Origin of the sequence: Trinickia diaoshuihuensis (genome assembly GCF_003390925.1) — a bacterium.
Classification (GTDB): Bacteria; Pseudomonadota; Gammaproteobacteria; order Burkholderiales; family Burkholderiaceae; genus Trinickia; species Trinickia diaoshuihuensis.
In genome coordinates this window covers 224,598-282,268 of record NZ_QUBS01000087.1, presented here as the reverse complement: position 1 = coordinate 282,268, position 57,671 = coordinate 224,598, and the positions used below count along the sequence as shown (strand labels likewise).

Sequence of the window (57,671 nt, the reverse complement as noted above, 5' to 3'; positions counted from 1 at the left end):
GGATGTCGATTTAGTCCAAGATATAGGTTGGTTGACCATATTGTGCAATCGTGTGGTATTTCATCTAGCGATGTGGCCATGGGAGCGTGAGCGTCGCTCCCATGGCACGAAAACGAATCGAAACCGTAGATGCCTTCGCGAAGTTGCATTTGACGCAACGAATCCATCTTCTCGGCGATGAGGTTGACATTTCGGATGCCTGCCAACTTCATCTCCATCATGAGTGTACCAGTCGTATGCTGGTACGGATCATTTGCGGTCGAAGGTATCGAAGTTATTTTTTCGATTAACGACATGGTGGCTCCTTCATTGCAGGCTCGATGCGAGCAAGTTCTACGGCGAGCGGCGCTGGGTTACTTTTGAAAAAATCGATATTCATCTAATCTTTGAGTGGTATCGATTGTATTATTTTGCTATTCCCTCGATGACAATTGCATGGGGGTGATCGCTGTATGCGATAAGAGCTTCGGGCATCGGGGTCGAGGCGTTGAATGCCGTGGCCCGCAGATGATGCCAGTTGATCGAGTGGATGCCGGCGCGTTTCAGAGACTGCTCGATCGACGATCGTTTCCAATACCAGGCATGTACTGATCCTGTGTATCCTCGATGGTTCAAATCGAGCCTCAATCGACTGCAATCTTCATAGTCCGACTTGCTTGCATCATCTGGGGTAAATTTTAATCCATACGGCACGTAGTATTCTGGATTCCTGTTGATATCAGGATTGATTGTAACGGCAACAATGCGTCCGCCTGGGCGAATAAGAGACGCCATTTCTCCGCACATCGCATCTAATAGAGCGACCGTACTTGCATATGGTAAGACATAAATGCTTAGCAACGTATCGTATTTTATTTTTGTGTGCTCTCGGATGCTTGATATGTAATTTATGTCTAGATTCTCTTGACTGGCTTGCGTGCGCGCGTAATCTCGCATTCCAGCGGTGGGTTCGTAACCGGTGATGTAGGCGGCACCATGTTTTTTTAATAGGCGCGTGTATCCGCCTCCGCCACAACCGAAGTCAATGAAGGACTTTTCGGTCGGCTTTCCGATGACATTGAATACCGTTGGAACTTCGAAAAATTTTCTGAATTCCCATTCAAACATGTCTTCATAAAGATCTGCCAATTGAGAGAACTGTTCCGCGGGTGTTGACTCATCTGATGTTGCTGCGCACATTGGAATTCCTTTAAGTGAAATTTTCGCCAATTTGGATAGCGCCTGATGCTGCATATTTGAGGGGGCGGATTCGGCTTCATGTGCCTGATTGGGGTGATTTAATTGTAGGGCAATGCCGCTCGACGTCATTGTGCCTTTTCATTATCTTGCGTCGTGAGACTCGTATTGTGGGATTCGATATTTTTCCAATTAAATTTTGTCCTTTGGGTATGGTGCGGAGGGCAAATGTCGAGCTTCGTTGCGAAGGCGACCGGCGCGAACGATTCGCCGACGAAGGACAGGCGGCAAATGATCACGCCCGTCAGCATGAAGACGGTGAGGTTATGGTGATCGATGGGCTGGTGAAGGACACCAATTCAGCGACGACCAATAGCCTTGGTTGGTAGCCTCGCTTCCGTGCGGATCTCGACTCGCCCCGTCAGGGTGATTCCCACACCTCGATGTAGCGGTGGATCAGCTTCCGGTTCGCCGGCGTGTCGTTCAGCAAATTTCTCGTCGTCGCGCAGCGGCCTGTGCGCGTCGAACTCGCTCTTGGGCGGCTTGGCAAAGCGCGCGTTGTAGGCCGCGATAAAGGAGGGCGCATAGGCATTGGCCGCCTCGAGCGTGTTGATCCCGCGCAGGCGCAGCTCTTTGACCAGCCGGTCCTGCAAGGTCAGATGCGCTCGCTCCACGCGCCCCTTGGCCGGGCTGCTGTTGGCGCAAAACGTGTCGATATTGAGCTCGTACATCGCGCGCCCAGAGTGGGTCACACTGTCGCCAGTCCCGCTCGCTGCCGTTTTGCGAAACACGCTGGCCTTGTCGCTGTAAAAGGCCACCGGCTTGCCGTGGCGCTCAATGTACGCACGCGTGGCCTCGAAATAGCTGAAGGTCGATTCGCTCGCCGTAAAGTGCAGCATCATCAACCGGCTCGTCGCGTCGTCGACGTACACCAGCAGCGTACAGGCTGGCGCCCGATCCTCGAACCAGCGATGGTCGCTGCCATCGATCTGGATCAGCTCGCCCAAACATGCACGCCGTGCCCGCGGTTGATAAACCTTCGGTGGTCGCTGCCGGCGCGGTACCCAGAAGCCGGCCTCCGTCATGAGCCGTCTGACCGTTTCCTTGGCCAGCCGGATACCGTGGCACTCCCACAGCTTCTCGCAGGCCAGCGTCGGCCCGAAATCGGCGTAGCGATCCCGAATGATCGCCAGCGCCCGCGCTGCGAGATCGCCGTCGAGTCGACGATTGCCGGGCTTGGTTCGATGACCAGAAACCAGCCCGGCCGGCCCGTGTTCCCGAAACCGGGCAGCGAGCCGCCGAATCTGTCGCGTCGTCAGCTCCAGCCGGTCGGCTGCACGCCATGGCTGGAGCTTGCCGTCCACCACATCCTGAATGACCTTGAATCTGTCCAGCTCGCGCATCGTCATGGTTATCCGTTCTGTCGCAGCCATCAGGGCCTCCAGCACCGGGAACTCGGCGGCCGGATAGCTTACGCTGCTCGGAAGCGGACATTTCTAAGTAGCCAGAAGCGGACATTACTAAAAAGCCCTAACAAAAGGAGGTTGGATGTGTCGCGTTATGTAAAGGAACTTGCTGTCGGTAGCGTTCTGATGTTGGCCAATGCCATCGCGCCGGCGAGCCCAGTGTTCTCGGATACGGGATACGCCGCCGATGCATACGGTGCTACGGAAAACTATCCGCTGCCGATATCAGGTCGCGCAAGAACGCAAAAGCAGTTCGTCGGCTATTACAGCCATTACGACACGGTCCGGCCTGCCGATCCGATCGAGAAGGCAGGCCGCCCGTCGCTGCTCAAGACGTCCGAGCGCGAACTGACGCTGACGTACCCATACGGTGGCCAATACCGCAACCTCAACAACTATCTCGATCGGAATCCGGTCACCGGTCTGCTCATCGCGCGCGGCGATACGATTCTGTACGAACACTATCGCTACGATCGAAAGGATTCAGACAGGTTTCTATCCCAATCGATGGCGAAGACGGTGATCGGCATGCTGATCGGAATCGCGGTATCCGAAGGCTCGATACGCTCGATAGACGATCTCGCGGATCTCTATGTGCCGGAATTGGCGGACAACCCGTACGGACAAACTTCGATCCGAGATCTACTGCATATGTCTTCCGGAGTGCATTTCTTCGAGGACTCCAATGCCGGCGACGACAGGGATAAGTTGGGACTCGATCTATTCGACCCCCATGGGAAGGGCGCAATAGAAGCCGTTAGGCGCTTGGGAACTCGGCGGCCGGATAGCTTACGCTGCTCGGAAGCGGACATTTCTAAGTAGCCAGAAGCGGACATTACTAAAAAGCCCTAACACAAAAAAGTTCGATAATTCATGTTATGTCAAATTACGTTCACACCGAACATGACCTGATCGATGGCGGTCGCGCAGCCCTTATCCTCGAGTCTGTCGCGACCGGCTCCGTCTCCATCTCAGACCACGACCGCAACAGCGCACGCCAATCCTCGCGCTCCTGCGCGACTCATGGCGTGCATGATCTACGGTTCTAACGGGTCGAGAACTGTGTGATTACGCCGGAACCGTGATGTACGGATCCCACCAGTAGTAGCCGAACAGATCTTGCTTCTGCCCGCCGGTGAGCGTGTAGAGGCCAAAGCTGACTCCAAATCCTTCGCGCCCGCTCTGACGAACCGTCGACCCGAACGTCGCGAAAGTCAGCGGCTTTTGCAGCGGCGGCAAACCGTTCCGACTCGGCGAATCGGGATTCGGCTGGACCGCGCCATTACGGACGACGGTGTCCGTGCTGAATTGATTGAATACCTGGTCTCCTTGAAAATGCCTGATGTTGTAGACGATAACGGCATCGTCTGAGTTGTCGTAAATCGATACACCGGTGAATAAGACGCGATCGCCGGGATAAGCGGAAAATTCCAAGTCCCCCGTGCCTTGGCCCCGAATGATGCTGCGCGCTCCCGTGCAAAGCATGAACTGATGATCATGCGAAATACCGGTCGGATTGTTCTGATCCTTGCTCCCGTTCGGATATGCGGCCTTGATGTACTCAGTGTCGATAACTACAAGGATGTTGATATCCTGTGAGCTTGCGGACAACGTGATTTCGGCCATTTGCATCCCCTATTTCGCGACGGATTTAATTAAAAGCGAGACGGTGCGTCGCAAACCCCGTCGCAATCAATTTCCTCCTATTTTATGATTAATACACCTGTCGAAGTATACAGGGTCGAAATTGCGCCATTAAATAGCTGCTTCGATATAAATTGCCGTCTATATGTTGCAACTACCTAATTATCGAAGCGAAACGATTGGTTCCACGCGTAATAACCAAATAAATTCTGACTTTGTCCATTGACGGAAATTACGTAAAGTCCGAAGGCAAGTTGAAGCTCGGCCGCGCCTTGTGCAATGACGGTCGATTCGAAGCTCGAACAATCAACTCGGCTTTCGATGGGCGGGAGGCCGTTGCGATACGGGGAGTCGGGGTCCGGCCGGACGGCTGCCGCTCTCGTGACCACCGCTTGCTTGAACCGGCCGAAAACTTTTGCGCCGGAGCGCTGGCTGATGCTATAGGCAATCACCGCGTCGTCCGCATTGCCGCAGATCGAAGTCACGCGCACCGCTATTCGATCCCCAACGTTGGCTGACAATCGGAGTTCACTTGACCCTTGCGCCCGTATCGCACCCGCTCCCGTACAGACCATGAATTGCCTTTGGCTCGAAATGTGCCGGGGCTCAGCCGCATTCTCGTTCGGTCCGTAGGTCGACTTGACGTACGCGGTATCGACAACCACCAGCACGTTCACGTGACCCGCTTTCATTGGCTTCCCGGTATCGGCCGACATGACGGCACCTCCCGCTCGGATTACGCCAATTTGCGCCTCATTGGACACTGATGCACCTGTCAATGTCGGCAGGCATTGATAAACGATTCGTAACCCGTCACGGCGCTCGAATAAAAGCGCAAAGTTCGGTGGGTCAACGGCCGCGTCTTGCCGCAGAATATCTCCGACTCCGTACCTTTCAATGAACCATTCGCAAGCATGCCCCTCGCCAAACGAGTTCCGTCTCCCGCCGTCGACACCGGCGGTAGCCTGTCCTTCCCTTCTGTCGATGCGACGATTCAAAGACTAACGAGCGGCGACTGGGCCGACATCGAGGCGGGGCTCGACGCGCAAGGATGCGCCGTCGTCCCCGCCCTGTTGACACCGGCCCAATGCGAGGCGCTAAGCGGGATCTACGATAGGGATTCGCTCTATCGAAGCCGCGTCGTCATGAGTCGCCACGGTTTCGGACGAGGCGAGTACAAGTATTTCACTTACCCCCTTCCCCAGCCCATCGCCTCCCTTCGCTCGGCGCTCTATCCTCATTTAGCATCGATCGCAAACCGTTGGAACGCGGCCATGGGCATCGAGGCTCGCTATCCGAAAACCCATGCGGCGTTCGTCGATCGCTGCCATCGAGCCGGTCAAACGCGTCCGACGCCGCTCATACTGCGATATGGGCCCGGGGACTACAACTGCTTGCACCAGGACCTGTATGGCGAGCATGTGTTTCCGCTCCAAGTTGCGATTTTGCTATCGCAACCCGGCAGGGACTTCACGGGTGGCGAATTCGTGCTCACCGAACAGCGGCCGCGGATGCAGTCGCGGCCGGAAGTCGTTGCTCTCGAGCAGGGCGATGCGGTGATCTTTGCGGTTAGCCAGCGCCCCGTGCAAGGTACGCGCGGCCCTTACCGCGTCAATATGCGCCACGGCGTAAGCCGCATCCGCTCAGGGCAGCGCCACACTGTCGGCATCATTTTTCATGATGCGCTGTAGCGCCGGCAGTGCAATCGATGCAGGCGAGGCGCGCGGCCTCGCCTACGGCCGCACGGTGTACCGCTCCAACACAGCGGCCGCAGGCTGCAATGCGTTCAACGTCAAGGGCCAACCCGCGTAGACAGTCGTATGCATCAGCAACTCGACGAGTTGCTCTCGTGTCCATCCGGCGTGCAGGCAGCGCTCGATATGCGCAGCGATCTGGCTCCGCTCGTTGCCGCGCGCAAGCGTTCTCGCCAACTCCACGAGCCGCCGATCGCTCAAGGCGAGCGGCGGCCCGTCGCAAGCCCGAATGCGCGCGAGCGCCGATAAAACGTCCGCGTGCCGCGAGGCGTCAAACAGCACGACCACGTATCGTCGAACGTCCTCGGGAACCCGTCCCGGCTCGCTCGAAAGCGCGTCCCCGATAGTGCTGTCCTTCGCAAGGACGCGTTCTGCGACGGCTGTCGCGGCTTCGAACGACCGAGTCCCGGCGCCAGCCGCCGCGAATAAGATGACCTCCGCCATTTCTCGCGGCGACCAACCGGTGCGCAACATGCCGACACAGTGCAACTCGAGCGCCGACGGCACGTCACCCAGTGCGACCAGCATCGCGACGGTCGCCAATTCCCTATCCTTCAGCGACAACGCGGGGCGACTGATCACTTCGCCATAGGTCTGCTCGATCAAAAGACGAGCAAACGCCGGCGAAAGGCGCTGCAGCGTTTTCACAAGCTCGGCGCCCTTCTCTCCGCCGATGGCCTCCAGCGCGGCCCAGCCGTTTGCTCGAACACCGGAACGCCTATCTCGCTGGTTAGGCGAACGGCGTCCGCCGGCACCCAGGCTCCATGACCGGCGCCAGGCCCGAACTGCAGACACAAGCTTGTTCGGCGCTCGGCCGGATCGGTTCGATGGCGCTCCCCCACCCTGTTGCTGCCCGTCTTGCACGGCGACTCCTTGGCGACGTCGATACGTCTTCGTTGCATCTGGCACGCATGCGCAAAAGCGCCCATGCGTTTGTCAATTTGACGGTAGGCGGCCGATACCCGAGAAACCTGAACAAATGTGACACGCGGCGGCCGCCCTTGCGGTATGCCCAACTACTGACGAATCGATGCAGGCAAGCGCCCACCGTAGCGCTCGAATTCCCGCCTAGAATGAAACGTGGCGGCATTGTTCGCGCTCATTGGCGCGGGGTGACCTATGTTCGCGCTGTTCAAAGATCGCAACGAGGCCGGGCGCTTGCTCGCCGCTCGTTTGCGCAACGAAGGCTGTGGTAAGCAAACGGTCGTCCTGGGTCTACCGCGCGGCGGCGTTCCCGTCGCATCGGAAGTCGCGTCGGCGCTCGGCGCGGAGCTCGATGTATTGCCGGTCCGAAAAATCGGCGTACCGGGTCATGGGGAATTGGCGATGGGCGCCATTGCCTCCGGCGGCGCGTTGCATGTGGAGCACGATACGATGGAAGCGGCTCTCGTCACACAAGCGCAGTTCGACGCGGTCCTGGCCCGGGAGCGCGCCGAGCTGACGCGAAGAGAGGCGGCTTACCGAGGGGATCGTCCGCCAGCCTCCGTCGAGGGACGCACGGTATTGCTCGTCGACGATGGCCTCGCCACGGGTTCGACGATGAAGGCCGCCATTCTCGCGCTGCGCGCGCGTCATCCGGCACGCATCATCGCGGCGCTGCCTGTCGCCCCGGCCGGGATCGAAGCGCAGTTCGAGGATCTAGCGGACGACTTCGTATGCGTCGCGCAGCCGGCGCTGTTTTTCAGCGTCGGCCAGCACTATGAGGATTTCGGGGAAACGACAGACGACGATGTGCGCGCCCTACTCAAGCGCGCATGGAATGACAACGCGGGGCAAGCGCGGTGATGTGCCGCGCTTGCCCTCGCTAGAGTCTGATGGCCGGCGGTGTGTAACGGCAGTCGTACCGCTTCCTTACCGTGCCGTTCTCGTCGACGCTCTCCAGATAGACATCGAACTGCCACAGCCGCGCCATGTGCTTGAGTACTTCGTCGCTGTCGCCGGCCAGGTGCCGGTTATCGCTCATGAAGTGCCGTAGCGTGAGGCTGCGATCTCCTCGCGTATTGACCGACCAGACTTGAATGTTCGGCTCGCGATGGTGCATGTCGTATTGGCGCGACAGCGATTGCCGCACGTGCTGATACCCGCTGTCGTCATGTATGGCGGACACTTCGAGCGCATCGCGCGTATCGTCGTCGAGCACGGAAAACAGGCGCATGTCGCGAATGAGGTGCGGCGACAAGTATTGAGCGATAAAACTCTCGTCCTTGAAGTTGCGCATGGCGTAGTGCAGCGTTTGCAGCCAGGGCGTGCCCGCGATGTCCGGGAACCAGCGGCGGTCCTCCTCGGTGGGCGCCTCGCAAATCCGGCGGATGTCGCTCATCATCGAAAAACCGAGCGCATACGGATTCATGCCGCTGTAGTAAGGCTTGGTGACGGGGGGCTGATAGATGACGTTGCTGTGGGAATGCAAGAACTCCATCATGAAGCCGTCTTCGAGCACGCCTTGGTTGTACAGCGTATTGAGCAGCGTGTAATGCCAGAAAGTGGCCCAGCCCTCGTTCATCACTTGAGTTTGCCGTTGCGGATAAAAGTACTGGCCGATCTTGCGCACGATGCGAATGACCTCGCGCTCCCAAGGTTCGAGCAGCGGGGCGTTCTTTTCCGCGAAATAGAGCAAGTTTTCTTGCGGTTCCGGCGGAAAGCGTTCTTCCTCTTCTTCCGCGAGCGGCGTGTGGTGAGACGGTAGCGTGCGCCAAAGCTCGTTGACCTGCGATTGCAGATAGGCCTCGCGCTCCCGGCGCAGCGCGGCCTCTTTGGCGAGCGAGAGTTTTTGCGGCCGCTTGTAGCGGTCCACGCCGTAATTCATCAACGCATGGCACGAGTCGAGCAGCTCCTCGACGCGGTCCATGCCGTACCGTTCCTCGCATTCGGCGATGTAATTCTTGCCGTAGACGAGGTAATCGATGATGGCATGCGCGTCGGTCCAAAGACGGAACAGATAGTTGCCCTTGAAAAACGAATTGTGCCCATACGCGGCATGCGCGATCACGAGCGCCTGCATCGTCATCGTGTTCTCTTCCATCAGATACGCGATGCAAGGGTTCGAATTGATGACGATCTCGTAGGCGAGGCCCATTTGGCCGCGCCGGTAGCTCTTTTCCGTCGATAGGAAGTGTTTGCCGAAGGACCAGTGCCGATAGTTGACGGGCATGCCGACGGACGCATACGCATCCATCATCTGCTCGGCGCTGATGAGTTCGAGTTGGATCGGATAGACGTCGAGCTCGTATTGCTCGGCGACGCGCGCGATATGCGTGTCGTACTCTTCGATCAGTTCGAAGGTCCAATCGGACGGCCACGGTAACGGTCTGCGGTCGGCGACGTTCATACGGGGTTCCCTTTGCGCCACAACGGGGGAAGTTGCTTCGGCCTGGCCCGGAGCGTCGGTGCCGGCTGGCTGCTCGGATTTCGTCTGTTCCCGGCCATGCGCCTGCGGTTCGTGCGCGCCCCGACGGCGCCGCTCCGGTTGATAGCCGCGCGACTCGTTATGCAAATGCTTAGTACTCATGAGGCCGCCACCTGCTTTTCGAACAGCTCCCTGAACACGGGATAGATATCGGCCGCGGCATCGACTTTCTTCATCGCCAGATGAGGTTCCGTCATGGCGAGCTGCGCATACTCCAGCCACAAATTTTGCTCTTCGGGCGCGACTTGAATATAGGCGAAGTAGCGCACCTTTGTCAGGATGTCCTCCTGCAGGATACGGCGGCACTTCGGCGAGTCGTCGGTCCAGTTGTCGCCGTCGGAGGCTTGAGCTCCGTAAATATTCCATTCACTCGGCGAATACCGCTCGTTTTGTATCTTGCGCATGAGTTCGAGCGCGCTCGACACCACGGTGCCTCCGCTTTCCGTCGAATGAAAGAACGTATCCTCGTCCACCTCTTCCGCGCGGGTATGGTGTCGGATGAAGACGACGTCGATCTTTTCGTAGTTACGCTTAAGGAACAAATAGAGCAAGATGAAAAACCGCTTCGCGAGATCCTTGCGCTGTTCGTCCATCGACCCGGAGACGTCCATCAAGCAAAACATCACCGCCTGGCTCGACGGCTGAGGCTGCTTGACGCGATTGACGTAGCGCAGGTCGAACGGATCGATGAAGGGGATGCGCCAGATCCGCCCGCGCAGGTGGTGCAATTCTTCCTCGAGCCGCTTCAGTTCCTCGGCGTGGTCGCCGGGCTCGCTCGAGAGCGCCTCGTACTGGCGTTCGAGTTCATGCAACTGATTGACGAGGGGGGCACCGAGCGCGATGCGCCGGCCCAACGCGCTGCGCAGCGACCGTACGACATCGATATTGTTCGGCGTGCCTTCCGCGGCCCACCCCGCCCGGATGTTCTTCCAAGTGGGAACCGCCAGCAAGTGCGTCTTGACGAGCCGAGGCAGTTCCAGGTCGTCGAAGAAGTACTGCATGAATTCGTCGCGGCTCAACTCGAAGACGAAATCGTCCTGCCCCTCGCCTTCGTTGCTCGCTTGACTGCCTCCACCGCCGCTGCCGCCGTTCGGCCGCGGGATCTTGTCGCCGCGCACGTATTCCTCGTTGCCGGGGTGGACGAGTTCGCGGCGGCCGCCCTGGCCGTGGCGAAATTGCGGCTCGGCGATATCCTTGCGCGGAATCGTGATGCTCTGCGTGTTCTGAATATCCTTGATGCTGCGATCGCGCACCGCTTCCGATACGGCGCGCCGAATGTAGTTCTTCACGCGGCGCAAAAAGCGCTCGCGGTTCGCAATGCTCTTGTTCTTACCTGCCAGCCTGCGGTCGATGATTTGATGAAGCACATCCAGTCTCCCGCTTTAATTTCCGAAAGCGACACGACGCTGGTCCGGTGCAGGCCTCATGCCCGCGCGGCACACGTCGCGTGGCGCTTGCCGCGCTTGAGTTCAAGCGTTCGCGGGCAGCAAACCCGCGAACGCCTGAGCGAGCGCGACGACTCGTCCCACTGCTGCCGTTTATGACGACTTGCGCACTCGCAGATACCAGTCGCAAAGCAAGCGCACCTGCTTCGGCGTATAACCCTTCGCGACCATGCGATTGACGAAGTCTTCGTGCTTGCGCTGCTCCTCAGCCGACCCTTTAGCGTTGAACGAGATGACGGGCAGCAATTCCTCCGTGTTCGAGAACATCTTCTTTTCGATGACGACACGCAACTTCTCGTAGCTGATCCAGGCCGGATTCTTTCCGCCGTTAGCGGCCCGAGCGCGCAATACGAAGTTCACGATCTCGTTGCGGAAATCTTTCGGATTGCTGATGCCCGCCGGCTTCTCGATCTTCTCCAGCTCGGCGTTCAGCGCCGCGCGGTCGAAGCTCTCGCCCGTATCGTGATCGCGGAACTCCTGGTCCTGGATCCAGAAATCGGCATAAGTGACGTAGCGATCGAAAATGTTCTGGCCATACTCCGAATACGATTCCAGATACGCGGTTTGAATCTCCTTGCCGATGAACTCGGCGTAGCGCGAAGCGAGCAGGTCCTTCACGAAGGACAGATACTTTTGCTCCGTTTCGGGCGGAAATTGTTCGCGCTCGATTTGCTGTTCGAGTACGTACATGAGGTGCACGGGGTTGGCCGCCACCTCGCTCGTATCAAAATTGAAGACCCGCGAGAGAATCTTGAAAGCGAACCGTGTCGAAACCCCGGTCATCCCCTCGTCGACGCCCGCGTAGTCGCGATACTCCTGATAGGACTTCGCTTTCGGATCGGTGTCTTTCAGGTTCTCGCCGTCGTACACCTGCATCTTCGAAAAGAGATTCGAATTCTCGGGCTCCTGCAGACGCGTGAGCACGGAGAATTGCGCCATCATCTTGAGCGTCCCCGGCGCGCAAACAGCTTGTCCGAGCGACGAATTGCGGATGAGCTTGTCGTAGATCTTGATTTCCTCCGACACCCGGAGGCAATACGGCACCTTGACCACGAAAATCCGGTCGAGCAGTGCTTCGTTGTTGCGGTTGTTGCGGAATGCCTTCCACTCCGATTCGTTCGAGTGCGCGAGGATGATGCCGTCGAACGGAATCGCGCCGAAACCCTCCGTGCCTTTGAAGTTGCCTTCTTGCGTCGCCGTCAGCAGCGGGTGCAGCACTTTGATCGGCGCCTTGAACATTTCGACGAACTCGAGCAGGCCCTGGTTGGCGAGACACAGACCGCCCGAGTAGCTGTAGGCGTCCGCGTCGTCCTGGGCGTATTGCTCTAGCTTGCGGATGTCCACCTTGCCGACGAGCGAGGAGATGTCCTGGTTGTTCTCGTCGCCCGGTTCCGTCTTCGCGATACCGATTTGACGCAGTATCGACGGATAGCGGCGCACCACGCGGAACTTGCGGATGTCGCCGTTGTACTCATGCAGACGTTTGACGGCCCACGGGCTCAGGATGCTCTTCAGGTAGCGCCGGGGGATGCCGTATTGCTCTTCGAGGATCGGTCCGTCTTCCTCGTAATCGAAGAGCCCTAGCGGCGATTCGTTCACCGGCGAGCCTTTGATCGAATAGAACGGCACGCGTTCCATCAATTGCTTGAGCCGTTCGGCGATCGAGGACTTGCCGCCGCCTACCGGACCGAGCAGATAAAGAATTTGCTTTTTCTCCTCGAGCCCCTGCGCGGCATGGCGGAAGTATGCGACCACCTGCTCGATCACATCCTCCATCCCGTAGAACTCGCGGAATGCTGGGTAAACCTTGATAACCTTATTCGCGAATATTCGCGACAAGCGGGGGTCGTGGCGCGTGTCGATCTGTTCCGGCTCCCCGATGGCCGTCAACATGCGTTCGCTCGCCGACGCGTACGCGGCGGGATCGTTCTTGCAGAGCGCGAGATACTCTTCGAGCGAGAACTCCTCCTCTCGGGTTTTCTCGAAGCGGTTCGCGAAGCTGCTGTAAATATCCATGCTACCTCCTCGCCGAAGTCTGCGGACGATGTCGTCTACTTGGTGGCTATACCGAAACGACCTCGCTCGAATTCATCCTAAACCCTTTTAAATTTTTTTTCACGACCTACGTGGTTCTACACACTACACGTGTGCCCTAACTTGGAGATGCGAGCACACTCGCCTACAATCTTGGTCCTGCTTCTCGCTCGCGCTGGTCGTTCACGCTTGCCGGCGCGACCTCGCGAGCACTCACCGCGTCGACTATTCGATCCATCATTCAACCAACCGTAGACCACGCGAACGCAAGCTGCGCGCATCGTCGGTTTTGCCATGTGCGCGAACGCTTCCAAGCGCGCACATTTCTCATATACCGGCATCCCTTCTCATGGTTGGCCCCGCCTTGTCGACGTCTTCACGCACGTCGAGCGATACACGGTAACGGCCCTTTGCACGTACGGTGCCTGCTCGCCGCGAAACATGAGAAACCGCCCCGCTCTTCGGCTATGCGCCTTTTCCGTGCGCCGTCTCCGCACTCTTTCTCCGTATACGCGCGGCCTGACGTTTCCGATGACGCAGGTACGCATCGGTTACAAGTATTTTTTGAAAGCGCGGTGCCGGTCGATGATTGCGCGCGCAGCGATCACGGAGGATCGACACCGCGCAAAGTGTGGCGCCATTGCAGCGTTTTTTTGGGGGCGGAAGAAAAGCGAAGCCCGATCGATCCGGATGGGACCGATCGGGCCTTGATGCGTCTGCGAACGGACGCGCGCCGCAGTCGCGAGCGACGCCCTTTAGCAGCGTGGGGTTAGAACGTTTCCCAGTCGTCGTCGGATGCGGCCTTCGATTGAATCGTCACAGGGGCTTTACGAACCGGAGCGGGAGCCGGAGCACCCCCCGCCGAGGGCATCGCAGCTTGCGCCATGGTGGCGGGTTTCACGTCCGCGCGCAGGGAAGTCTCGGCAGGTTGCGCCGATGCCGGCGTTGGTTTGGCCGTGGGCGCCGTTGCGGATGAGATGGCGCTCGCGCCGCCGGACTTGGCGGTGGCAAAGTGACGCTTAGCCGCGGATGCCGCCGGCGCCGGGCGCCGTGCTATCGGTTTGGCCGCCGCTTTCGACACGGCCGCCCTGCTCGGTGCGGCGGCCGACGGGGGCGCGGAGCGCCACGACGCGCCGTCATCGGCGACTTGGAAGACGCTTACGGCCGTCCGCAAGCGGTCGGCTTGCTCCTGCAGCGAGTGCGCGGCAGCCGAAGCCTGTTCGACGAGCGCGGCGTTTTGCTGCGTCACTTCGTCCATTTGCGACACCGCGCGCGCCACTTCGCCGATACCGCCGCTTTGCTCTTCCGAGGCTGCGGCGATTTCGCCCATGATGTCCGTCACGCGCTGCACGGCCGCGATGATCTCCTCCATGGTGCGCCCCGCCTCGCCCACGAGCGCCGATCCCGAGCGCACGCGATCGACCGAGGTGTCGATCAAGGTCTTGATTTCCTTGGCCGCGCCCGAGGAGCGCTGCGCCAACGCGCGAACCTCGCCCGCCACGACGGCGAACCCGCGCCCCTGCTCCCCGGCGCGTGCCGCTTCCACGGCCGCGTTCAGGGCGAGAATGTTGGTCTGAAACGCGATGCCTTCGATGATCGTGATGATGTCGGCGATCTTGGCCGAACTGTCGTTGATCTCGCCCATCGTGCCGACGACTTGGCCAACGACCTCGTTGCCCTTGTTGGCTATTTCCGACGCATTGGCCGCCAGAGCGCTCGCCTGACGCGCGTTATCGGCGTTTTGCCGGACCGTGCCGGTCAGTTGATCCATGCTGGACGTCGTTTCTTGGAGCGATGCCGCTTGTTCCTCCGTGCGAGCCGACAAATCGAGATTGCCCGCGGCGATCTGCTTGGTGGCCGAGGCGATCGATTCGCTGCCGCTGCGTACGGTTCGGACGGTGTCGGTCAGGCTGCGCTGCATCTTCGCCAGCCCTTCGAGCATGAGACCCATTTCGTCGCGCGTACGCACGACGATCGTGTGGCGCAGGTCGCCCGACGCAATCGCGTCGAACGCGGCCAGCGCGTCGGCAAGCGGCTTCGCGATCGCCGCGCGCAAGGTCAGGTACGACGCGAGCGCCGCCGCGAGCGCGATCGCCAGCAAACCGAGCGTGACCGCGCGGAACGTCTCGTAAGTCGAACGGGATGCCTCGAATCCGGCCTTCGATTGCGCAAACTGCATTTGGCTCAACGCGTCGTCGCTTTTCGACAAAGCGACGAAAGCCGATTGCAGCCCGTCGGCACTGCTTAGGATCTTATCGTGGTCGTTCGCGTTGATCGCGTCGACGTAGGCCGATATCGCCGATCGCAACGCTTCGCGCTTGCCGGAGGCGTCTTGCGCGAGCTTGTCTTCCTCTGCGTCGCGCGGCAGATCGAGGTACTTTTTCCACCAATCATCGGATCGCGCGCGAAGCTCGGCAGCGCGATCGAGGTTCTTCTTCGTTTGATCGGTCTCGCCTGCGTGCAACGCCGCCCGGTCCAATGCCAGGCGCTCGCGCGCCGCATAACTTTCCGCCATTCCGATTGCGACCGCGCTCGGCATCTGGTTCTGATAGATGTCGCTGGTCGCCTTGCTCGCTTTGTCCATCCCGGACAAGCCGAGCGCGCCAAGTGCCAGTAATAGCGCGGACAAAAACGCCATCGCCAAGCCAATGCGCGTCTTAATCGATATACCGTTTTTAAGCATTAGAAGTTCATCCTGTCAGAACCGAAGATCCGAACGCACCGTTCATCGCGCTTAGCGAAGGAAGCACGCGCTCTGTCCGGTGTTTACGGCCCTTACCCGGCGGTACTTGAGGAGAACTAATTAATTAGACAAATGGGGGCGTAGCCCCGATAGCGTCTAACGATAGAGAAGATGGGTTTTTGATTGACGTGGTCGTTATGCAAAACGACGAAGTTGCCGAGGGGAGCGACCGGCCCCTCGGCTCCGGCGGGCACTGGATGTCGCGCGGTTAAGCGAACAGCGCGGTGTTCATCGGCCCGGCAAATACGGCTGTCGATTCGCGCAGCACCAGCCGCGGCGTAATCACGCGGCGACGGGTAGGCCCACTTACCGCGCCGCTGATCCGCTCGATCAGCATTTGCGCCGCCGCCTCGCCGAGCGCGCGCACGGACTGGCCCACCGTCGACAGGGCCGGGTAGGTGTAACTACTCAGTTCGATATCGTCGAAGCCGATAATGGAGCAGTGTTGCGGCACGCGGATTCCGCGTTCGGCGGCCACGCGCAGCGCACCGATGCCCATCATGTCGTTGCACGCGAAAATCGCGGTCGGCCGCACGGTGTCGAACAACTGTCCGGCCGCCTGCTGCCCACCCTCGCCCGTAAAATCGCTTTCGACGATCGCACTCGGTTCGATATCGATGCCGCGCTCGGTCATTGCCCGAATGAAGCCATGTACGCGCATCGCGCTGACGGCCGTGGCCACCGGACCCGTAATGCACCCGATACGCACGTGGCCGAGTTCCAACAAATGCCGCGTGGCAAGGTAGGCGCCGCGTTCGTGATCGATTTGCACGAGGTCCGCCGCGAGACCTTCGATATTACGGTCGACGACGACGAGCGGCTCGCGCGTGTCCGTCAGGCTGCTCGCGAGAACGGCATCGTCTCCGGCCGACGCAATGATTAGACCATCGATGCGTTTTTCTTGCAAAATCCGCAAATAATTGCGCTGTTTTGCCGGATCGTCGTCCGAATTGCAAAAGAACATGCAATAACCCTGGCGCGCGCAACCGTCTTCGATGCCGCGCGCCAATTCGGCGAAATACGGGTCCGTGCTGTTGGGCACGACAAGTCCGATCGTCGCCGTCGCGCGCGCCTTCAACGATCGCGCGACCGCCGAAGGCACGTAATTCAATTGCGCGATCGCGCGCTCGACTTTCGAGCGCACGTCGGCCGAAACCGGACGCGTATTGTTGACCACGTGTGACACCGTGGTGAACGACACGCCGGCCATGGCCGCCACATCTTTGATCGTCGCCATTACCGATTTTCTCTCGCTTGTTGTTGTGTGCAGGCTAAATCAGCCCGCAACTACCCCATACGTCCGTTAATACCCACCACCGATCCGACGCGTTTCCCCGCGCGTTGTTCCGGAACGGCTATTTCACACCAACCGAGCATTGCCTGCATTGGCAATTCGACGCCAGTAATTCGTCGCGGCCGGTCAAATCCATCGGGTTGTCCGTTGTCGGGGCGGCTGCCTGCGCAGCCGTTGCGCCGGCAGCCACCATGACGCTTATGTCGGAGGATAACGGCAAGTTCGCGAGTTTTCTTGAGCGCGGCGGCCCCCCGCCCCACGCTGCGTGGCGCGCCGCCAGCCTAAGAGGCGACGGGCGCTGGCTATTTATCGCTCAAAAAGTTACTTCGAAGCCTTCGTCACCAGATCGACCGGCGTTTCCACGACCTGCGACAACTCCGATTGCTTCCTATGCTCTTCGATCGCTTTCAGTGCGGTATCCATGCCGAATACGGCTTGCTTCGCCGCGTATTGATTGGCGGTCGCGAGCACCCGTCCGTCCTTGAGCATCGGTTTGATGGCATCGATATCGTCGTAGCCGACCACGAGCACCTTGCCTTGCTTGCCGGCAGCGCGTACCGCAGACACCGCGCCGATCGCCATGTTGTCGTTGCCGCACAGCAGGGCTTTGATGTTCGGATATTGATTGAGCATCGCCGCCGAGATCGCATTGCCTTTGTCGATCTCCCATTCGCCCGATTGGACCGAGTCGATTTTCGCGTGCACCTTTTGCATCGCATCGTTGAAGCCGGCCGTCCGCTGTTGCGCGTTCGTCGTCGTGGACACCCCTTCGACAATGCCGACCTCGTCGCCGGCCTTCAGCCGCTTGGCGAGATAGTCGCCCACCTTCTCGGCGCCCTTGCGATTATCGGGACCGACGAACGGGACGTTCAGTCCCTTTGACTTGACGACGTCGGGGTCGAGACGATTGTCGATGTTCACGACGATGATGCCCGCGTCGACCGCCTTCTTTACGACGGGAACGAGCGCTTTGGAGTCGGCCGGCGCCAGCACGATTGCATCGACATGGCTGTTTATCATCTGTTCGACGATATTGATTTGAGCGGCCGTGTCGGTCTCGTTCTTGATCCCATTGGTAATCAAATCGAACTTGGCCGCGTTGTGCTGCTGGTAGTCTTTTGCGCCATTCTCCATGGTCAGAAAGAACTCGTTCGCGAGCGACTTCATCACGAGCGCCACCTTCGGTTTTTTGGCGCTTTGAGCAAGCGCATCGCTCGAGGCCACCGGCGCGAGGGCCGCGCACGTCAGCGCGGCGGCGGCGACAAGCATACGGCGGCGGGTGCGGTGCAGCATAAGGTTCTCCTTTTTTATTCGGCTCTAGGCGAGCCGTGATTTTTCGGTTCGAACGCCGGCGAAATACCGCGGTGCCTCATCGCTTGACACGACGAGCGGCCGCGCTCCCCGGCAGGCACCGGGGATCGCCTATGCTGGACTCATCCGGCCTAACGCGCAAGGATCGGGTGTGGGCCCTAATGCTCGATCGACGTGCCGTCGACCTTGCCGTCGATGATGTCGCGCGCATACTGCACGCCGATACGGTGCGCTTGAAGCTGATCTTCGAGGGGCGCGTGTTCGGGGACGCCGAACATTTCAGGCTTGGCGCGATCTCCGCTCGCCTTGCGCGTAATCGTCACCACGATGTCGAACCGGCGCGGCGCGTCGTCCGCCTCGTTCGGCTCTTTGGCGCGTCGAAGCGCCTGCACCCCGATCGCGAACCCCTTGTACTGCTCGGAAAACGGTACGGCCATGACTGACGCTCCATCGGAAAAAGACGGTCGGTCCCGCGCCAACCGCGGCCTCGGGCTCGTACGGCATGAATTGACCGATAACGGTCATACACTCCGATGCAAAAGCCGTTCCTTTTTACCTCTCTCCCGCCGCGCGCCCCCTGGGGCCGCTCTGCCCCCGCCAAGACGCGAAATGCCGGGAATTTTGAAGAAATTACCGGTCGACGCACCGACAGCGTGACGTTTCCGCCGATCTAGCTGTTAATAGCAGCGACGATTCGTCGCATTTCTTCTATGATGGCTGCCAAGACGGCCCGCGAGAACCCTACGATACAAGCCATCGGGCCGCCCATCGTGAATGCATGAGTGCATTGCGGAGGTGTAAATGGCATGGAGACACAACCGCTGGGTAAGACGTTGGCTCGTCGTCATCGTCTTCTGGGCGGTTCCGGTGGCGATCGTCGCGGTACGTGAGATCCAGGACGAGATGTCGTACAACGTCGTCGACCTGGACCGAGCGCTCACGACCTGGCAACTGACCGACGCTCAGCGCGCCGCGGGCGACGCTGCGCGCTGCCGCGGCAAACCCGACGAGGCACGCGCCGCCGGCTGCCCCGCCGACATTCTGGCCGCGAACGCGCCGCGCCAACGCGATGCGATCGCCGAATACGCGCTGCGGCGTCGCACCTTATTCCTTTACCTGTGGCATGCCTTCGTCGGTTATTGGGTCGTACCGGCTGCGTTCATTTTTGCCGTGGGGCTCCTCGTGGCCGGCGTTCGCCGGGCGCTGCGGCGGCCGCCCGTCGTCAAGGGAACGGTCCACCATTGACCGGCAAATTCGGTTTCGGCCCTGGCATGCACCGTGCTCGACTCTCCAATGCGTTGTGTGACATCACGCTTCGTCCGAACCCGCCGTCGAGCGGTTTGACCGACGGAACATAACGGAGAGAGTCCATGCAGAAACAATATTTGATGCGCAAAGCGGCCGCCGCCGTCGTGGTCGGCGCATTTGCCCTCGCCGGCTGCACCGCGACCACGAACAACGGCAATCCGGTTGGCTCGACACCCGGCAGCAACGTGTCGAAACGTCAGGAGATCAACTCGAGCGTCGATGCGACGCTCTCCCGGCTCTACGCCCAAGTGCCCGGTTCGCGCGAACTGGTGCAAAAGGCCCATGGCGTACTCGTCTTCCCGAAGGTGCTGCAAGCGGGCTTCGTGGTGGGCGGCCAATACGGCGAAGGCGCCTTGCGCGTAGGCGGCCAGACCGTGGGCTACTACAACACCGTCTCGGGCTCGTTCGGGCTCCAGGCCGGTGCCCAGTCCAAGGCTGTCATCTTCCTGTTCATGACGGACGATGCCTTGAATTCGTTCCGCTCGCGTGACGGCTGGTCCGCCGGCGGCGATGCGTCCGTCGCCGTCTTGAAGATGGGCGCTAACGGCGCGATCGATACGACGACGGCCACCAAGCCCGTCGAAGTCATCGTCATGACGAATGCGGGCCTCATGGGCGATCTCTCGCTCGAAGGGACCAAGATCACGCGCTTGAACATCTAAGCGCGCGAAGCGGCGCGCCGCCGAGTGCGACGCGCCGCATTTTCCGCCCACGCCGCGAGCGTGCGCTGCTTCAGGTGCCCGTCGTTCCCGCCGAATCCACCACCTTGAAACGCGAGCGTTTCTGAGCGCGTATTACCGACTGATATGCGGCAATGTATTGCCGCGCCATGTGGTGGGACGTAAACCGCTCTTCGAAGCGTTGCCGCACGCGCTCACGCGGAAGCGTATGGAGCCGGTTGACGGCGGCCACCGCACTGATTTCGTCCTCGACGATGAAACCCGAGAGGCCTTCGTCGACCACCTCGGGCACCGATCCGCGATTGAACGCGATGACCGGCGTGCCGCACGCCATCGCCTCGATCATCACCAGCCCGAACGGTTCCGGCCAATCGACCGGAAACAGCAGCGCATGCGCACCCGAGAGAAAGCTCGCTTTTTGGTCGTCGGCAATTTCGCCGATGAACTCGACGTGCGGCAAATCGAATAGCGGTTTGATCTCGCGCTCGAAATATTCGCGGTCGGCCGAATCGATCTTGGCGGCGATCCGGATCGGCAGCCCGCAATGCGCCGCAATGCGGATGGCCGTGTCGACGCGCTTTTCGGGCGAGATCCGGCCGAGGAACGCGAGGTACTTCTGCTCCACCGGCTGCGGAGTGTAGAGCGCTTCGGGCAGACCGTGGTAGACCGTCGTGAGCCATTTGGCTTGCGGCATCGGATGGCGTTGGGCATTCGAAATCGAAATGACCGGCGCGGTATTGAATGTGTCGAATACGGGCTGCTGCTCGGGCAGATCGAGGCGTCCGTGCAGCGTCGTGACGAACGGCGTGTCTTGCCGTTTAAACAGCGAGAACGAGTAGTAGTCCATGTGGAAATGCAGGACGTCGAACTCTTCGGCCCGGCGCCGGACGAGCTCCATGAGCAGCATGTGCGGCGCGATACGGTCACGAATGGCGGGATCGAGCCGCAACGCTCGCGGCCAGACAGCCTCCAGTTTCGCGCTCGTTTTCGAATCGCCGCTTGCGAACAGCGTGACATCATGCCCCAGATCCACCAGCGCTTCGGTGATGTAGGAGACGACACGCTCGGTGCCGCCGTAAAGCTTCGGTGGCACCGATTCGGTCAGCGGCGCGATCTGAGCAATCTTCATTCGATGAACTCCATGCAAGAGGACCTGGGCGAACGAACGCTCGTCCGGGCCGGCCGGTTACTCGGGGGCGCCACGCGGGTTTCGCGCTTTCGGATAGACCGATGGCGGCGCCGATGGATTCAATTATTCGGTATGACACGCCCCGATACCGCGCCGCTTTCATTTGCTGCGGGTTGTTACAAACGCGAAACAGGCCGTTTCAGTGCGGTCTTGGCGCCGCTGGCCCCTTCGTTCAGCCGCCGCGCAGATCGGCCAAGAACGTATCGCGCCATACGCCCAGGTCGTTGCGCCTGAGCACGGCCATATTGACTTCATGGCGTTGCTTGCGCTCGGCGAGAGGCATCGACAGCGCGCGTTCGAGCGCCTCCGACATGCCGACGATATCGTGCGGGTTGACGATCAGCGCGGCGCACAGCTCCGCGGCGGCGCCGGCGAACTCCGACAGGACGAGCACGCCCGGATCGTCGGGGTTTTGAGCGGCGATGTACTCCTTGGCGACCAGATTCATGCCGTCGCGCAGCGGCGTGACGAAACCGACCTGCGATTCGCGGCACATCGACATCAATTGCGAACGGGCAAAGCGCTGGTTCAGGTACCGGATCGGCGTGTAATCGAGCCCGGAGTATCGGCCGTTGATGCGCCCTGCCTCGTATTCGAGCTTTTGGCGGATTTGCTGATAACTCTCCACGTCGGTTCGCGTGGGTGGCGCGACCTGAACGAACGTGACGTTGCCGCGCCATTGCGGCGCATGCTCGAGCAACTGCTCGAAAGCGCGAAACCGCTCGATCAGCCCTTTCGAATAATCGAGGCGGTCGACGCTCATGACGAGCTTGCGCCCCTCGAGACTGTGCTTCAGTTCCAGCACCTGCTTGCGGCTCTCGTTACGCTCGGCTTCGGCCGCGATCTCATCCGGGAACACCCCGATGCGATAAACGCCCGTGCGCAACGTGCGTCCGTATGCTTGCACGCGGCCGTCCGCGCTGACGGTGCCGCCCGCATGCCGCTCGATATAGTCGTGAAACGCGCGGCGATCGCTATCCGTTTGAAAGCCCAGCAAGTCGTAGCAGCACATCGACTTGATCAGCTCCTGGTGCGGCGGTACGTTGAGCAGGACCTGAGGCGACGGAAACGGCGTATGCAGGAAAAAACCGATGCGATTGGCAACGCCCTCGCGCCGCAGGGCCTCGGCGAATGGGATCAGGTGATAGTCGTGTACCCAGACGATATCGTCCGGTTCGATCAGTTTGACGAGCTTATGCGCGAGCCATGCATTGACGCGCCGGTAGCCCGCGTATTCCTCGCGTTCGTAGCCCGCGAGATCATTCCGATAGTGGAAGACGGGCCACAGCGTCGCGTTCGAAAACCCTCGGTAGTACTGATCATAGTCGCGCCGCGTGAGGCCGACGGTCGCGAAAGTAACGGTGCCCTCTTGCTTGAGCGTCGGCCCCGCATTGGCCACCGCTTCGCTGACGATGTCGCCGCTCCAGCCGAACCAAACACCGCCCATGTCCTTGAGCGCGCTGTAGATGCCCACGGCGAGCCCCCCGGCCGAACCTTTCGTTTCGGTGGGTGTGGCGACGCGATTCGATACGGCGATGAGTCGACCCATGATGGTGGCGTTCTGTTCGGACGTGATTCGATGGTTCGGGGCTGCGGCGAGCCTGCCGCGCTGCACGCGCTACTCGTTCATTCGCCCTTGCACGGGAAGGCTTTTTCCAAGCCGAGCGATACGGCCGTGCTGGCGTTGTACTCCGCGGAATCGCGGTTTTCGGCGACGTAACGGCGCACCGCGTCGACCATGCGTTGCGGATCGACGCGCTCGGGCAAACAAAAATATTGGCCGACGCGCGGACCCGTCGTCCCCCCGATCGCATCGATGGTGTTGAACACGCCGTCGGCGGCGCCCTTGACATAGGCGACGCAGGCCGCGCGCGAAATGGCGTCGGTTTGGCTGCATAGCTTGTGGAGATCGCCGGCCGTAAACTTCCCTCCCCCCAGCGTAACCGCCGCCATCGCGGCGGCCGGCACAGTCAGCGTGCCGACGCACATCAAAGCCCGCAACATAATCTTCCTTTTCTTCGAGCGGTAAACGTGTCTTGCGTAGAGGGCCCCGGCGCTGACGCCCGGGGCCGAAAAACGGCTATTTTGCACCGTTTTGGGCCGGCGTAGACGCACCGGCCGCACCGGATGCGGCCGCCGCCTCACGCGCGTACATGTCTTCCATCGCCTCGGTCACGTCCTTGGCGTGATAGCGCTTGGCGAAGTCGAGCGCCGTCAAGCCGAGTTGGTTCTTCACGCGCGAATCGGCGCCCGCGTCGAGCAGGACTTTGACCGTGGACAAATGGTTGCCGCGCGCCGCCATCATCAGCGGCGTCGTGCCGTTGGGCGAGCCCGCATCGATGTAGGCCGAATTATCGAGCAGGATTTTCACGATATCGTCGTGCCCGTTCGCGGCAGCATAATGCAGCGGCGCCCAGCCTTGCTTGTTGACTTCGGCGCCCTTGTCGATCAAAGCCTTCACCAGATCCGTGTCGCCGTTCAGGGCCGCCAGCATCAAGGCGTTCTCGCCGGCGGAGTCGAGTTTTTCGAGATCGGTTTTCGAATCGGCCATCAAGGCCTTGGCGACCTTATCCGATTTTTCGCGCGCCGCCAGCACGATGAGCGGCATGCCTTGGGGATCCGTCGCGTTCGGATCGGCGCCTTGTCTCAAAGCCTTTTGCACGGCATCCACGTCGTCGAATTTGACCGCTTTGACGAGCGATTCGAGGCTATAGGCATGCGCGGTCAACGCGACCGAGGCGAGCGCGCCGGCGCAGACGAGCGCGAAACGCTGCATGAAGCGCCGGGAAACGGTCGAGAACGACGGATCGGTATACATATTCAAAAGGTCTTCCTTTGTTTTGTCGTATTAGAGGGAATCATTCGTTTCAAGCGGCAGCCGGCGCGGGGATACCGAATAGACGAAAGAAATTTTGCGTCGTCGCGGCACCGAGATCGGCATCCGTCATGCCCCGCGCCTGTGCAATGAAGCGTCCGACATAACTTACGTACGCAGGTTCATTAGGTTTGCCGCGATACGGCACCGGCGCCAGGTACGGCGAATCCGTTTCGATCAAAAGCCGCTCGAGCGGCACGCGGCGTGCCACGTCCTGGACGTCCGTCGCGCTCTTGAAAGTGACGATGCCTGAAAGGGAGATGTAAAAATTCTGAGCCAACGCGCGTTCGGCGACGGGCCATGGTTCGGTGAAACAATGCATGACGCCGCCGGGGACGTGCGCCTGCTCCTCCGACATGATCCGCAGCGTATCGTCGCTCGACGCCCGCGTGTGCACGATAAGCGGCTTCATGACGGCTTTGGCCGCACGGATATGGGTGCGAAAGCGCTCGCGCTGCCATTCCATGTCGGCGATCGAGCGTCCTTCCAGGCGGTAATAGTCGAGGCCGGTTTCTCCGATCGCCACGACCTTCGGGTGTGCCGCCAACTCGATCAGCTCGGCGGCCGTCGGCTCGCGCGCGTCCTCATGATCGGGATGCACGCCGACGGAGGCGTAGACGTTCTCGTACGCCGATGCCACTTCGAGTACGCTCGGCAGCGTTTCGAAGTCGACACTGACGCACAGCGCATGCGTCACGTCATGCGAGCGCATATTCTCGAGCACCTGCGGCAAGCGCTCGACCAGGCCTTCGAAATTGATATGGCAATGCGAATCGACGAACATCGTATTCCTTACACCTTCGTTCAAGTTGTTTCGCGGCCGGCGCCGCGCGCCGCCTAAGCGGCCGGCGCGCCCACGCGGCGCCCGAGAATGACCAGATCGCGCTCGACGCCGTCGAGGACCGCCACGCGCGGCAGTAAACCCCAATCATGAAATCCGCAACGCCGAAAGAGCGCGAGGCTAGCCGCGTTATGGCCGAATATGAAACCCAGCAATGTATCGATCCCCAGCCCAGGTGCGGCCTCGAGCGCGGCCGCGACCAGCCGTGTGCCGAGCCCTTGACCGCGTACGCCGCGATCGAGGTAGATGCTGATCTCGGCCGTGCGCGCATAGGCCGGACGACCGTAAAAGTCGGAAAAGCTCAGCCAAGCGACGAGGGGCTTGGCGCCGCCGGCCTGGGCTTGCCCTTCCACGACCCAAAGCGGCCGTTTGCCCGGGCCGTGCGCCTCGAACCACGGCAGGCGGCTTTCCACCGTAACCGGCGTCAGGTCGGCCGTTACCTCTCGAGAAGGAATCGTCGAGTTGTAAATGGCGACGATCTCGGGCAAATCGTCGAGTGTCGCATCGCGGTAACTCACTTGCATAACGCTGGTCTCTAGGTGGCTGGGTGTGACGCGCGCCGGGGTTTAGACGAACAAATCTCGATAACCGAGAAAAAGCGCTTCGAAGACCAGCCGCGCATTGAGCGGATGGTTTTCAACGGCTCGCTCGCGCGTGACCGCTTTCATGAAGCGCGCGAACGCGTTCGCGTCGATCCGCGTCGCACAGCGCTCTAGCTCGCGCTGAGCGGCCGGGAAGTACCGAGGCCGCTCGGCGGCCCGTTGGGCGATGAGATCGTAGAGCCAGCGCTGCAGCCAGCCAAGCACGACGGGCACGGGCAGCTTTTGCAATGCCTCGGCGCAAGCGAAGGCGTCGCAGTCGGGACCCGCGGCCAATTGCTTGAGCGTGAAATCGCGCAACGGCCGGTTTTCGTCGGCGGCCAACGCCAATGCGGCAAGCGGCGCACCGCCGGCTTCGGCCAGCAGCGCCGCCGGATCGGGCACCCCTTGCTCCGCTAGCCAAGTGCTCGCCTCGTTAGGCGATGGCGTCGACATCGGCCATTGCCGGCAGCGGCTGATGATCGTGGGAAGCAACCGATCGATGCGCGCCGATACGAGCAGGAAGACAACGCCGGCCGGCGGCTCTTCGAGCGTCTTGAGCAGCGCGTTCGCGGAAGCCGCGTTCAGCGCGTCGGCCGGATAGACGAGCACGACGCGCGCGCCGCCGCGGTGAGCGCCGATGCCGCAGAAATCGAGCAGCGCTCGTACCTGCTCGATTTTGATTTCCTTGCTGAGCGCCCGGGTCTTCTTGCCTTCCTCGCCCTCGGCTTTTTCCTCTGGCGGCGCGGTGCCCGCCGCATCGCCGGCCAGTGCTTCGGGAAGCACTGCCCGGTAGTCGGGGTGATTGCCTTGAACGAACCAGTTGCATGCCGCGCACTGGCCGCACGGTTCGCCGTTCGCGGCCGGCGCTTCGCAGAGCATGGCTTGCGCCAAGTGTTGCGCGAAGCGCAGCTTGCCGATCCCGGCTTGACCATAGAGCAGCAAAGCATGCGGCCATTGTGCGCGCAGGCTTTGCAAGCGGTCCCAATCGTCGCGTTGCCACGGGTAGATCATCGTCGAGCCTTCATCTTCGTACGAGGAATAATGTGCGCCGGTTGCGGGACGCTCAAAGCGCGTCGACGACCTCGCCGAGCTGCTTTCGAATCTGCTCGATGCTCAGCGACGCGTCGACGACGACGAAACGATACGGCGCTTCGTGCGCCCGGCGCAGATACTCTGCGCGCGTACGCGCGAAAAACGTGTCGGTCTCGCTCTCGAACTTGTCGGGCGCGCGGGCGGCCCCGCGGCGCTCGCTGGCGGTTTCGGGCGGCAGATCGAACAGTACGGTCAAGTCGGGCTGGAAGCCGCCTTGGACCCACCGTTCGAGCGTTTCCAGTTTATCGCGCGGCAAGCCGCGGCCGCCGCCCTGATAGGCGAAGGTCGCGTCGGTGAAGCGGTCGGACAGAACCCAATCGCCGCGCGCGAGCGCCGGTTCGATGATTTGCGCGAGATGTTCGCGCCGCGCGGCGAACATCAGCAGCGCCTCGGTTTCGAGATCCATCCGCTCATGCAACAGCAATTCCCGCAATGCCTCGCCGAGCGGCGTACCGCCGGGCTCGCGCGTCGTCACGACGGCACGGCCCGCGGCCGCCACCTTTTGCTCGAGGCGCTCGCGAAACCAGGCCAAATGCGTCGTCTTGCCCGCTCCGTCGATGCCTTCGAACGTGATGAACTTGCCTCGCGCCATTTATTGCTGTCCTCGGATGTATTTGTCGACGGCGCGGTTGTGCGCGCCGAGCGTGTCTGAAAAGATACTGCTGCCGTCGCCGCGAGATACGAAATAAAGCGCGGCCGTGGGCGCGGGATTCAGCGCGGCCTGCAGCGATGCGACGCCGGGCAGCGCAATCGGCGTCGGCGGCAAGCCGCGGCGCGTATAGGTGTTATACGGCGTATCTTGTTGCAAGTCGCGCTTGCTCAAGTGGCCGTCGTAGCGCTCGCCCAACCCATAAATGACAGCCGGATCGGTTTGCAGCGGCATACCGATGCGCAGCCGATTGGCGAAGACGGCCGAAACGAGCGGGCGATCACTGGCCTTGCCCGTTTCTTTTTCGATCAACGAGGCGACCGTCAGCGCCTCGTAGGGCGTGTGGTACGGGAGGCCGGGCGCGCGCGCGGCCCAAGCCGCCGTCAGCCGCTGCTGCATCAACCGGTACGCGCGCCGATAGACGTTCACGTCGCTCGTTCCTTTATCGAACAGGTACGTGTCGGGGAAAAAAAGGCCCTCCGCGCTCGTTACGGGCGCATCGCCGGCACCGACGGCCGCCAGCAACTGCGCGTCGTCCATGCCCGCGGTATCGTGCCTGAGGGCCGGATTGGCATCGAATTCGGCACGCATCCGCTTGAACGTCCAGCCCTCGATGATCGCGACGACCGACTCGTTGACGTCGCCCAGCGCGAGTTTCTGTAACACCGCGTAGGGCGTGATCCCCGTGCGGAACTCGTAATTGCCCGATTTGAGGCGGCTTTGGAGTCCGAGCAGCCGCGTCATGAGCACGAACGGCTCGGGCTCGACCGGAACGCCGCCGCGATTCAGTTGCGCCGCGACAGCGCGCACCGTGCTGCGCGGTTGGATGGTGACGTCGATCGTGGCGGCCTGCAGCGCGAGCGGGTGGGTGGCCCAGTAATATCCGCCCACGGCGGCGAGGAGGCTAAGCAAAACGGCAACGACTGCCCCGAAGGCGAGGCATTTCTTCAGCAAGGTCATGCGAAACAAGGCTCGGAAGGACCCCATATAATACTTGTTCGCTTAAGCCGAAGTCAGGATTGACTAGTCACGAATTCCATGAACGAACAGAACGCCCAGGTCTCCCCCGCCGGCACGCCGTCTCAAGCGCCGTCGCACCCCGCTGCCGCCGAGTTCGACGCGGTCCTTTCGCGCGGTGCATTCATGCCGCTCGATCAGTTTGGCTTGATCGACGCCGTCGGCGACGACGCGGCGAGTTTTCTGCATGGCCAACTCACGAACGACGTTCAGCATCTGGACGCCGCCAGCGCCCGCCTCGCCGGTTACTGCTCGCCCAAAGGGCGATTGCTTGCCTCGATGTTGACGTGGCGCGCGGCCGATACGATCCGCTTGCTCGTTTCGAAGGATCTCACCGCGGCCGTGCAAAAGCGCCTGTCGATGTTCGTGCTGCGTGCAAAGGCCAAACTGACCGACGCAACCGATGCCGTGGCGGTGGTCGGCTTCGCCGGAGACGTTCGCGCGCCGCTCGCTCAGTTGTTCGACGCGTTGCCCGATGGCGTACACGTCCATGTCGCCGGGCCGGCCGGTTCGCTCATCCGCGTGCCCGATGCCGCTGCGCGGCCGCGGTATCTATGGATCGGGCCGAAAGCGCTCGTGCAGGAGAAATTGGCCGATCTGGACGGTAAGCTCGCTCGCGTCTCGCCCGGCGTATGGGATTGGCTCGATATCCACGCTGGCGAACCGCGCATCACGCAGGCTGTCCTCGAGCAGTTCGTGCCGCAGATGGTCAATTTCGACGTGCTCGAAGGCATCAATTTCCGCAAGGGTTGCTACCCGGGCCAGGAGGTGGTCGCGCGTAGCCAGTACCGCGGCACCATCAAGCGGCGCATGGCGCTCGCGCACGTGGCGGCCGAAGAACCGGTGAGTGCCGGGACTGAACTCTTCCACTCGGACGATCCGGGGCAACCGTGCGGCATGGTGGTGAACGCCGCCGGGGCTCCCAAGGGCGGCTTCGACGTCTTGGCCGAGATCAAGCTTGCGGCGCTGGAAAGCGGGAGCGTGCACCTTGGCGCGGCCGACGGGCCTGAACTCGTCTTTCAGCCGCTGCCGTACGCGTTGCCGAGCGAGGTGTGAGCCGGGCGCGGGCTAGGATGACCGAGTGAGCGTTTCGGAACGATGAACGGGCTGCTCGAGGGGGTGATACTGCTCCAACCGCAGGCGCCGCAACGCGCCAGCGCGGCGTCTGATCCATGCCGATGGCACGCGTACGATCGCCTGCGCAACGATGGCGCGGATGAAGGAGAGAGCGAAGCTGATGGAGAACATCGTTCCGATCGCAATCGCTGCTTGCCGGTCGATCCCCACTGCATGGCCGAGAGCGAATAGGGGTTGGAAGAATTCCCACTCGTGCCCACACAGGAACCAGATTTCTCGCGATTGAAACCTAGAGTGTTTCCGAAGAGGAATTACCCGTCCGCGTCATCACCGCGTTTTCAGACCAACTTACGGCCAAAGATTCAGGCCGCGTGCTCACGTTACGCTCGCTCGTTCTTGTTATGTGCTTGATTGTCTTCGATTGGCGGCCGCGCGCCGGAACCGGCGCTCTCCTCACGCTTACCGCCAATCGCGATGAGTTTTTCGCACGCGCCAGCGCGCCGCTCGATTGGTGGAACGACGCCCCCGGCGTGCTCGCCGGACGCGACCTCGTGGGTGCGGGCACTTGGCTCGGACTCGCCCGCGATGGACGCTTCGCCGCACTGACGAACCATCGAGATCCGCAAGCGTTTCGCCCCGACGCCCCCACCCGTGGGGCGCTTGTCGCCGATTACCTCAAGGGGCAACGGCTGACGCCGCTCGACTACCTGCACGAGATCGCCGAGCGAGGTGCCGCATACAATGGTTTCAACCTGGTCGTCGGCGACTTCACGCGACGCGAACTCGCCTGGTATTGCAATCGCTCGGACACTGCCCCTAGCCTTTTGCCGGCGGGCGTGCACGGCATTTCGAACGCCGTGCTCGATACGCCGTGGCCGAAACTCGTGCGTAAGCGGGCGGAGCTGGGCGATCTGCTCGAGCGCGAAGGCGAGCCGAGGCTCGATGCGCTGATCGAACTCATGCGCGATCCGTGTATCGCAGCCGATGAGACGCTTCCGTCGACCGGTATCAGTCTCGAACGCGAGCGCGCGCTCTCAGCCGCATTCATCGAAACGGCCGATTACGGCACGCGCGGCACGACGGCACTGCGAGTCGTGCCGCGCGGCGCGGTGCTCAGCGTTCAAATCGCGGAGCGCAGCGACGACGACGGTTCGCACCGCATCGAGCGCCCAGGCTCGTACGAGCGCCGGTTCACGTTCGACCTTCCCGCATTCTCGTCACGCGATTAGCGAGGATGGTTCGGCCCTTCGCTTATAGGCGCCGCAACATCTCGACGTGTTCGACCCCTGCTTCATAGAAAGGCTCGCCCACCGTCGAAAACCGATGCCGGAGATAAAACGGCACGGCATCGCGCTGCGCATAGAGCCGCACGCAGTCATAGCGGCGCCGCGCCGCCTGATCGAGCAGCGCGTCGAGAATCAACGACCCTACTCCCATACGCCGCGCATGCGGCAGCACCGCGAGCCGTCCGATCGCGCCGTCCGGCAAGAGGCGAGCAGCTCCGATGGCGTCTCCGTCGCGATACGCGACGACATGCACGGCATCGAAGTCGGCTTCGTCGGAGACCATCGGCGCCGCGATACCCAACTCGCGCACAAACACCGCTTCGCGTACCCGAGCGGCATCTCTGCCGAGTTCATGCCAATCGCCCGCTTGAAGCGTCACATCGTGCATCGGCCTCTCCTTATCCGTTTCGAGCCCGGCGATACGATCCCAGACGATCGAACCCTGTCAGGTACTGCCGTGCGGTGAAACCGACGGGTCGGTCGGCGCCCGCATTTGCTCGATATCCTCGTGACGAATCCGCACGCTCGCCATGATGGCCGGATGCGTGATCACATAGAACCGATCGGCGCGAACGGCATCGAACGCCGCCTCGGCAATGTCGGCGGCGGCCAGCCGGCCCGAACGGACGGCCTTGCGAATTTCTTTGCTCGCTAAAACTTGCGACGCCGACGGCGGTGCCTCGTTGCGCCAGCGCGCAGGCCGCGCACGCTCGGCTTGCGCGATGCCCGTCGGTACGAACGCCGGGCACAGCAACGAACATCCGACCGGTGCCCCGGTGCGACGAAGGTCGTGATAGAGCGTTTCGGTGAGCGCCACGACCGCCTGCTTCGATGCGTTATAGATACCCATCGACGGCGGGGAGACGAGGCCCGCGACCGAAGCCGTATTGACGATGTGGGCCGGCTCGTTTTGCGCCAGCATGATCGGCGTAAAGACGCGCACCCCGTGAGCGACGCCCATCACGTTGACGCCGAACACCCAGGACCAATCGTTCGCGCTCATCTCCCACAGATAGCCGCTCGTACCCACGCCGGCATTGTTGAACAGCAAATGAACCTTGCCATAGGCGTCGAGCGTACGCCGCGCGAGCGCCTCGACGGCCCCGCCGTCTGAGACATCGGTCGGCACTGCGATCGCATCCGCGCCGAGCGCCGTGAGCGAGGCCTGCACATCGCCGAGCGCGTCGCCGTCGATATCGGCCAACACGAGCTTCATCCCGAGTTCGGCGCCCTTTTGTGCGAACGCGCGGCCGAATCCGCTCGCGGCACCGGTGATCACGGCCACCTTGCCGTGGAATTGTTCCATGCGTTCTCCTTGCGTTTCATGCCGTCGCTGGCACATGAGTGCGCCTTGTGGCGCGATCCGCGAAGCCTGCGCGACAGTTCGAATCGTTAGGCGATCTTGACCAGTTGTTTACCGAAATTCTTGCCTTGCAGCAGCCCCATCAACGCCTCGGGGGCGCTTTCGAGCCCGTCGGAGATGCATTCGCGAAACCGCAGCTTCTTTTGTGCGACGAGGCTGGCCAGCGTGGCAAGGGCCTCCGGCCAAACGTCGAGGTGTTCGGAGACGATGAAGCCTTGTACGAGCAAGCGCATCGTGAGGATGATCGAGGGCTGTTTGAGCGGCACGGGTTGGCCGTCGTAGCCGGCGATCATTCCGCACAGCGCAATGCGGCCAAACGGATTCATGCGCGAGAGCGTCGCGTCGAACGCTTCGCCGCCCACGTTCTCGAAGTAACCGTCCACGCCGTCGGGGGTGGCCGCCTTCAGATCCGCATACAGATTGCCCGCCTTATAGTCGACACAGGCGTCGAACCCGAGTTCGTCGACGACGTAGCGGCATTTTTGTTCGCCGCCCGCGATGCCGACGGCGCGGCATCCGGCCAGCTTCGCCAATTGGCCGACGACGCTGCCTACCGCGCCGCTGGCCGCGCTGACGACGATCGTCTGCCCGGGTTTGGGCGCGATGATTTTGTTCAACCCGTACCAAGCCGTCACACCCGGCATGCCCGCCGCGCCGAGATAAGCCGTAAGCGGCACGTGGGTATCGTCGACCTTGCGTACGCCCGAGCCGTCGGACGTGTCGTAGTCCTGCCAACCGAACATCCCTGTCACCGTGTCGCCGACGGCGAAGCCCGCATGCTTCGATTCGACGACCTCGCCGACCGTGGCCCCGATCATCACCTCTCCGATTTCGAGCGGTTTGGCGTACGACTTGGCGTCGTTCATCCGGCCGCGCATGTACGGATCGATCGACAAGTAGCGGTTGCGGACACGGAACTGGCCGTCGGTCAACGCCGCGAGGGGCGCTTGTTCGAGCCGGAAGTTTTCGGCGGAAACGGCTTTCTGCGGGCGCGAGGCCAGCACGATGCGGCGATTCATTTGGGTCATGGCGATTTTTCTCTCCGATTCGCGATTGGGCGGGAAAACGGCGACGAAAACGCGCAGCACCCGAGCGTTCAGCCGTCGCTCGGACCGGGCTGGGTGCCGGGCGGCGGGCGCCGTCGTTGTTCGACGACCTCGCGCCCGACCGCGAGCCGCCGCATGTACTTGAACGTGCCGAGCGCCTTGGCGACGAAGTTTCCGCTATCGTCGCGTACCTCGCCTTCGCAGTACGCCATGGTGGTCGAACGGTGCAGCACGCGACCGTATGCGCGCAGCTCGCCGCGCCCCGGCTGCATGAAGTTGACTTTCATTTCCACCGTGACGACACCCACGCCATCCGGGCTCAAGCTGCGCGCGGCGGTAGCGAGCGCAACGTCGGCAAGCGTCATCGTCACACCGCCATGCGCGACGTTCCACGTATTGAGCTGCGTCTCGTCGAGCGTCAGCACCACTTCGCTTTCGCCGTTCGCCGCCGCGATCAAGCGAACGCCGAGATGATCGACGAACGGACTCTCGATCGTGCGTTCATGCGCGGACGGGGAAGCAGCCGATACGGGCTGCGGCTTGTCTTGCTCGGACATCATGCGTTCGCTTTGCTCAGCGTCATGGCCGTTCGATACGGCTCAAACTTCGAAATCGACACACTCGCGCGCCTCGCGCACGGCCACCACGAATTCCTTGATGGCTTCGTGCTTGGGGTGGACTTGATAGGCGTCGAGCGCAGCTTTGTCGGCGAAGTCGGAGATCAGGACGACGTCATACGTCGAATCGAGCCCCGGCGTGGCAACGCCGACTTCGAGACGCAAGATGCCGGGCACGATATCGCCGCAGCCCTCGAGACGCTCCTTTAGCTTCGCCGCGTTTTCGGCGCGGCTCGCGCCGAGCGCGCTTTCCTTCAACTTCCACATGACGATGTGACGAATCACTTTGCTTATCTCCTTGACGCTCGTCTCGCCGCTGATTTGGACGATAGCGACGGATGATACTCGCTTCGCTACGACTCGACAGTCGCCCGCATGGCTATGTCCGATCTAGCCGCCTCCGAGCGCTAGAAAAAGATCGATTCGATTTTCGAGGCACGACAGTTGGGCCGCCACGCGGTTGCGCTCGGCTAGCCGCCGCGCCTGCTGCGCCGCGAGCCACGGCGCCGCATCGCTCGTGCCTAGTTCGAAGCGGGTATGGATCAGCGAGACGGCAAGCGTCGCCTCGGCGAGCGCGAGAGAGCGTTCATCGGCCTGCGTCTCCAATTGCGTTTTGGCTGTTAGAAGGTCCTCGACCTCGGCCAGCGCACCATACAGATCCCTCCTGAATGCAATCGAGGCCTCGTCGAATTCGCTCTCGGACATCGCGGCCTTCAGCCGCACCGCGTTCCACTGGACGAACGGCAATGCGAGCGCCGCGCCGAGCGATGCCACGGGGTTTTGCAACGTACGCAGCAGCATATCGCTGCTCGTGCCGAACTCGCTTGTCAGCGTGATGTCCGGATACATGGAGGCCCGAGCAACATCGAGGTTGGCCAGCCGCGCTCGCAGACGTAATTCCGCCGCCCGCAGATCGGGCCGCCTGGCCAGCACAACGGCCGGTAAACTCGCGGTGACGGCCGGCAACGCGGCGCTGCTCAGGCCCGCTGGCTCCGCATCCTGTTCGTGCGGCGGCCGATCGAGCAGCAGCGCCAATGCGTTGCGTTTCGTTTCGCGCTCCATGACCGCCTGCGCGAGTCCGGCCCGCAGCACCGCGAGTGCCTGGCGTGCTTGCGCCGCATCGAGCCGCGATGCGGCGCCCGCCGCGACTCGCGCCTCGATCAGCGCGGCCGTTTCTTGCGCGTCGACGATGGACGCTTCGTCGAGCGCGATGGCCTCGTTCAAATAGCCGATGCCCCAGTACAGCTTCGCGGTCGTCCCGATCAACAGCAAGGCGGCGGCGTCGCGATCGGCCTCGCTCGCCTGCGCGCGCCAGGTGGCTTCGTCGCGCCGGGCCGCCAGCTTGCCCCACAAGTCCAGCTCGAAAGACAACGCCGCGTTCGCGCCCGTCGAGAAGCGCGCGCGATCGGCGCCAAACGCCCTCGTCACGCCCCCGCCGGCCGTCAATGCCGCTTGCGGACCGGTTTGCGCGCGGACGAGCCCGGCTTCCAACTGTGCGCGGCGTACGCGGATAGCCGCCATCGCGAGATCCGCATTGTCGGCCAAAGCCCTTTCGATGAGCCGGTCCAGACCGGGATCGCCGAAGCGCTCCCACCACCGATCGGCCGGTGCCGGGTGGGCCGTCTGCGACGACGTATCGGCGAGCGTTTCGCGCGAAGCGGCCGCGGACCACGTGGCCGGAATTTCGGGCCGAGGCCACTCGGCACGACGCGTTGAAACCGCGCAACCCGAGAGCCATAACAGGGCCATCGTGGTCACCACGATCGAACCGACGAACGGTTTAAACGACTTCACGATACCTCCGGTTCAATCGCGAGCCAGTGCTTCGACGGGGTCGAGCCTCGCCGCATTGCGAGCGGGAATAAAGCCGAAACCGACGCCGATCGCCGTGGAGCCCGCCACCGCCGAAACGAGCGAACCGATCGAGAAAATCATGCTCCATTGACTGACGAACGCCGAGAAAACGACGCTCGCGCCGAACGACAAGGCGATGCCGATGGCACCGCCCATCAGACAGACCAGCACGGCTTCGACGAGAAACTGCAACATCACGTCGCTGCGCCTCGCACCGACCGCCATGCGGATGCCGATCTCACGCGTGCGCTCGGTCACGGACACGAGCATGATGTTCATTACGCCAATTCCTCCGACCACGAGCGAGACGACGGCGATCAGCGAGAGCAGCAGCGTCAGCGTACGCCCGGTCGCCCGGACCGTCTTGACGACGGTATCCATGTTGTAGGTAAAGAAGTCTTTGCGGCCATGACGGCGGGTCAGGAGATCGACGATGCCGCGCTCGGCGGCCTCGCTTGGCTGTCCAGCCTTGATCCGCACGATGATGCCGTCGAGGCGGCGCGCGCCGACGATTCGCGCGCCGGCTGTCGTGTAAGGCACCCATACCGTCAACTCATTCATGCCGCCGCCCCACATCCCACTCTTTTCGGCGGCCACCCCGATGACGACGCAGGGCACATTGCCGACGAGGATCGTTTTGCCGATGGCTTGCCCGCGCGCGCCGAACAGCTTGCGGCGGGCATTCGCATCGATCACGGCGACCTGGGCGTTGCGGCGCACCGCCTCGGAATCGAACGCGATGCCCTCGGCCAGCGCCAGTCCGCGTACGCGAAACAAATGCTCGCCCACGCCGCTGACCGTCGCCTGAACGTCGACGTTGCCGTGACGGACCGTCGCGGTCCGGTACACGCGCGGCGTAACGCTGTCCACGTAAGGCTCGTTGCCGAGCGCCTCGGCATCGGCGGGAACCAACGTTTTGATTTGGCTCGCATCGCTGTCGCCCCAATCGCGTCCCGGATAGATATCGATCGTATTGGTGCCCATCGCGCCGATCTCATCGAGCATATAACGCTTGGCGCCCTCACCGACCGCGACGATGGAGACGACCGCCATAATCCCGATCACGATGCCGAGCATCGTCAGCATCGTACGTAACCGATGCGCCAGCAGTGCCGCGCAAGCCGTGGCGAACGCTTGCGCGAGACGAGACGTCATCGGCCGGAGACGACCCGCGGGCCCGGCGGCTCGCGCGGATACCGGCGCATCGTCGCGTCTTTCGGCCACGGCCGCCCCATCGCTCCGCCGATCGGCGACGATTGCCCCGTCGCGCATCTCGACGATCCGCCGTGCGTGTGCGGCCACGTGTTCGTCGTGCGTTACGATCACGACCGTACGGCCTGCCGCGTGCAACTCGCAAAGGATGCGCATGACTTCGCCGCCGCTGCGGCTATCGAGCGCGCCGGTCGGTTCGTCGGCCAAGATGACGTCGGCATCGTTCATCAACGCGCGCGCGATACTCACGCGCTGCTGCTGGCCGCCCGAGAGCTGGTTCGGACGGTGCCCCGCGCGCTCGGCCAGGCCCAATTTCGCGAGCAACGCTTGCGCGCGCGGCACGCGCGTCGCCCTCGGCGTGCCGGCGTAGACGGAAGGGACTTGGACGTTGTCGGCCGCCGTGAGATGCGGCATCAAGTGATACCGCTGAAATATGAAGCCGAAACGTTCGCGACGCAGTTGGGCGAGCGCGTCGGGCTCCAAGCGGCGGACGTCGATGCCGCCGACGCGGTATTGGCCTGCGCTCGGCCGATCGAGGCAACCCAGCACGTTCATCAGCGTCGACTTGCCCGAGCCGGAGGCGCCCATGATGGCCACGAATTCGCCGGCCGCGATCGTGAGATCGATGCCGCGCAATACTTCGATCTCCTTGTCGCCGGAACGGTAGCGGCGCGTCACGCCGTTTAACACCAGCAGCGGCTCGGTCATTTCAACTCTCTTCGCCGTTCGAGGCTGCCGCCTCGTGATCCGGCGCATCGCCGACGATGACGCGCTCACCTTCGCGCAGGCCCGCGAGGACTTGCGCCTTGACTTGATTGTTCATGCCCACGCGCACCTGGCGCGTTTCGACCTTGTTCCCGTCGGCCAGCACACGTACGGCGACGGCACCGTCGGGCGCTTTTACGCCCAGCGCGGAGGCCGGCACGACGAGCGCCCCTTCCGCCGCGCCTTGCACGATCGACACTTGCGCCGTCATCGAAATACGCAGCCGGTGATCGGGGTTCGGCACTTCGAACAAGGCGTTGTAAAACACCGCCGCACCGCCTCGCGACGGACTGCCGGCCGATTGCCCGCCGGCCCCCGGGCTCGACGGCTCGGCGAAATCCTGAGGCGCGGGCTCGATCGCGCGGATCTTGCCCTCGTAGCGGGTATCGGGATCGCCCAGCACCGTGAAATGGACGGGCTCGCCGGGGGCCACGCGCAATACGTCCGCCTCGGAAATCTGCGCCTTGACCGTCATCGTGTCGAGATCGGCAAGTTTCAGAATGACCGGAGCCTGTTGTTCCGCAATCACCGTTTGGCCTTGGCGAGTCACGATCGCCACGACTTCGCCCGACATCGGCGCGATGATTCGGGTATAGGCCGCATTGGCCCGTGCTTTGTCCACTTCGATGCGCGCGCCATTGCAGCGCGCGTCGAGTTCGTTCAGATTGGCGCGCTCGACCTCCCACTGCGCTTGCGCGCGCTCGAGTGCTTCACGCGATGTGGCCTCGCGCGCCCATAGCTGGCGCTCGCGCTCGGCGGCGAGGGCTGCCTGGCGCAGGCGGGCTTGGGCCGCGGAGCGCTGCGCCTGTAGCGACCGTTCCTGCGCTTGCGATTGCTTGAGGGCGTGCTCGAGCAGCGTCGGATCGATTTCAGCCAGCAACTGACCTTCCCGCACTTGATCGCCGAGTTCGACTTTCAAGGCCTTCAATTGCCCGGAGACCTGCGCGCCGACGTCGACTTGACGGTGCGCGTAGAGCGTCCCTACCGCCAGTACGGCATCCTCCAGATCGGCCCGTTCGACCTTTGCGGTCAGATAAGGCGGCGCCTCATTCGACGTGAAGTGCCGGTAACCGGCAATCGCGAGGCTCAAGGCGCCAAGTGCGCTCGCGCCGGCCAAGAGCCGGCGATATCGAAGTTTGGACATGCGTGGATCGTGGCGCCGCGATAGGCGCTCGGCGTCGGCTACCGGCCCGTCATGCGCCAGCCGGCAGCGGTGATATACCGCGGCGACATGCATAACGTCACGGCGCGCGGATCGAGCGAGGCACTGTAATCGTCTCGAAAATGCGGTGCGACGCCAGTGTTGTTACGGAATGTTAATGAGAGACGCACATGGCCATGCGCATGGGCATCGCGCGCATACGCAGCCCAAATTCAGCTCGCTGCGATGTGATCCTCGGCGAACTTAAAGAAGAACCACGTGCGTTGCGGTTGCCCTTTCGCGTCTTTGCCGTAGATCGCGAGCGCGCCGTCCTCGTCGGTATGCTTCACGTTCAGGTGCGTCTCGTGAATGCCTTTGCCGCGCGGGCCGCCGTCGTCGAACACGAACCCATAGACGGCGACGAAGACCGACTGGCCGAGCGCCGCTTCGAGTTGCTGGCGGATGCGCAGCGAATCCACGGGCTCGAACATCGCGTCGGCAAGGCCGATCGCGGCGTAGCTCAGCGAAGCCGGGAATACGCCGTATTGGGGCGAGCCGTAGGGCTCGTCGGGCGAGACGCCGGTGGGGTCCAAGTTCTCGGCGCCGACATACATCTCGGTGGCTTCGCCGTCGCTCGATTGGATGTTCACATCGACTTGATACCTGACGCCGTTACCCGTATCGACGTAGAACTGCCAGTGCTCGCCGTCTCGGCCGTTGATTTCATGCTCGGTCGAAAGCACGGCCGTACCGACGACGGCGGCGTAACGCTCGGGGGTTCGGGCCGGCGTCAGATCGCGCGGCTCGAGGTAGCGGTGTTCGGTGTAGTAGTTCACGTCGTGCGATCTCCCTATATATGGGCCGTCACTTCTGCGGCGTTCATCCGCGTCACGCCCGCGGCGTCCAGTTGCAGGCGAGCGCGCGCCAATGAACCGTCGAGATCGATGGCGCGACAGGCGTCCTCGACCACGACCACGTTGAATCCCGCCGAGCGCGCGTCGAGCGCGGACCACGCGACGCAGTAATCGGTGGCGAGCCCGCAGCACCAGACGCGCGTCACACGGTGCTCGCGCAAGTAACCCGCGAGCCCCGTGGGCGTCTTGCGGTCGGCTTCGACGAAGGCGGAGTAACTGTCGACGCCGCGCCGGTATCCTTTGCGGATGACGAGCCTCGCGTGCGCGATATCGAGGTCGTCGTGCAAGGCCGCGCCCCGCGTATCCTGGACGCAATGAACGGGCCACAGGACTTGCTCGCCGTAGTCGAGCGTCACCGTTTCGAACGGCCGCCGGCCCTCATGACTGGCGGCAAACGAGAGGTGATCGCGCGGATGCCAGTCCTGCGTCAGCACCACATGCTCGAACTCGGCTGCGAGGGGGTTCACGATCGGTACGATTTCGTCTCCATTCGGCACGGCCAGCGCACCGCCCGGCATGAAATCGTTTTGGACGTCTACGACGAGCAGTACGTCGCCGGAACCTTTCATGGATCAATCCCCCGCATCGTCGCGCGCAGAGCGCACCAAGCTAAGTTCCCCAGCTCCCGAAGCGCCGTCCCGCACGCGCCAACTCGACAACGAGCGGCGCGATCTCCCAGCCGTCGCCGTTCACCTGCGAAGCGTACCGGCGGACCGCCTGCTCCACTCGGTCGAGCCCCACGGCGTCGGCGTAGTACATCGGGCCGCCGCGCGAGGCCGGAAAACCGTAGCCGTTCAGATAGACGACGTCAAGATCCGACGCTTTCGACGCGATGCCCTCGGCCAGGATTTTCGCGCCTTCGTTGACGAGCGCGTAGACCAGCCGCTCGACGATTTCGTCGTCGGCGATCGCACGTCGGGCGCAGCCGATACTGCCCGAATGTTCGACGATCATCTCGGTGACGACGGTCGATACGCGCGGTTCGCGCGTACCGCCCTCGTAGTCGTACCAGCCCGCGCCCGTCTTTTGGCCGAAACGGCCCGCCTCGCAAAGCCGATCGGCCACACGCGGATAATGCAGCGACGGCATTTCGCGATAGCGGCGTTTGCGAATCGCCCAACTAATGTCGTTGCCTGCCAAGTCGCTCATCCGGAACGGCCCCATCGCAAAGCCGAAGCGCTCTATCGCGCCGTCGATCTGTTCCGGCATGGCGCCTTCCTCGAGCATGAACAGCGCTTGCCGGAAATACTGTTCGATCATCCGATTGCCGATGAAGCCGTCGCAGACACCCGATACGACCGCCGTCTTTCCGATCGTCCTTGCAATGCGCATGACCGTGGCCAGCACGTCCTTCGCGGTCGCCTCGCCGCGTACGACTTCGAGCAGCTTCATCACATTGGCCGGGCTGAAAAAATGCATACCGACGACGTCCTCGGGCCGGTTCGTCATCCGAGCGATGTGATCGACGTCGAGCGTCGACGTATTGGTGGCGAGGATCGCGCCCGGTTTGGCGAAGGCATCGAGTTGGCGAAACACGGCCTCCTTGACGCCCATCTCTTCGAAGACGGCTTCGATGACGAGGTCGGCATCGGCGATCGCGTCGAACGAGAGTGCCGGCGAGAGGAGCGCCAAACGGGCGTCGCGCTCGGCCTCGGTCAGCTTGCCCTTTTTGACCGATGCATCGTAGTTGCGCCGAATCGTCGCTAGACCGCGTTCGAGCGCTTGCTCGCCTGCTTCCACGAGTACGACCGGCAATCGCGCGTTGATGAAATTCATGGCGATGCCGCCGCCCATCGTGCCGGCGCCGATCACGGCCACGCGCGCGACGCGCGGCGGCGGCGTGCCGGCCGGCACGTCGGGGATCTGCGCAGCCGCTCGCTCGGCGACGAATCCATGGCGCAGCGCGCGGCTGACCGGAGTATCGGCGAGGTCCACGAACCAATCGAAATCGAACGCGGTGCCAGCTCTAACGGCCGACACGACCTCCGCGAGCGTGGGTCCGGCCGAGTCGGCCGAGGCAGGCAGGACGCCGCTTCCGCCGGCGAGTGCGATCGCAATGACGCCGGGCTCGACGGCCACGCGTTCGAGCATTGCAACGAACGCTTCTCGCGCGGCGTCGTCGAGCGTGTCGTTGCGGGAGCGATGATCGAGCATGAAGACGGCCACGCCGTCGCGGATCGTATAGTCCACTGCCATCGGAGTGCCTCCTGGTTGAACGACGTGGCGGTCGCGCCCCTCGTCGTGCAGGCTAGGATACACACAATAGAACGATCGTGCAGTTCCGAGGCCGCGTGCGTGGCGAACCGGATGAGCGTCGTGCATGTGGGGCGTGCTTTGCCCCATCGTTGCTTTAGCCCGCCGCAGGCCAGGCGTGATCGCGGAACATCTCGCGCAGCTTCAGTTTGAGCAGTTTGCCGGTCGCGGTATGCGGCAGTTCGTCGACGAATACGACGTCGTCGGGCATCCACCATTTCGCTACCTTGCCTTCGTAGAACGCAAGCAGTGCCTCGCGCGTGAGCGACGAGCCCGGGCGCCTCACGGCGACGAGCAACGGCCGTTCGTCCCATTTCGGGTGGCGGCAGGCAATACAGGCCGCCTCGGCAACCTCGGGGTGCGCAACGGCAATGTTCTCCAGGTCCGTCGAACTGATCCACTCGCCGCCCGATTTGATGACGTCTTTGCTGCGATCGGTAATCTGCAGGAAGCCGTCGGCGTCGATCGTCGCCACATCGCCGGTTGGAAACCATCCGCCCACGAGCGGTGAAGGCTCGCCAGACGATTCGTCGTTGGAAAAGTAATGGTCGATGACCCACGGTCCGCGCACGTGCAGATCGCCGAATGCCACGCCGTCGCGCGGCAACTCGCGCCCGTCCGGCCCGACGATCTTCATGTCGACCCCGCAGATGACCGTCCCCTGCTTTTGCAGCAGGCGCCGCCGCTCGGCCGGCGGGCGCTGCGACTGCTCCCAATTGAGGCGGCCGAGCGTGCCGAGCGGCGACATCTCGGTCATTCCCCATGCATGAATGACGCGCACGCCGTATTCGTCCTCGAACGTTTCCAGCATCGACGGCGGACAGCTCGAGCCCCCGATGACGGTGCGCTCCAGCGACGAAAACCGCGCGCCGGCCGACTTCACATGGGCAAGCAGGCTCATCCAGACCGTGGGCACGCCCGCGGAAAACGTCACGCGCTCGGCTTCCATCAAGTCGAACAGCGACTTGCCGTCGAGGTCCTTGCCCGGAAATACGAGCTTGGCGCCCGACAGCGGCGCGGCGTGCGGGATACCCCAGGCGTTGACATGGAACATCGGCACGACCGGCAGGACCGAATCGCGCGCCGAAAATCCCATCGCGTCGGGCAGCGCCGCGCCCATCGCATGCAAATAGACCGAGCGATGCGAGTAGAGCGCGCCCTTTGGATGACCGGTGGTACCCGACGTATAGCAAAGATACGATGCGAGCCGCTCATCGAGAACGGGCCATTCGTAGTCCCCGTCCTGCGCGCCGACGAGCGACTCGTATCCGAGCAGCGGCGCATCCAGCGCGGGCATGTGCGCGTCGTCGGCCAGCGCGATCCACGCTTTCACGTTCGGGCATCGCGGCGCGAGCGAGGCGACCAGCGGCGCAAAGGTCGTATCGAACAGGACGTAGCGATCGTCGGCGTGGTTGACGATATAGGCGATCTGCTCCGGGAAGAGTCTTGGGTTGATCGTGTGGCAGACGGCGCCGAAGCCCGTCGTGCCGTAGTAAGCCTCGAGATGGCGATAGCCGTTCCAGGCCAGCGTGCCGATGCGATCGCCCGGCGCCACGCCGAGCCGCATCAATGCTTGCGCGAGTTGCTTGGCGCGGCGCTCGCAGTCGCGGTACGTATATCGATGAATATCGCCCTCGATGCGCCGCGACACGATCTCGGTGTCGGCCGCATAGCGCGCCGCATGCGTGAGCAGCGTCGATACGTTCAACGGCACATCCATCATCCGGCCCAGCAACGGCTTTGGCATGAAAGCGGTCTCCCACGGTTAGGGCCCTTCAAGCTCGATACGTCGTGCATTCGCGCGCTTTGAGCCGCGCTCAGCGCGCCGCGAAGCGGCGACTTACAATATCGGGTAACCCAGAGGCCCTCAATATGTCGTTTTCCCCAGGCGTTGCCGAACTGTCGGCAAGCATCTCGTCGCTAGCCGACGCGTTATCGATCCGCCGCCCCGGCGCTTTCGCCGCGCTGGGCAGCGCCTTTCACACCCGTTTGCCGGCGGCGCCGTTGCCCGATCCTTATGTGGTCGGCGTGAGCCGCGAGACCGCGTGCATGCTGGGGCTCGATCCCGCGATCGCGTCCGAGCGAGGATTCGCCGAACTGTTCGCGGGCAACGCGACGCGCGAATGGCCGACAGAGGCGTTGCCGTACGCGTCCGTCTACTCGGGTCATCAATTCGGCGTGTGGGCCGGGCAGCTCGGCGACGGCCGCGCGCTCTCGCTCGGAGAACTGGAGCACGCCGGCAAACGCTTCGAGCTTCAACTAAAAGGCAGCGGGCGCACGCCGTACTCGCGCATGGGCGACGGCCGCGCCGTTTTGCGCTCGTCGATCCGCGAATTTTTGTGTTCCGAGGCGATGCACCACCTAGGCATCCCGACGACGCGGGCGCTGTCGATCATCGGCTCCGACTTGCCGGTGCGCCGCGAGGAGATCGAGACGGCCGCCGTCGTGACGCGCGTCGCGGAGAGCTTCGTTCGTTTCGGCCACTTCGAGCACTTTTACGCCGCCGACCGCGCCGGCGAGTTGCGGGCCTTGGCCGAGCACGTCATCGACCGCTTCTACCCGGCTTGCCGCGAAGCCGAGGATCCGTTCCTCGCCCTGCTCGGCGGCGTCGTCGAGCGCACGGCGAAGCTCGTGGCGCAATGGCAAGCCGTCGGTTTTTGCCACGGGGTGATGAACACCGACAACATGTCGATCCTCGGACTGACGATCGACTACGGCCCCTTCGGTTTCGTCGATGGATTCGATGCGGGCTACATCTGCAATCACTCCGACACGCAAGGCCGTTACGCCTACCGGATGCAGCCGCAGATCGCTTATTGGAATTGCTTTTGTCTCGCGCAAGCGCTGCTGCCGCTCCTAGGCGAGCGTTACGAGGAAGCCGCGCGCGCCGAGCGGTCGGTGGCGGATGCGCAAGGCGTGCTCGAACGTTTCAAGGACCACTTCGCACCCGAACTCGAACGGCGCTTTCAAGCCAAGCTGGGCTTGACGACGCTGCGCGAGGGCGATCCGGCCTTGGTCGACCGGCTGCTCGCGCTGATGCATGCGAGCCGCGCCGATTTCACGTTGACGTTCCGGTCTCTAGCCCGCGTCTCCAAGCACGACGCGAGCGGCGACGGACCGGTGCGCGACCTCTTCCTCGATCTGCCCGCGATCGATGGCTGGCTGGCCGATTACCGCGCGCGTCTCGCAGCCGAGCCGATCGACGATGCGGCTCGGCGCGAGGCGATGAACCGCGTCAATCCGAAGTTCGTTTTGCGCAATCACCTCGCGGAGACGGCAATCCGCCGAGCGAAGGAAAAAGACTTTTCGGAAGTCGAGCGGCTCGCGGCCGTTTTACGCCGCCCTTTCGACGAGCAGCCCGAAAACGAGGCCTATGCGGCGCTGCCGCCGGAGTGGGCCGGCTCCCTCGAAGTGAGCTGCTCGTCGTGAACCGAGCCCGTTCGCCGCTGTCTCGTTCTGTCCGTGCCGAGCCGCGCTTTGCATCCGAACGCGCGCCGGCAACGTATTAGCCGATGCAGGGGCCGGCCGATGCCACTCACCCGGCGCGCCACGCGCTGCGCCGTCATCGTTAAACGGAGACACATCTCATGAACGAACGTCCGACTGCTTTCACCGATTCCTCCGACGCCTCGCGCGATGCCTACGAGGTCAAGAAGAGCGATGAGGCTTGGCGCGAACAGTTGTCCGACATCGAATACGAAGTCACGCGGCATGCCGCGACGGAGCGCCCCTTCACGGGCCGCTATTGGGATCATTGGGAGGGCGGCGTCTACGACTGCGTCTGCTGCGGCACGCCGCTGTTCGAATCGTCCACGAAGTTCGACGCAGGCTGCGGCTGGCCGAGTTACTTCAAGCCGATCAACGGCGAGGTCATCGAGGAAAAGACCGATCGCTCGCACGGCATGCTGCGTATCGAGGTGCGCTGCAAGCAGTGCGGTGCCCATCTCGGCCATGTATTCGAGGACGGCCCGGCGCCGACCGGCCTGCGCTACTGCATCAATTCGGCTGCGCTACAATTCGAGCCCAAGTAGCGCCCATCGCCTTTGCCTCGCCGCGCCGCGCGCGGCGATGGGCGGGCGCCTAGGCGCCGGGCGCGCCCCGTCCATCGACGCTTTCGGACTCTTCGGCCTTCATGAAATTTCTTTTCGATCTTTTCCCGATCATCCTGTTTTTCGTCGCATTCAAGCTCTGGGGCATTTTCACGGCCACGGCCGTCGCCATCGCGGCAACGCTCTTGCAGGTCGCCTGGGTCGCCTTTCGGCACCGCAAGGTCGATCCGATGCTCTGGGTCAGCTTGGGCGTGATCGTCGTATTCGGCGGCGCCACGCTCGTATTGCACAATCAGAAATTCATCCAATGGAAGCCGACCGCGCTGTATTGGCTCTTTGCCGTCGGCTTGACCGTGGCGCGTTACGGTTTCCGCAAGAACGTCATCGAATCGATGATGGGCAAGCAACTCACGTTGCCGCATGCGGTCTGGGACAAGCTGAACATTGCCTGGGCGCTGTTTTTCGTCGCGCTCGGCGTGGCCAATCTTTATGTCGTCGGCAACTTTACCGAGGCGCAGTGGGTCAACTTCAAGCTGTTCGGGACGACGGGCGCGATGATCGTCTTCATCGTCATCCAAAGTCTTTGGCTCGCGAAATACATGAAGGAGGAGGAGCAATGAGCACGTCCTTCGAATTTCTCGATGCCTCGCCCGACGCGCGCATCGCGTTTATCGAGGCTCGCCTTGGCGCCGCCCTTTGTCCCGAATCGGTCGCCGTGCGCGACGATAGCGCGCAGCACGCCGGTCATGCCGGCGCCGCGGCCGGCGGGCATTACACGGTGACGATCGTGGCGGCCGCGTTCGCGGGTAAGCCCCGCGTGGCGAGGCATCGGCTAGTGTATGATGCGCTGGCCGACGTGATGCAACGCGGGATTCATGCGCTTGCGATCATGGCCTACACGCCCGAGGAATTTGCGCGGCTACCCGGCGCGTGAGACTTGCATCGTCGCAGGGTTGAACCTCTAGCGCCTCCTTCGCGGAGGCGCGCTGACTGAACCGATTCATTTCGACAGGAACGCTAGGAACTTCCGATGACCCACAAAAAGACCCGTCTCTGGGTGATGCTGGCTGCTTTCGCTGCCGCCCCGGCTTTCGCGCAGAACATCGCCGTCGTCAACGGCACGGCCATTCCGAAATCGCGCGCCGACGCGCTTGTGAGCCAACTCGTCAAGCAAGGTCAGCAAGACACGCCGCAACTGCACCAAGCCGTTCGCGACGAACTCGTCAATCGCGAAATTCTCATGCAAGAAGCCGTGCGCGAGGGCATTCCGAATCGCCCCGACGTGAAGGCGCAAATCGCGGTGGCTCAGCAAAGCGTCGTCTTGCATTCGCTGATCGAAGACTACGCGGCGAAGAACAAGCCGACCGATGCCGAAGTGAAGGCGCGCTACGACGACCTCGTCAAGCAAGCCGGCGGCAAGGAATATCACTTGCATCACATCCTCGTGGACAACGAGCAGCAAGCGAAAGACTTGATCGCGAAGATCAAGGGCGGCGCCAAGTTCGAAGATCTGGCCAAGCAGTTCTCGAAGGATCCGGGATCGGGCAAGAACGGCGGCGACCTCGACTGGGCGAACCCGCACACCTACGTGCCTGAATTCGCCGCCGCGGCCGAGAAGCTGCAGAAAGGCCAGATGACGGATGCGCCGGTGCATACGCAATTCGGCTGGCACATTATTCGTGTGGACGATATCCGCAACATCACCCCGCCGCCGCTCGATCAGGTCAAGGGCCAAATCGTTCAGCAGATCCAGCAAGAGAAGGTGCAGGCGTTCGAACAGAATCTGCGCGCGAAGGCGAAGATTCAGTAAGTCGCCGCCGCCGGTCTTTAACGACACGGCTAGCTGGAAACGACAATGCCGCCCGAGGGCGGCATTGTCGTTTTAGGGCGCCGGGATTTATCCCAGCCAACGCCGCGCGTTACGGAACACGCGCATCCACGGACTCGCCTCGCCCCACCCTTCGGGGTGCCAGCTCATCGTCACCGTGCGGTGGACGCGCTCCATGTGCGGCATGAGGACCGTGAAGCGGCCGTCGGGCGTCGTGACGGACGTGATCCCGTGCGGCGAGCCGTTCGGGTTGAACGGATAGCGCTCCGTCGCTTCGCCATGATGGTCGGCAAAGCGCATCGCCACGGCCACGCGCGAGGCGTCGCCCTGCTGCGAGAAGTCGGCGAAGCCTTCGCCGTGCGCGATCGCCACCGGAATACGCGAGCCTTCCATACCGGCAAAGAAAATCGACGGCGACGATTCCACGCGCACGAACGAGAAGCGCGCTTCGAACTTCTCCGACTTGTTGCGCGTGAACTTCGGCCATGCGTCGGCGCCCGGAATCATCGAGGCCAAGCTGCTCATCATCTGGCAACCGTTACAGATACCGAGGGCAAACGTATCGGCTCGTCCGAAGAAGGCCGCGAACATATCGGCCAATTGCTGATTGAACCGGATCGTCTTCGCCCAGCCTTCGCCGGCACCGAGCACGTCGCCGTACGAGAAGCCGCCGCAGGCCACCGCGCCCTTGAAGTCGGTCAACGTGGCGCGGCCCGACAGCAGATCGCTCATATGGACGTCGTAGGCGTCGAAGCCCGCGCGATCGAATGCGTACGCCGTTTCCAGATGCGAATTGACGCCCTGCTCGCGCAAGATGGCAATGCGCGGACGCGCGCCGACGTTCAAGAACGGCGCCGCGACATCCTCGTTCGGATCGAACGTCAGATGCGGCGTAATGCCGGGATCGTTCGCGTCGAGCAGCATCTCGTACTCGGCGTCGGCGCACGCGGGATTGTCGCGCAGACGCGAGATGCGCCAGCTCACTTCGCTCCATGCGCGATGCAACTCGGCGCGCGGCGCCTCATAGATCTTCTTCGCGTCGCGATAGATTTCGATGACGTCGCGTTCGTTGAGCTTGCCGATCACATGCGAGCAAGCACCCAGCCCCTGTTCGCGCAGCGCGGCCAGCACGGCATCGCGATCGGCGGCGCGCACTTGAACGACCGCGCCCAATTCCTCCGAGAACAGCGCGCGCAAGGTTTGATCGTCGCGCCGGCCGCTCGTTTGCTTCGCCCAATCCTTCGCATCGCCGTAGTCGAACTCGTGCCCGGCATCGAGCGTGAGCATGTCGACGTTCAGCGATACGCCCACGTGCCCCGCGAAGGCCATCTCGCAGACGCTGGCCCAGAGGCCGCCGTCGGAACGGTCGTGGTACGCGAGCAGATGGCCGCTCGCATTGAGCGACTGGATGGCCGCGAAAAAGCGTTTCAAATCCTCGGGATCGTCCACGTCGGGCACGCTATCGCCCACTTGCTGCGTGACCTGCGCGAGGATGCTGCCGCCGAGGCGGTTCTTGCCTCGGCCGAGATCGATTGCGATCAAGACCGAATCGCCCACCTCGTCGTGCCGGCGCAACTGCGGCGTCAAGTGGCGGCGAACGTCTTCGACGGGCGCGAACGCGGAGATGATCAGCGAAACCGGTGCGACGACTTCCTTCGCCACGCCTTGCTCGTCCCACTTCGTCTTCATCGACAAGGAGTCCTTGCCGACGGGAATGCTGATACCGAGCGCCGGGCACAGTTCCATGCCGATCGCCTTGACGGTATCGAACAGCGCGGCGTCTTCGCCGGCCGTGCCGCAAGCCGCCATCCAGTTCGCCGACAGCTTGAGCTTGTCGAGCGAGGCGATCGGGGCGCTAGCGATATTCGTGATGGCTTCGCCCACCGCCATGCGGCCCGACGCCGGGGCGTCGATCACGGCGAGCGGCGTGCGCTCGGCCATCGTCATGGCCTCGCCGCGGAAGCTCGCGTAATCGGCCGCCGTGATCGCGCAGTCGGCCACCGGCACTTGCCATGGTCCGACGAGTTGGTCGCGCACGCTCGTGCCGCCGACCGAACGATCGCCGATCGTGATCAAGAACGACTTGCTGGCGACCGTCGGATGCTTGAGCACCGAGACGGCGACCTCGGAGAGGGCGAGGCCCGTGACGTCGACGCTCGCACGCTCGGCGGCGACGCGCGTCACATCGCGATGCATGCGCGGCGGCTTGCCGAGCAGGACATCCATCGGCATATCGACCGGATACGCGGCCTCGCCTTCGGCTTGCGCATCGATCAATTGCAGTTGCCGCTCCTCGGTCGCGACGCCCACCACGGCGAGCGGGCAACGCTCGCGCGCGCAGATCGCCTCGAACGCCGGCAGATCGGCCGGCGCAATGGCCAGGACGTACCGCTCCTGCGCCTCGTTCGACCAAATTTCGCGTGGCGACAGACCGCTTTCCTCGAGCTGCACCTGGCGCAGTTCGAAGCGCGCGCCCTTGTCCGCGCCGTCGACGAGTTCCGGGAACGCATTCGACAGACCGCCCGCCCCGACGTCGTGGATGCTCAAGATCGGATTGTTCGCGCCGAGCTGCCAGCAGGCGTTGATGACTTCCTGCGCGCGCCGTTCGATCTCAGGATTGCCGCGCTGGACCGAATCGAAATCGAGTTCGGCCGTATTCGCGCCCGTTGCCATCGAACTGGCCGCGCCGCCGCCCATGCCGATGCGCATGCCCGGACCGCCGATCTGCACGAGCAGCGAGCCCGCGGGCAGATCGCGCTTATGCGTATGCCCATCGGAAATATTGCCGATCCCGCCCGCGATCATGATCGGCTTGTGATAACCGCGCACTTGACCGCCGACGTTTTGCTCGTAGACGCGGAAGTAGCCGCCTAGATTGGGGCGGCCGAATTCGTTGTTGAACGCGGCGCCGCCGAGCGGCCCGTCGATCATGATCTGCAGGGGCGAGGCGATGCGGTCCGGACGGCCGTAGGCCGCGTGCCGCTCGTTCGGATTGCGCAGCGCAGGCGGTTGCGCGCAATCACGCGCGTTCTCCCACGGCTCGATCGCACCGGGCAATTCGAGGTTCGACACCGTGAAACCGGTCAGGCCCGCCTTCGGCCGCGCGCCGCGGCCCGTCGCGCCCTCATCGCGGATTTCGCCGCCCGCGCCCGTCGCCGCGCCCGCGAACGGCGAAATCGCCGTCGGGTGGTTGTGCGTCTCGACCTTCATCAACGTATGCGTGAGCTCGACGTGGCGCCCGTAGTGCTCGCCGAGCGCGCCGCTCGCGCCCGCTGGGGCCGGACGCGGGAACCAGCGCTCGGCCGGGCCGCCTTCCATGATCGCCGAGTTGTCCGAGTAGGCGACGATCGTGCCTTGCGGATTGAGCTTCTCGGTGTTCTTGATCATTTGGAACAGCGAGATGTCTTGCGCCTCGCCGTCGATCGTCCATTGCGCATTGAAAATCTTATGCCGGCAGTGCTCGCTGTTCGCCTGGGCGAACATCATGAGTTCGACGTCGGTCGGGTTGCGGCCGAGCTTGGAGAACGCATCGACGAGGTAGTCGATTTCGTCGTCGGCCAACGCGAGCCCGAGCTCGCCATTGGCCCGCTCGAGCGCCGCGCGGCCGTGCGCACGGATGTCCACGGTCGCGAGCGGCTTGGCCGGCAATTCGTCGAACAAATGCCAGGCCTCCTCACGCGAGGCGACGACGCTTTCGGTCATGCGATCGTGCAGCGCGGCGGCCACGGCCGCTCGCGCCTCGTCGGACAGCGCCTTCTTGCCGCCGAGCAGCCCCGTTTTCAGCACAACCGTGAATTCGATGCCGCGCTCGATGCGGCGCAGGTGCTCGAGGCCGCAGTGGTGCGCGATATCGGTCGCCTTGCTGGCCCACGGCGAGACCGTGCCGATGCGCGGCAGCACGAGGAACGTTTCTTGGGCGCCGCGCACCTCGCCGGCCGCGAACGGCTCACCGTAGTGCAAGAGCGCCTCGATCCGCTCGTTGTCCTGCGCCGAGAGCGGCGTGAGCGCGTTGACGAAGTGCAGGTACTGACCGCGCACGCCGACGATGTTCGAGTCGATGCGGGCAAGCGTTTCGAGCAGGCGGGTTTGACGGAAATCGGAAAGCGCCGAAGCACCGGGGAAGCACGAGAAGTGGGCCATGGAAGGACGTAGGCGTCGATGTGTCGCGCATCGCGCGGTTCGCGCGCGTGTGCCACGACGTGAGGCGAAAGGAAGACCGAGATTATACCTGGAACTCGGTCCCCCATAGGCGCCTGTAAGCCACCCGGTCGGGCGTGCGCACCACGTCCGCATGGTTTTTGCACCGTTTTGCGAGTCATCCGAAACCGTTTGGCGCTATCATGCGCGGTTTGCCTCATCCCGCGCTCGATATGCGAGCGCCACGGCCTTCGCCTTGCGTTTCGCGTTGGGCACGGCGCTTGCCGCGCCCTTGCGCCGTGGCTGTCCGCAGTGCACCGTACCAGCTCATTCATGGATGTCATCGTCATCGGCGGCGGAATCGTCGGCGTCGCCACCGCCTACCAGCTTCGCGCCGCCGGCCACCGCGTGTGCGTCGTCGAGCGCCATGCGACGGTCGCGCAAGGCGCCACCTACGGCCACGGCGGTATCGTACTGCCCACGCCGCTCGACGCCTGGTTCGGCCCTACCTTCCTCGGCACCCGCCGCGGCGTGGTCTACCGGCCCGGGTTCAACTCGAGCGCGCGCCGCTTCGCCCGTCAGCTCGCCCGCCTGCAAGCGCCCGACGCGTTCCGCGAACAATGGCTGCGGCTGCGCCCGCTCGTCGAACTCTCGCGCGAGGCGATCGCATCGATCGAAGCCGGCTTTCATCTCGAATTCGAGCAGCGCGAGGGCGTGCTGCACGTCACGCGCCAGCCGCGCGAATGGGAGCAGGCGCAAAGCGCGCTCGACTTGCTCGGCGAATTCGAGATGCACCACAACGTGCTGTCCGCCGCCGAGTGCGCCGAGGCCGAGCGGTCGGTGCCCGCGGAGCCCGCTTTTGCCGGCGGCGTGCTGTTCCCGCAAGAGCGAACGGCCAACTGCCCCCTGTTCACGAAGCTCGTGAAGCAAGTGCTCGACGAGCAAGGCGGCGTTCAGTTCCTATTCGGCCGCGCCGTCGAGGCGATCCGGCTCGAGAACCAGCGCGCGGCGGTCGAACTCGCGCCCGCGGAGGGCGAGCGCGCGAGCAGCCGCGAGGTCGATGTCGTCTCGTGCGATGCGATCGTCGTCGCGGCCGGCGCGGGCACGAAGCCGCTGCTCGAACGGTTGGGACTGTCGCTGCCGCTCTACCCGATTCGCATGCTTTCGCTGACGGCACCGATCGCCTACGAGGAATGCGCGCCGCATATGACGGTCGTCGATTCGGTGCGGCGCGTGTCGATGACGCGGATGAATCAGCGCATTCGCGTGGCCGGCGCCGGCGTGCTCCAACCGGAGCGCGAACTCGCCAAGCCGCTGGCGGAATCGGTCTTGGAAGCCGGCACCGCATTGCTCGCGCAGGCGACCCACGATTGGATTCCCGGGGCCGCCAAGATTTCGGCCGCGCATGCCTGGGAAGGGGTGCGCCTGCTCTCGCCCGACGGTTTGCCCGTGGTCGGCAACGCGCTTCATCCGCGCCTGTTCGTCAACGCCGGGCATGGTCCAGCCGGTTGGGGGCTTGCCTGCGGCTCTGCTAAAGTGGTCGCTGATCTCATCTCGGGTATGCCGCCGAGCGTGCCGCCCGATACGCTGGCGGCGTTGCGCGCCGAGCGGTTCGCGACCTGAGCGTGCGCCGGCCCGGCCGGCGCGGGATGCGGGATCGCCACTCATCGCGCCGACCATGACCCACGTTCTCGCTTCGACACCCCTGCCGCCCCCGCTCGTTTCGCCGGCGGATCGGCCGCTTGCCCTATTGACCGTTGCCGCGCTGCGCGACTTGGAAATGCAAGGCGCGGCCGGCTTGCCGGCGCACACCCTCATGGCGCGCGCCGGTGCCGCGAGCGCCCAATATCTGCTCGAACGTGCCGCCCATGATGGCTCGCTCGCGACCGAACACCCGGTTTGGATCGCCGCCGGGCCTGGTAACAATGGCGGCGACGCCCTCGTCGCGGCTACCCGTCTGCGCCAAGCCGGCATCGCGGTCGAAGTGTGCATGCCCGTCGAAGTCGGGCCCGACGATGCCCGCTGGGCGCTTTCGGAAGCCCGGGCCGCCGGCGTGGCCATCTCGCATGCGCCGCCCGTCTCGCTCGAAGCGTATGGCTGGATTGTCGACGGCCTTTTCGGTATTGGATTGACTCGCCCGCTTGATGGCGTCTTCGCCGATCTTGCCGCGCGTATGAGCCGGCGCGCGGTCAACGGAGGACGCGTGCTTGCCCTCGACGTTCCGAGCGGGCTCGATAGCGATACGGGGAATGTCGTCGGGGGTGGCGGCGCCGTGCGCGCGACTGAAACCGTGACGTTTCTTGCCGTGAAGCCGGGGCTTTATATGCTTCACGGCCGCGACTTGGCAGGCGTTGTAACGCTCGCGCCGCTCGGCGTCGAGTCCCCCGATGCGGATCCCCTAACGAGGCTTAACGCGCCGGCGCTGTTCGCCGCGCATTTTCCGGCTCGCACGTTCGCGTCGCATAAGGGCACCTATGGGAGTCTGGCCATCGTCGGCGGCGATACGGGCATGTGCGGCGCGCCGATCCTCGCCGCGCGCGCGGCTCTGCACGCGGGCGCGGGCAAGGTTCATGTCGCCTTTATCGGCGCAGGCGCCCCGCCTTACGACCCGCCGCACCCCGAATTGATGCTGCACCCTCCGGGCTCGCTCCGCTTCGAGGCAATGGATACGCTTGCGATCGGCTGCGGCATGGGTCAGAGCCCCGGCGCTGTATCGGCGCTTGCGCGAGCGCTCGCATGCGAGATGCCCCTCTTGATCGACGCCGATGCGCTCAACCTGCTCGCGCGCGAGACCGCGCTAGCCGATGCGCTGGCCGCCCGCCACACATCGGGAGCCAAGGACTCGGAGCGCGCAGCCCGCAGCATCCTGACGCCGCACCCGCTCGAAGCGGCGAGGTTGCTGGGATGCAATGCGTCACACGTTCAGCGCGACCGCTTGGGGGCGGCACGCTCGCTCGCCGATCGCTTGCGCGCGGTCGTCGTCCTCAAGGGGGCCGGCACCGTGATCGCGTCGCCCGACGGCCGGACCGCCGTCAATCCGACCGGCAGTGCGGCGCTGGCAGCCGGCGGCACGGGCGACGTGCTCGGCGGGATCATCGGCGCGTTGCTGGCGCAGGCGCTGCCGAGCTATGAAGCGGCCCTGGCCGGCGTTTATCTGCATGGGCTGGCCGCGGATACGCTGACGGCCGCGGGCCGCGGTCCCGCCGGACTGACGGCCGGCGAACTGGCCGGCACAGTGCGCGAGTTGCTCAACCGCTTGATCTATCCCGCGCGCGATTAAGCGAGCGCGGGCGAGCGCCGGCACTGCCTCGGCTACTTGGCTGCCGTCGCGGCAGACGGACGCTCGAGGATCTGTCCGTTCATATACGCGAAATGACGCTCGCGCGGCACGGTCGGCGGCACGGCCATCGGTTCGTCGGCATTACGATCGAGATAGCCGACGACTAGGTCGTCGCCGTTGATCGCGATCGAAACCGGTTGAATCCGGTCGCCGATCTTGAACGTCGTACCGCGCCCGTCGTCGAACGCCAACGCCACGTAATAGAACGTTCCGCTGCCCCCCCCTTGTTCGGATAGGAACACGGCCACGGCGTTGCGGCCGCCGAGCTTGCCGGCCACGTGCGCGGGCGGCTCGACGATATGCGTGATCTCTTGCGCCGCCGAATCGGCCGCCGCGCTCTGCGTATGCTGTCCCTCGAGCAGGGTGACGTCCCGGTCGTCGACACGGTAGATCGCGTTCTTGTAGTCGATCGAGGGCGCAGACGGCTCGCTGTGCGTTGCAGCCGCAGGTGCCGTCACCGTCAGCTCCAGATGCGAGAGCGCGCTATCGTGCAACGCGTCGATGCGGCGTTGGTAAGCCTGCGTCAGGCATGCGGCTTGCGCACCGCAAGCGTCGCGCGTGTCGCGTTGCCACTTTTGCTGTTCGGTCTGCAGGCCGTCGCGAAACGCATGGTAGGCATTCGTCTGCGCGGCCGGTTTGGCCTCGAGCAACAGCGAGTAGTAGACGCTTGCGCGCGCATCGAGCGCACGCAGCGCGGCATTGCCGCATACCATGCGTTCGACCGGCTGGCGCGGTTTGGTGCAGTCGATCTCGACCGTTTGTGCAAACGCGCTCATCGACGCGCACGCGAAAAGCGCCGCGACGGCGGTGCCCAGGCCCATTTTTTTCATTTCGTTCGCTGAAATTGCAGGGGTGAAAAAGATCGGATGATAGCTCGCCTTACGTCCGATGGTCTGGCCGTTCGCCGTGCTGTCGGCGAGCTGTCGGGTGGTTGTCGGCCGACCGTCGGGTTCGCGCGGCATATTGCGCGAGGACCCAGGTGCGGACCACGCGCTCGCTTGCAGCCGGCGCATGCGCGACGCGCACTCGAAACTTCGACGAACCCGATAACGCCGCTATACTGACCGACCTCGGGCGGCACGAGCGCCTAGGCGCGAGTTCGCTCGCAAGCGCGACCACACTGAGCGCTAGAATCGATGTGACGATAGACGACGAGCTTGGCCGGTCCGGTTTGTTTGCCCGGGCGTCCCAAGCTCATGGACCGAGCCCTTTCGTTAGACCCACGCCCATGACGCACAAGACGCTGAACTCGCTTTCCTCTTGGTCCGCGCTCACCGCGCATTACGAACAGATCCGCGACGAGCGGCTGCGCGACTGGTTCGCTTCTGACACGGGCCACCCCTCGCGCGCGGAACGCTTCACGTTCGAAGGCGGCGGTATCACGGCCGATTTTTCGAAGAACCGGATCACCGACGAGACGCTGCGCTTGCTGATCGCGCTCGCCGACGAAGCGGGCGTCGCCAAGCGGCGCGATGCGATGTTCGCCGGTGAGGTCGTCAATCCGACCGAGGGCCGGGCAGCTTTGCATACGGCTTTGCGCGCGAGTGGTGCCGATGCGCCGTTTCAGGCGCAAGTGGCGGCCGAGCGCGCGAAGATGGCCGATTTCGCCGAGCGCGTGCGCAGCGGCGCGTGGACCGGGCACACGGGCAAACGCATTCGCCATGTCGTCAATATCGGGATCGGCGGGTCCGACCTCGGACCGAAAATGGTCGTCCACGCGCTCGAGCATCTGGCGCATCCCGAGATCTCCAGCTACTTCGTTTCCAACGTCGACGGCGCCGACCTCGCGCGCGTGATGGCCCGCATCGATCCCGAGGAAACGCTGACCATCGTCGTATCGAAGACGTTCACGACGCTCGAAACGATGACCAACGCGCGTTCGATGCGCGACTGGTTCGTGCAGAACGGCTGCCCCGAGAGCGCGCTGGCCAAGCACTTCGTCGGCGTCTCGGCGAACCCCGCCGAAGTCGTCAAGTTCGGCATCGCCAAGGAAAACGTCTTCGAGATGTGGGATTGGGTGGGCGGACGTTACTCGCTGTGGTCGGCCGTCGGTTTATCGATCATGATCGCCGTCGGCGCCGCGAACTTCGACGCGTTGCTCGCCGGCGCGCACGAGATGGACCGGCATTTCCGCGAGGCGCCGCTGGAGCGCAACCTGCCGGTGCTCCTCGGTATGATCGGCATCTGGTATCGCAACTTCTTCGGCCTGCAAAGCTATCTGGTCGCCCCCTATTCCGAGGCGCTGCACTTTTTGCCGTCGTATTTGCAGCAGCTCGAGATGGAA

The 57,671-nt window shown here is 63.1% G+C and carries 49 protein-coding genes and 2 pseudogenes (2 of these 51 cut by a window edge); 15 read left to right on the top strand and 36 right to left on the bottom strand.

The window, feature by feature from the left end; translation table 11 throughout:
- From DXT59_RS25870 to DXT59_RS25855, 3 genes and pseudogenes are all read right to left on the bottom strand, one after another.
- Positions 1-296: the 5' portion of an aminotransferase class I/II-fold pyridoxal phosphate-dependent enzyme gene (locus DXT59_RS25870; protein WP_116140576.1), read on the bottom strand. The gene continues 1,048 nt to the left of window position 1, outside the view; 296 of the gene's 1,344 nt are visible here — the first part of the coding sequence; the start codon lies at positions 294-296; its stop codon lies off the left edge, out of view.
- A 109-nt stretch (positions 297-405) separates the two neighbouring features.
- A complete protein-coding gene (locus DXT59_RS25865) occupies positions 406-1,308 on the bottom strand; it encodes a class I SAM-dependent methyltransferase (protein ID WP_116140575.1) in 903 nt (300 codons plus the stop codon).
- 362 nt (positions 1,309-1,670) lie between these two features.
- Positions 1,671-2,609: pseudogene (locus tag DXT59_RS25855) on the bottom strand (ISNCY family transposase); the annotation flags it as partial.
- Between the two features lie 117 nt (positions 2,610-2,726).
- On the opposite strand from DXT59_RS25855, the gene DXT59_RS25850 reads away from it, so the two are divergent.
- The gene (locus tag DXT59_RS25850) at positions 2,727-3,464 is read left to right on the top strand and encodes a serine hydrolase (RefSeq protein WP_162878244.1); all 738 of its coding nucleotides are present in this window, start codon (positions 2,727-2,729) and stop codon (positions 3,462-3,464) included.
- Positions 3,465-3,710: 246 nt separating this feature from the next.
- Here the strand turns inward: DXT59_RS25850 and DXT59_RS25845 are convergent, their stop codons facing one another.
- A complete protein-coding gene (locus DXT59_RS25845) occupies positions 3,711-4,268 on the bottom strand; it encodes an inclusion body family protein (RefSeq protein ID WP_116140774.1) in 558 nt (185 codons plus the stop codon).
- Positions 4,269-4,444: 176 nt separating this feature from the next.
- On the bottom strand, positions 4,445-5,002 hold the full coding sequence (locus DXT59_RS25840) for an inclusion body family protein (protein ID WP_116140569.1): 558 nt from the start codon (positions 5,000-5,002) through the stop codon (positions 4,445-4,447).
- Between the two features lie 198 nt (positions 5,003-5,200).
- On the opposite strand from DXT59_RS25840, the gene DXT59_RS25835 reads away from it, so the two are divergent.
- A complete protein-coding gene (locus DXT59_RS25835) occupies positions 5,201-5,977 on the top strand; it encodes a 2OG-Fe(II) oxygenase (RefSeq protein WP_116140567.1) in 777 nt (258 codons plus the stop codon).
- 42 nt (positions 5,978-6,019) lie between these two features.
- On the opposite strand, the gene DXT59_RS25830 is transcribed toward DXT59_RS25835, so the two are convergent.
- On the bottom strand, positions 6,020-6,688 hold the full coding sequence (locus tag DXT59_RS25830) for a carboxymuconolactone decarboxylase family protein (protein ID WP_162878243.1): 669 nt from the start codon (positions 6,686-6,688) through the stop codon (positions 6,020-6,022).
- A gap of 471 nt (positions 6,689-7,159) precedes the next feature.
- Between DXT59_RS25830 and DXT59_RS25825 the strand changes: the two genes are divergently transcribed.
- Positions 7,160-7,825: a phosphoribosyltransferase gene (locus tag DXT59_RS25825; protein ID WP_116140563.1), complete on the top strand. Its 666-nt coding sequence runs from the start codon at positions 7,160-7,162 to the stop codon at positions 7,823-7,825.
- A gap of 19 nt (positions 7,826-7,844) precedes the next feature.
- On the opposite strand, the gene DXT59_RS25820 is transcribed toward DXT59_RS25825, so the two are convergent.
- The 7 genes from DXT59_RS25820 to DXT59_RS25790 all read right to left on the bottom strand — a co-directional run bounded on the left by DXT59_RS25820 (position 7,845) and on the right by DXT59_RS25790 (position 18,710).
- Complete coding sequence (locus DXT59_RS25820; RefSeq protein ID WP_116140561.1) at positions 7,845-9,548, bottom strand: SpoVR family protein; 1,704 nt, start codon at positions 9,546-9,548, stop codon at positions 7,845-7,847.
- Positions 9,545-10,813 carry a YeaH/YhbH family protein gene (locus DXT59_RS25815; protein WP_116140559.1) on the bottom strand — a complete coding sequence of 423 codons (1,269 nt, stop codon included), beginning with the start codon at positions 10,811-10,813 and terminating at the stop codon, positions 9,545-9,547. Before DXT59_RS25815 ends, DXT59_RS25820 begins: the two co-directional genes overlap by 4 nt.
- Before the next feature lie 171 nt (positions 10,814-10,984).
- Positions 10,985-12,907, bottom strand: coding sequence for a PrkA family serine protein kinase (locus DXT59_RS25810; RefSeq protein WP_116140557.1), 1,923 nt, complete (start codon positions 12,905-12,907; stop codon positions 10,985-10,987).
- 787 nt (positions 12,908-13,694) lie between these two features.
- On the bottom strand, positions 13,695-15,608 hold the full coding sequence (locus DXT59_RS25805; RefSeq protein WP_116140555.1) for a methyl-accepting chemotaxis protein: 1,914 nt from the start codon (positions 15,606-15,608) through the stop codon (positions 13,695-13,697).
- 268 nt (positions 15,609-15,876) lie between these two features.
- Positions 15,877-16,905 carry a LacI family DNA-binding transcriptional regulator gene (locus DXT59_RS25800; RefSeq protein ID WP_116140553.1) on the bottom strand — a complete coding sequence of 343 codons (1,029 nt, stop codon included), beginning with the start codon at positions 16,903-16,905 and terminating at the stop codon, positions 15,877-15,879.
- Between the two features lie 378 nt (positions 16,906-17,283).
- The gene (locus DXT59_RS25795) at positions 17,284-18,255 is read right to left on the bottom strand and encodes a sugar ABC transporter substrate-binding protein (protein ID WP_116140551.1); all 972 of its coding nucleotides are present in this window, start codon (positions 18,253-18,255) and stop codon (positions 17,284-17,286) included.
- A gap of 176 nt (positions 18,256-18,431) precedes the next feature.
- Positions 18,432-18,710, bottom strand: coding sequence for a hypothetical protein (locus DXT59_RS25790; RefSeq protein ID WP_116140549.1), 279 nt, complete (start codon positions 18,708-18,710; stop codon positions 18,432-18,434).
- Positions 18,711-19,074: 364 nt separating this feature from the next.
- On the opposite strand from DXT59_RS25790, the gene DXT59_RS25785 reads away from it, so the two are divergent.
- Both DXT59_RS25785 and DXT59_RS25780 read left to right on the top strand, forming a co-directional pair.
- A complete protein-coding gene (locus DXT59_RS25785; protein WP_116140547.1) occupies positions 19,075-19,518 on the top strand; it encodes a hypothetical protein in 444 nt (147 codons plus the stop codon).
- Between the two features lie 125 nt (positions 19,519-19,643).
- On the top strand, positions 19,644-20,243 hold the full coding sequence (locus DXT59_RS25780; protein WP_116140545.1) for a BPSL1445 family SYLF domain-containing lipoprotein: 600 nt from the start codon (positions 19,644-19,646) through the stop codon (positions 20,241-20,243).
- A gap of 70 nt (positions 20,244-20,313) precedes the next feature.
- Here the strand turns inward: DXT59_RS25780 and DXT59_RS25775 are convergent, their stop codons facing one another.
- From DXT59_RS25775 to mltG, 9 genes are all read right to left on the bottom strand, one after another.
- Complete coding sequence (locus DXT59_RS25775; protein ID WP_116140543.1) at positions 20,314-21,390, bottom strand: glycosyltransferase family 4 protein; 1,077 nt, start codon at positions 21,388-21,390, stop codon at positions 20,314-20,316.
- Between the two features lie 232 nt (positions 21,391-21,622).
- A complete protein-coding gene (otsA, locus tag DXT59_RS25770) occupies positions 21,623-22,999 on the bottom strand; it encodes an alpha,alpha-trehalose-phosphate synthase (UDP-forming) (protein WP_116140541.1) in 1,377 nt (458 codons plus the stop codon).
- 77 nt (positions 23,000-23,076) lie between these two features.
- Entirely contained in the window at positions 23,077-23,454 is a 378-nt protein-coding gene (locus DXT59_RS25765; RefSeq protein WP_420823431.1) for a Rap1a/Tai family immunity protein, read from the bottom strand.
- A gap of 76 nt (positions 23,455-23,530) precedes the next feature.
- The gene (locus tag DXT59_RS25760; RefSeq protein ID WP_116140539.1) at positions 23,531-24,268 is read right to left on the bottom strand and encodes an ankyrin repeat domain-containing protein; all 738 of its coding nucleotides are present in this window, start codon (positions 24,266-24,268) and stop codon (positions 23,531-23,533) included.
- 49 nt (positions 24,269-24,317) lie between these two features.
- On the bottom strand, positions 24,318-25,109 hold the full coding sequence (locus DXT59_RS25755; protein WP_116140537.1) for a TatD family hydrolase: 792 nt from the start codon (positions 25,107-25,109) through the stop codon (positions 24,318-24,320).
- A gap of 53 nt (positions 25,110-25,162) precedes the next feature.
- Positions 25,163-25,690 (bottom strand): GNAT family N-acetyltransferase, encoded by a 528-nt coding sequence (locus DXT59_RS25750; RefSeq protein WP_116140535.1) that lies wholly within the window; start codon positions 25,688-25,690, stop codon positions 25,163-25,165.
- A 42-nt stretch (positions 25,691-25,732) separates the two neighbouring features.
- Positions 25,733-26,758, bottom strand: coding sequence for a DNA polymerase III subunit delta' (locus DXT59_RS25745; protein ID WP_116140533.1), 1,026 nt, complete (start codon positions 26,756-26,758; stop codon positions 25,733-25,735).
- A 52-nt stretch (positions 26,759-26,810) separates the two neighbouring features.
- Positions 26,811-27,431, bottom strand: coding sequence for a dTMP kinase (gene tmk, locus DXT59_RS25740; protein WP_116140531.1), 621 nt, complete (start codon positions 27,429-27,431; stop codon positions 26,811-26,813).
- Entirely contained in the window at positions 27,432-28,448 is a 1,017-nt protein-coding gene (mltG, locus tag DXT59_RS25735; protein WP_116140770.1) for an endolytic transglycosylase MltG, read from the bottom strand.
- 78 nt (positions 28,449-28,526) lie between these two features.
- On the opposite strand from mltG, the gene ygfZ reads away from it, so the two are divergent.
- Positions 28,527-29,561, top strand: a complete 1,035-nt coding sequence (gene ygfZ / locus DXT59_RS25730) for a CAF17-like 4Fe-4S cluster assembly/insertion protein YgfZ (RefSeq protein WP_116140529.1) — start codon at positions 28,527-28,529, stop codon at positions 29,559-29,561.
- A gap of 422 nt (positions 29,562-29,983) precedes the next feature.
- Positions 29,984-30,811: an NRDE family protein gene (locus DXT59_RS25720; protein WP_116140525.1), complete on the top strand. Its 828-nt coding sequence runs from the start codon at positions 29,984-29,986 to the stop codon at positions 30,809-30,811.
- Between the two features lie 22 nt (positions 30,812-30,833).
- Here the strand turns inward: DXT59_RS25720 and DXT59_RS25715 are convergent, their stop codons facing one another.
- The 12 genes and pseudogenes from DXT59_RS25715 to DXT59_RS25660 all read right to left on the bottom strand — a co-directional run bounded on the left by DXT59_RS25715 (position 30,834) and on the right by DXT59_RS25660 (position 43,780).
- Positions 30,834-31,256 carry a GNAT family N-acetyltransferase gene (locus DXT59_RS25715; protein ID WP_116140523.1) on the bottom strand — a complete coding sequence of 141 codons (423 nt, stop codon included), beginning with the start codon at positions 31,254-31,256 and terminating at the stop codon, positions 30,834-30,836.
- 57 nt (positions 31,257-31,313) lie between these two features.
- On the bottom strand, positions 31,314-32,174 hold the full coding sequence (locus DXT59_RS25710; protein WP_116140521.1) for an SDR family oxidoreductase: 861 nt from the start codon (positions 32,172-32,174) through the stop codon (positions 31,314-31,316).
- 86 nt (positions 32,175-32,260) lie between these two features.
- Positions 32,261-33,259: an NADP-dependent oxidoreductase gene (locus DXT59_RS25705; protein ID WP_116140768.1), complete on the bottom strand. Its 999-nt coding sequence runs from the start codon at positions 33,257-33,259 to the stop codon at positions 32,261-32,263.
- A gap of 68 nt (positions 33,260-33,327) precedes the next feature.
- Complete coding sequence (locus DXT59_RS25700; RefSeq protein ID WP_116140766.1) at positions 33,328-33,834, bottom strand: PaaI family thioesterase; 507 nt, start codon at positions 33,832-33,834, stop codon at positions 33,328-33,330.
- A gap of 42 nt (positions 33,835-33,876) precedes the next feature.
- Positions 33,877-34,179 (bottom strand): Dabb family protein, encoded by a 303-nt coding sequence (locus DXT59_RS25695; RefSeq protein WP_116140519.1) that lies wholly within the window; start codon positions 34,177-34,179, stop codon positions 33,877-33,879.
- Between the two features lie 105 nt (positions 34,180-34,284).
- Positions 34,285-35,688: an efflux transporter outer membrane subunit gene (locus DXT59_RS25690; RefSeq protein WP_240324672.1), complete on the bottom strand. Its 1,404-nt coding sequence runs from the start codon at positions 35,686-35,688 to the stop codon at positions 34,285-34,287.
- Positions 35,689-35,700: 12 nt separating this feature from the next.
- Entirely contained in the window at positions 35,701-37,668 is a 1,968-nt protein-coding gene (locus DXT59_RS25685) for a MacB family efflux pump subunit (protein ID WP_116140517.1), read from the bottom strand.
- Position 37,669: 1 nt separating this feature from the next.
- Entirely contained in the window at positions 37,670-38,869 is a 1,200-nt protein-coding gene (locus tag DXT59_RS25680) for an efflux RND transporter periplasmic adaptor subunit (protein WP_116140762.1), read from the bottom strand.
- A gap of 230 nt (positions 38,870-39,099) precedes the next feature.
- On the bottom strand, positions 39,100-39,702 hold the full coding sequence (locus DXT59_RS25675; protein WP_116140515.1) for a hypothetical protein: 603 nt from the start codon (positions 39,700-39,702) through the stop codon (positions 39,100-39,102).
- Positions 39,703-39,716: 14 nt separating this feature from the next.
- Positions 39,717-40,349, bottom strand: a complete 633-nt coding sequence (pncA, locus tag DXT59_RS25670; RefSeq protein WP_116140513.1) for a bifunctional nicotinamidase/pyrazinamidase — start codon at positions 40,347-40,349, stop codon at positions 39,717-39,719.
- A 40-nt stretch (positions 40,350-40,389) separates the two neighbouring features.
- A pseudogene (locus DXT59_RS25665) lies at positions 40,390-41,778 on the bottom strand (3-hydroxyacyl-CoA dehydrogenase); the annotation flags it as partial.
- A gap of 352 nt (positions 41,779-42,130) precedes the next feature.
- Positions 42,131-43,780: a 3-(methylthio)propionyl-CoA ligase gene (locus DXT59_RS25660; protein WP_116140509.1), complete on the bottom strand. Its 1,650-nt coding sequence runs from the start codon at positions 43,778-43,780 to the stop codon at positions 42,131-42,133.
- A 125-nt stretch (positions 43,781-43,905) separates the two neighbouring features.
- On the opposite strand from DXT59_RS25660, the gene DXT59_RS25655 reads away from it, so the two are divergent.
- The 5 genes from DXT59_RS25655 to DXT59_RS25635 all read left to right on the top strand — a co-directional run bounded on the left by DXT59_RS25655 (position 43,906) and on the right by DXT59_RS25635 (position 47,892).
- A complete protein-coding gene (locus tag DXT59_RS25655) occupies positions 43,906-45,462 on the top strand; it encodes a protein adenylyltransferase SelO (RefSeq protein ID WP_116140507.1) in 1,557 nt (518 codons plus the stop codon).
- Positions 45,463-45,620: 158 nt separating this feature from the next.
- Positions 45,621-46,064 (top strand): peptide-methionine (R)-S-oxide reductase MsrB, encoded by a 444-nt coding sequence (gene msrB, locus DXT59_RS25650; protein ID WP_116140505.1) that lies wholly within the window; start codon positions 45,621-45,623, stop codon positions 46,062-46,064.
- 101 nt (positions 46,065-46,165) lie between these two features.
- Positions 46,166-46,702, top strand: coding sequence for a septation protein A (locus tag DXT59_RS25645; protein WP_116140503.1), 537 nt, complete (start codon positions 46,166-46,168; stop codon positions 46,700-46,702).
- The gene (locus DXT59_RS25640) at positions 46,699-47,016 is read left to right on the top strand and encodes a BolA family protein (RefSeq protein ID WP_116140501.1); all 318 of its coding nucleotides are present in this window, start codon (positions 46,699-46,701) and stop codon (positions 47,014-47,016) included. Before DXT59_RS25645 ends, DXT59_RS25640 begins: the two co-directional genes overlap by 4 nt.
- 96 nt (positions 47,017-47,112) lie before the next feature.
- Positions 47,113-47,892: a peptidylprolyl isomerase gene (locus DXT59_RS25635; protein ID WP_116140499.1), complete on the top strand. Its 780-nt coding sequence runs from the start codon at positions 47,113-47,115 to the stop codon at positions 47,890-47,892.
- An 87-nt stretch (positions 47,893-47,979) separates the two neighbouring features.
- Here DXT59_RS25635 and purL read toward each other — a convergent pair whose 3' ends face one another.
- Positions 47,980-52,050 carry a phosphoribosylformylglycinamidine synthase gene (purL, locus tag DXT59_RS25630; RefSeq protein ID WP_116140497.1) on the bottom strand — a complete coding sequence of 1,357 codons (4,071 nt, stop codon included), beginning with the start codon at positions 52,048-52,050 and terminating at the stop codon, positions 47,980-47,982.
- 330 nt (positions 52,051-52,380) lie between these two features.
- Here purL and DXT59_RS25625 point away from each other — a divergent pair, with 330 nt between their 5' ends.
- The gene (locus tag DXT59_RS25625) at positions 52,381-53,670 is read left to right on the top strand and encodes an FAD-dependent oxidoreductase (RefSeq protein WP_116140495.1); all 1,290 of its coding nucleotides are present in this window, start codon (positions 52,381-52,383) and stop codon (positions 53,668-53,670) included.
- Positions 53,671-53,725: 55 nt separating this feature from the next.
- Positions 53,726-55,327: an NAD(P)H-hydrate dehydratase gene (locus DXT59_RS25620; RefSeq protein ID WP_116140493.1), complete on the top strand. Its 1,602-nt coding sequence runs from the start codon at positions 53,726-53,728 to the stop codon at positions 55,325-55,327.
- A 32-nt stretch (positions 55,328-55,359) separates the two neighbouring features.
- Here DXT59_RS25620 and DXT59_RS25615 read toward each other — a convergent pair whose 3' ends face one another.
- Positions 55,360-56,217 carry a lysozyme inhibitor LprI family protein gene (locus DXT59_RS25615; RefSeq protein WP_162878242.1) on the bottom strand — a complete coding sequence of 286 codons (858 nt, stop codon included), beginning with the start codon at positions 56,215-56,217 and terminating at the stop codon, positions 55,360-55,362.
- Between the two features lie 398 nt (positions 56,218-56,615).
- Between DXT59_RS25615 and pgi the strand changes: the two genes are divergently transcribed.
- Positions 56,616-57,671, top strand: partial view of a glucose-6-phosphate isomerase gene (gene pgi, locus DXT59_RS25610; protein ID WP_116140489.1) — the 5' portion only. Its footprint extends 576 nt past the window's final position; only the first 1,056 of its 1,632 coding nucleotides appear in the window; its start codon is at positions 56,616-56,618; its stop codon lies off the right edge, out of view.

Coding starts and splice junctions, on each gene's coding strand:
- DXT59_RS25790 (WP_116140549.1), bottom strand. CDS start 18,710: ATGGCCGTACCGTTTTCCGAGCAGTACAAGGGGTTCGCGATCGGGGTG.
- DXT59_RS25660 (WP_116140509.1), bottom strand. CDS start 43,780: ATGCCAAAGCCGTTGCTGGGCCGGATGATGGATGTGCCGTTGAACGTA.
- DXT59_RS25710 (WP_116140521.1), bottom strand. CDS start 32,174: ATGGAACAATTCCACGGCAAGGTGGCCGTGATCACCGGTGCCGCGAGC.
- DXT59_RS25820 (WP_116140561.1), bottom strand. CDS start 9,548: ATGAGTACTAAGCATTTGCATAACGAGTCGCGCGGCTATCAACCGGAG.
- DXT59_RS25795 (WP_116140551.1), bottom strand. CDS start 18,255: ATGCTGCACCGCACCCGCCGCCGTATGCTTGTCGCCGCCGCCGCGCTG.
- DXT59_RS25685 (WP_116140517.1), bottom strand. CDS start 37,668: ATGACCGAGCCGCTGCTGGTGTTAAACGGCGTGACGCGCCGCTACCGT.
- DXT59_RS25845 (WP_116140774.1), bottom strand. CDS start 4,268: ATGGCCGAAATCACGTTGTCCGCAAGCTCACAGGATATCAACATCCTT.
- DXT59_RS25615 (WP_162878242.1), bottom strand. CDS start 56,217: ATGAAAAAAATGGGCCTGGGCACCGCCGTCGCGGCGCTTTTCGCGTGC.
- DXT59_RS25800 (WP_116140553.1), bottom strand. CDS start 16,905: ATGGCGACGATCAAAGATGTGGCGGCCATGGCCGGCGTGTCGTTCACC.
- DXT59_RS25765 (WP_420823431.1), bottom strand. CDS start 23,454: ATGTTGCGGGCTTTGATGTGCGTCGGCACGCTGACTGTGCCGGCCGCC.
- DXT59_RS25825 (WP_116140563.1), top strand. CDS start 7,160: ATGTTCGCGCTGTTCAAAGATCGCAACGAGGCCGGGCGCTTGCTCGCC.
- DXT59_RS25780 (WP_116140545.1), top strand. CDS start 19,644: ATGCAGAAACAATATTTGATGCGCAAAGCGGCCGCCGCCGTCGTGGTC.
- DXT59_RS25720 (WP_116140525.1), top strand. CDS start 29,984: ATGTGCTTGATTGTCTTCGATTGGCGGCCGCGCGCCGGAACCGGCGCT.
- DXT59_RS25775 (WP_116140543.1), bottom strand. CDS start 21,390: ATGAAGATTGCTCAGATCGCGCCGCTGACCGAATCGGTGCCACCGAAG.
- DXT59_RS25745 (WP_116140533.1), bottom strand. CDS start 26,758: ATGATCTACCCGTGGCAACGCGACGATTGGGACCGCTTGCAAAGCCTG.
- DXT59_RS25715 (WP_116140523.1), bottom strand. CDS start 31,256: ATGCACGATGTGACGCTTCAAGCGGGCGATTGGCATGAACTCGGCAGA.
- DXT59_RS25805 (WP_116140555.1), bottom strand. CDS start 15,608: ATGCTTAAAAACGGTATATCGATTAAGACGCGCATTGGCTTGGCGATG.
- otsA (WP_116140541.1), bottom strand. CDS start 22,999: ATGGGTCGACTCATCGCCGTATCGAATCGCGTCGCCACACCCACCGAA.
- DXT59_RS25635 (WP_116140499.1), top strand. CDS start 47,113: ATGACCCACAAAAAGACCCGTCTCTGGGTGATGCTGGCTGCTTTCGCT.
- pncA (WP_116140513.1), bottom strand. CDS start 40,349: ATGAAAGGTTCCGGCGACGTACTGCTCGTCGTAGACGTCCAAAACGAT.
- DXT59_RS25640 (WP_116140501.1), top strand. CDS start 46,699: ATGAGCACGTCCTTCGAATTTCTCGATGCCTCGCCCGACGCGCGCATC.
- DXT59_RS25625 (WP_116140495.1), top strand. CDS start 52,381: ATGGATGTCATCGTCATCGGCGGCGGAATCGTCGGCGTCGCCACCGCC.
- DXT59_RS25700 (WP_116140766.1), bottom strand. CDS start 33,834: ATGTCCGAGCAAGACAAGCCGCAGCCCGTATCGGCTGCTTCCCCGTCC.
- DXT59_RS25645 (WP_116140503.1), top strand. CDS start 46,166: ATGAAATTTCTTTTCGATCTTTTCCCGATCATCCTGTTTTTCGTCGCA.
- DXT59_RS25755 (WP_116140537.1), bottom strand. CDS start 25,109: ATGTTCGTCGATTCGCATTGCCATATCAATTTCGAAGGCCTGGTCGAG.
- DXT59_RS25680 (WP_116140762.1), bottom strand. CDS start 38,869: ATGTCCAAACTTCGATATCGCCGGCTCTTGGCCGGCGCGAGCGCACTT.
- DXT59_RS25785 (WP_116140547.1), top strand. CDS start 19,075: ATGGCATGGAGACACAACCGCTGGGTAAGACGTTGGCTCGTCGTCATC.
- purL (WP_116140497.1), bottom strand. CDS start 52,050: ATGGCCCACTTCTCGTGCTTCCCCGGTGCTTCGGCGCTTTCCGATTTC.
- DXT59_RS25865 (WP_116140575.1), bottom strand. CDS start 1,308: ATGACGTCGAGCGGCATTGCCCTACAATTAAATCACCCCAATCAGGCA.
- DXT59_RS25655 (WP_116140507.1), top strand. CDS start 43,906: ATGTCGTTTTCCCCAGGCGTTGCCGAACTGTCGGCAAGCATCTCGTCG.
- DXT59_RS25750 (WP_116140535.1), bottom strand. CDS start 25,690: ATGCAAGTGAGTTACCGCGATGCGACACTCGACGATTTGCCCGAGATC.
- tmk (WP_116140531.1), bottom strand. CDS start 27,431: ATGGCGCGAGGCAAGTTCATCACGTTCGAAGGCATCGACGGAGCGGGC.
- msrB (WP_116140505.1), top strand. CDS start 45,621: ATGAACGAACGTCCGACTGCTTTCACCGATTCCTCCGACGCCTCGCGC.
- DXT59_RS25835 (WP_116140567.1), top strand. CDS start 5,201: ATGCCCCTCGCCAAACGAGTTCCGTCTCCCGCCGTCGACACCGGCGGT.
- DXT59_RS25840 (WP_116140569.1), bottom strand. CDS start 5,002: ATGTCGGCCGATACCGGGAAGCCAATGAAAGCGGGTCACGTGAACGTG.
- DXT59_RS25760 (WP_116140539.1), bottom strand. CDS start 24,268: ATGTATACCGATCCGTCGTTCTCGACCGTTTCCCGGCGCTTCATGCAG.
- DXT59_RS25620 (WP_116140493.1), top strand. CDS start 53,726: ATGACCCACGTTCTCGCTTCGACACCCCTGCCGCCCCCGCTCGTTTCG.
- ygfZ (WP_116140529.1), top strand. CDS start 28,527: ATGAACGAACAGAACGCCCAGGTCTCCCCCGCCGGCACGCCGTCTCAA.
- DXT59_RS25810 (WP_116140557.1), bottom strand. CDS start 12,907: ATGGATATTTACAGCAGCTTCGCGAACCGCTTCGAGAAAACCCGAGAG.
- mltG (WP_116140770.1), bottom strand. CDS start 28,448: ATGACCTTGCTGAAGAAATGCCTCGCCTTCGGGGCAGTCGTTGCCGTT.
- DXT59_RS25705 (WP_116140768.1), bottom strand. CDS start 33,259: ATGACCCAAATGAATCGCCGCATCGTGCTGGCCTCGCGCCCGCAGAAA.